Source organism: Mastigocoleus testarum BC008 (assembly GCF_001456025.1).
Classification (GTDB): domain Bacteria; phylum Cyanobacteriota; class Cyanobacteriia; order Cyanobacteriales; family Nostocaceae; genus Mastigocoleus; species Mastigocoleus testarum.
Genome location: NZ_LMTZ01000109.1, coordinates 1 through 57,671, shown reverse-complemented (window position 1 = coordinate 57,671; position 57,671 = coordinate 1). Strand labels below are relative to the sequence as shown.

Annotated in this window: 42 protein-coding genes (1 of these 42 running past the window's edge); 16 read left to right on the top strand and 26 right to left on the bottom strand. The window is 37.0% G+C overall.

Going from position 1 to position 57,671, the window contains the following annotated elements; all coding sequences use genetic code 11:
• Positions 1–35, top strand: the end of a protein-coding gene (locus tag BC008_RS26985) for a glycosyltransferase (protein WP_027841459.1). 829 nt of this gene lie to the left of the window's left edge; only the last 35 of its 864 coding nucleotides appear in the window; its start codon lies beyond the left edge, outside the window; its stop codon occupies positions 33–35.
• Positions 36–287: 252 nt separating this feature from the next.
• A complete protein-coding gene (locus BC008_RS26980; RefSeq protein WP_027841458.1) occupies positions 288–1,433 on the top strand; it encodes a glycosyltransferase in 1,146 nt (381 codons plus the stop codon).
• A gap of 127 nt (positions 1,434–1,560) precedes the next feature.
• On the opposite strand, the gene BC008_RS26975 is transcribed toward BC008_RS26980, so the two are convergent.
• Together BC008_RS26975 and BC008_RS26970 are read right to left on the bottom strand one after the other, a co-directional pair.
• Positions 1,561–1,824 carry a hypothetical protein gene (locus BC008_RS26975; protein ID WP_027841457.1) on the bottom strand — a complete coding sequence of 88 codons (264 nt, stop codon included), beginning with the start codon at positions 1,822–1,824 and terminating at the stop codon, positions 1,561–1,563.
• 1,202 nt (positions 1,825–3,026) lie between these two features.
• Positions 3,027–3,776 (bottom strand): DUF561 domain-containing protein, encoded by a 750-nt coding sequence (locus BC008_RS26970; protein ID WP_027841456.1) that lies wholly within the window; start codon positions 3,774–3,776, stop codon positions 3,027–3,029.
• A 546-nt stretch (positions 3,777–4,322) separates the two neighbouring features.
• Here BC008_RS26970 and BC008_RS26965 point away from each other — a divergent pair.
• A complete protein-coding gene (locus BC008_RS26965; RefSeq protein WP_027841455.1) occupies positions 4,323–4,739 on the top strand; it encodes a hypothetical protein in 417 nt (138 codons plus the stop codon).
• A 224-nt stretch (positions 4,740–4,963) separates the two neighbouring features.
• Here BC008_RS26965 and BC008_RS26960 read toward each other — a convergent pair whose 3' ends face one another.
• The gene (locus tag BC008_RS26960; protein ID WP_027841454.1) at positions 4,964–5,524 is read right to left on the bottom strand and encodes a DUF2854 domain-containing protein; all 561 of its coding nucleotides are present in this window, start codon (positions 5,522–5,524) and stop codon (positions 4,964–4,966) included.
• 228 nt (positions 5,525–5,752) lie between these two features.
• Between BC008_RS26960 and BC008_RS26955 the strand changes: the two genes are divergently transcribed.
• Complete coding sequence (locus BC008_RS26955; protein WP_027841453.1) at positions 5,753–5,935, top strand: hypothetical protein; 183 nt, start codon at positions 5,753–5,755, stop codon at positions 5,933–5,935.
• Positions 5,936–6,095: 160 nt separating this feature from the next.
• Here the strand turns inward: BC008_RS26955 and BC008_RS26950 are convergent, their stop codons facing one another.
• The 6 genes from BC008_RS26950 to BC008_RS26925 form a co-directional block, all read right to left on the bottom strand.
• Positions 6,096–6,509 carry a response regulator gene (locus tag BC008_RS26950; protein ID WP_027841452.1) on the bottom strand — a complete coding sequence of 138 codons (414 nt, stop codon included), beginning with the start codon at positions 6,507–6,509 and terminating at the stop codon, positions 6,096–6,098.
• A 161-nt stretch (positions 6,510–6,670) separates the two neighbouring features.
• On the bottom strand, positions 6,671–8,881 hold the full coding sequence (gene ppk1 / locus BC008_RS26945) for a polyphosphate kinase 1 (RefSeq protein ID WP_027841451.1): 2,211 nt from the start codon (positions 8,879–8,881) through the stop codon (positions 6,671–6,673).
• A gap of 263 nt (positions 8,882–9,144) precedes the next feature.
• Complete coding sequence (locus tag BC008_RS26940; RefSeq protein ID WP_027841450.1) at positions 9,145–12,555, bottom strand: carboxypeptidase regulatory-like domain-containing protein; 3,411 nt, start codon at positions 12,553–12,555, stop codon at positions 9,145–9,147.
• Between the two features lie 215 nt (positions 12,556–12,770).
• Entirely contained in the window at positions 12,771–13,661 is an 891-nt protein-coding gene (locus tag BC008_RS26935; RefSeq protein WP_027841449.1) for a fimbrial biogenesis chaperone, read from the bottom strand.
• Between the two features lie 51 nt (positions 13,662–13,712).
• Positions 13,713–14,249, bottom strand: a complete 537-nt coding sequence (locus BC008_RS26930; RefSeq protein WP_161938158.1) for a hypothetical protein — start codon at positions 14,247–14,249, stop codon at positions 13,713–13,715.
• A 255-nt stretch (positions 14,250–14,504) separates the two neighbouring features.
• The gene (locus tag BC008_RS26925; protein ID WP_027841448.1) at positions 14,505–15,068 is read right to left on the bottom strand and encodes a hypothetical protein; all 564 of its coding nucleotides are present in this window, start codon (positions 15,066–15,068) and stop codon (positions 14,505–14,507) included.
• Between the two features lie 906 nt (positions 15,069–15,974).
• Here BC008_RS26925 and BC008_RS26920 point away from each other — a divergent pair.
• Entirely contained in the window at positions 15,975–17,420 is a 1,446-nt protein-coding gene (locus BC008_RS26920) for a sensor histidine kinase (RefSeq protein ID WP_027841447.1), read from the top strand.
• A gap of 588 nt (positions 17,421–18,008) precedes the next feature.
• Here BC008_RS26920 and BC008_RS51545 read toward each other — a convergent pair.
• The 3 genes from BC008_RS51545 to BC008_RS26905 form a co-directional block, all read right to left on the bottom strand.
• Complete coding sequence (locus tag BC008_RS51545) at positions 18,009–19,577, bottom strand: CAP domain-containing protein (protein ID WP_235595938.1); 1,569 nt, start codon at positions 19,575–19,577, stop codon at positions 18,009–18,011.
• Between the two features lie 389 nt (positions 19,578–19,966).
• Positions 19,967–21,106: a tetratricopeptide repeat protein gene (locus BC008_RS26910; protein WP_082650628.1), complete on the bottom strand. Its 1,140-nt coding sequence runs from the start codon at positions 21,104–21,106 to the stop codon at positions 19,967–19,969.
• Positions 21,107–21,263: 157 nt separating this feature from the next.
• Entirely contained in the window at positions 21,264–21,881 is a 618-nt protein-coding gene (locus BC008_RS26905; RefSeq protein WP_027841444.1) for an RNA polymerase sigma factor, read from the bottom strand.
• Positions 21,882–22,081: 200 nt separating this feature from the next.
• Here BC008_RS26905 and BC008_RS26900 point away from each other — a divergent pair, with 200 nt between their 5' ends.
• On the top strand, positions 22,082–22,672 hold the full coding sequence (locus BC008_RS26900; protein ID WP_027841443.1) for a hypothetical protein: 591 nt from the start codon (positions 22,082–22,084) through the stop codon (positions 22,670–22,672).
• Between the two features lie 360 nt (positions 22,673–23,032).
• On the opposite strand, the gene BC008_RS26895 is transcribed toward BC008_RS26900, so the two are convergent.
• The 3 genes from BC008_RS26895 to lysS all read right to left on the bottom strand — a co-directional run bounded on the left by BC008_RS26895 (position 23,033) and on the right by lysS (position 26,826).
• On the bottom strand, positions 23,033–23,497 hold the full coding sequence (locus tag BC008_RS26895) for a hypothetical protein (RefSeq protein WP_027841442.1): 465 nt from the start codon (positions 23,495–23,497) through the stop codon (positions 23,033–23,035).
• 946 nt (positions 23,498–24,443) lie between these two features.
• Positions 24,444–25,139, bottom strand: coding sequence for a hypothetical protein (locus BC008_RS26890; protein ID WP_027841441.1), 696 nt, complete (start codon positions 25,137–25,139; stop codon positions 24,444–24,446).
• Positions 25,140–25,290: 151 nt separating this feature from the next.
• Positions 25,291–26,826 carry a lysine--tRNA ligase gene (gene lysS / locus BC008_RS26885; RefSeq protein WP_027841440.1) on the bottom strand — a complete coding sequence of 512 codons (1,536 nt, stop codon included), beginning with the start codon at positions 26,824–26,826 and terminating at the stop codon, positions 25,291–25,293.
• Positions 26,827–27,160: 334 nt separating this feature from the next.
• Here lysS and BC008_RS26880 point away from each other — a divergent pair, with 334 nt between their 5' ends.
• Entirely contained in the window at positions 27,161–28,114 is a 954-nt protein-coding gene (locus BC008_RS26880; protein WP_058184002.1) for an SDH family Clp fold serine proteinase, read from the top strand.
• Between the two features lie 762 nt (positions 28,115–28,876).
• The gene (locus BC008_RS45830) at positions 28,877–30,994 is read left to right on the top strand and encodes a pentapeptide repeat-containing protein (protein ID WP_058184042.1); all 2,118 of its coding nucleotides are present in this window, start codon (positions 28,877–28,879) and stop codon (positions 30,992–30,994) included.
• Between the two features lie 64 nt (positions 30,995–31,058).
• Here the strand turns inward: BC008_RS45830 and BC008_RS26870 are convergent, their stop codons facing one another.
• Complete coding sequence (locus BC008_RS26870) at positions 31,059–32,183, bottom strand: calcium-binding protein (protein ID WP_058184004.1); 1,125 nt, start codon at positions 32,181–32,183, stop codon at positions 31,059–31,061.
• An 853-nt stretch (positions 32,184–33,036) separates the two neighbouring features.
• Between BC008_RS26870 and BC008_RS26865 the strand changes: the two genes are divergently transcribed.
• Positions 33,037–34,251, top strand: coding sequence for a glycosyltransferase family 4 protein (locus BC008_RS26865; RefSeq protein WP_027846666.1), 1,215 nt, complete (start codon positions 33,037–33,039; stop codon positions 34,249–34,251).
• 24 nt (positions 34,252–34,275) lie between these two features.
• Here BC008_RS26865 and BC008_RS49715 read toward each other — a convergent pair whose 3' ends face one another.
• Complete coding sequence (locus BC008_RS49715) at positions 34,276–34,431, bottom strand: hypothetical protein (RefSeq protein WP_161938159.1); 156 nt, start codon at positions 34,429–34,431, stop codon at positions 34,276–34,278.
• Positions 34,424–36,853 carry an ATP-binding cassette domain-containing protein gene (locus tag BC008_RS26860; protein WP_027843422.1) on the bottom strand — a complete coding sequence of 810 codons (2,430 nt, stop codon included), beginning with the start codon at positions 36,851–36,853 and terminating at the stop codon, positions 34,424–34,426. Before BC008_RS26860 ends, BC008_RS49715 begins: the two co-directional genes overlap by 8 nt.
• A gap of 208 nt (positions 36,854–37,061) precedes the next feature.
• Between BC008_RS26860 and BC008_RS26855 the strand changes: the two genes are divergently transcribed.
• The gene (locus tag BC008_RS26855) at positions 37,062–37,955 is read left to right on the top strand and encodes a phosphate/phosphite/phosphonate ABC transporter substrate-binding protein (protein WP_027843423.1); all 894 of its coding nucleotides are present in this window, start codon (positions 37,062–37,064) and stop codon (positions 37,953–37,955) included.
• A gap of 723 nt (positions 37,956–38,678) precedes the next feature.
• Positions 38,679–40,133 (top strand): serine/threonine-protein kinase, encoded by a 1,455-nt coding sequence (locus BC008_RS26850; protein WP_027843424.1) that lies wholly within the window; start codon positions 38,679–38,681, stop codon positions 40,131–40,133.
• A gap of 54 nt (positions 40,134–40,187) precedes the next feature.
• On the opposite strand, the gene BC008_RS26845 is transcribed toward BC008_RS26850, so the two are convergent.
• Positions 40,188–41,156, bottom strand: a complete 969-nt coding sequence (locus tag BC008_RS26845; RefSeq protein WP_027843425.1) for a c-type heme family protein — start codon at positions 41,154–41,156, stop codon at positions 40,188–40,190.
• A 1,236-nt stretch (positions 41,157–42,392) separates the two neighbouring features.
• Here BC008_RS26845 and BC008_RS26840 point away from each other — a divergent pair.
• From BC008_RS26840 to BC008_RS26830, 3 genes are all read left to right on the top strand, one after another.
• Positions 42,393–44,321, top strand: coding sequence for a serine/threonine-protein kinase (locus tag BC008_RS26840; protein ID WP_027843426.1), 1,929 nt, complete (start codon positions 42,393–42,395; stop codon positions 44,319–44,321).
• Positions 44,322–44,810: 489 nt separating this feature from the next.
• Entirely contained in the window at positions 44,811–46,781 is a 1,971-nt protein-coding gene (gene acs / locus BC008_RS26835) for an acetate--CoA ligase (RefSeq protein WP_027843427.1), read from the top strand.
• A 373-nt stretch (positions 46,782–47,154) separates the two neighbouring features.
• Positions 47,155–47,640 carry a DUF4365 domain-containing protein gene (locus tag BC008_RS26830; protein ID WP_027843428.1) on the top strand — a complete coding sequence of 162 codons (486 nt, stop codon included), beginning with the start codon at positions 47,155–47,157 and terminating at the stop codon, positions 47,638–47,640.
• Positions 47,641–47,734: 94 nt separating this feature from the next.
• Here BC008_RS26830 and BC008_RS26825 read toward each other — a convergent pair whose 3' ends face one another.
• From BC008_RS26825 to BC008_RS26810, 4 genes are all read right to left on the bottom strand, one after another.
• Entirely contained in the window at positions 47,735–48,676 is a 942-nt protein-coding gene (locus BC008_RS26825) for a hypothetical protein (RefSeq protein WP_027843429.1), read from the bottom strand.
• A gap of 8 nt (positions 48,677–48,684) precedes the next feature.
• Positions 48,685–49,359 carry a glutathione S-transferase family protein gene (locus BC008_RS26820; protein WP_027843430.1) on the bottom strand — a complete coding sequence of 225 codons (675 nt, stop codon included), beginning with the start codon at positions 49,357–49,359 and terminating at the stop codon, positions 48,685–48,687.
• A gap of 143 nt (positions 49,360–49,502) precedes the next feature.
• Positions 49,503–49,943: an acyl-CoA thioesterase gene (locus BC008_RS26815; protein WP_027843431.1), complete on the bottom strand. Its 441-nt coding sequence runs from the start codon at positions 49,941–49,943 to the stop codon at positions 49,503–49,505.
• 107 nt (positions 49,944–50,050) lie between these two features.
• Entirely contained in the window at positions 50,051–50,644 is a 594-nt protein-coding gene (locus BC008_RS26810; protein ID WP_027843432.1) for a TetR/AcrR family transcriptional regulator, read from the bottom strand.
• 392 nt (positions 50,645–51,036) lie between these two features.
• On the opposite strand from BC008_RS26810, the gene BC008_RS26805 reads away from it, so the two are divergent.
• The gene (locus BC008_RS26805) at positions 51,037–52,005 is read left to right on the top strand and encodes an ABC transporter ATP-binding protein (protein WP_027843433.1); all 969 of its coding nucleotides are present in this window, start codon (positions 51,037–51,039) and stop codon (positions 52,003–52,005) included.
• A gap of 11 nt (positions 52,006–52,016) precedes the next feature.
• On the opposite strand, the gene BC008_RS26800 is transcribed toward BC008_RS26805, so the two are convergent.
• From BC008_RS26800 to BC008_RS26790, 3 genes are all read right to left on the bottom strand, one after another.
• Positions 52,017–53,294: an MFS transporter gene (locus tag BC008_RS26800; protein ID WP_058184005.1), complete on the bottom strand. Its 1,278-nt coding sequence runs from the start codon at positions 53,292–53,294 to the stop codon at positions 52,017–52,019.
• Between the two features lie 793 nt (positions 53,295–54,087).
• On the bottom strand, positions 54,088–55,323 hold the full coding sequence (locus BC008_RS26795; RefSeq protein WP_027843435.1) for an MFS transporter: 1,236 nt from the start codon (positions 55,321–55,323) through the stop codon (positions 54,088–54,090).
• Positions 55,324–55,532: 209 nt separating this feature from the next.
• A complete protein-coding gene (locus BC008_RS26790; protein WP_027843436.1) occupies positions 55,533–56,321 on the bottom strand; it encodes a Tab2/Atab2 family RNA-binding protein in 789 nt (262 codons plus the stop codon).
• 215 nt (positions 56,322–56,536) lie between these two features.
• On the opposite strand from BC008_RS26790, the gene BC008_RS26785 reads away from it, so the two are divergent.
• Positions 56,537–57,400, top strand: a complete 864-nt coding sequence (locus tag BC008_RS26785) for a GUN4 domain-containing protein (RefSeq protein ID WP_027843437.1) — start codon at positions 56,537–56,539, stop codon at positions 57,398–57,400.
• The last annotated feature ends 271 nt before the right edge of the window (positions 57,401–57,671 follow it).

The following is a 57,671-nucleotide window of genomic DNA, read 5'->3' as shown; positions in this document are numbered from 1 at the left end:
AGGGTTGTATGCAACACAAATATCTACCAATTTGAATGTCATATATCCTACAGCACAAAATTATTGAGAGAATCATATTTTTCTCTTATTTCCAAAAGCTTCAATATATACATCCAAACTAACGACTTCCAAAATAATTTCCAAAATAATTAGGGCTTGCTGAAACCAGGGAGATGGGAGAGAAGGGGGAAGCAACCGAAAAAGGAAGATAGAAGATGAGGGTAAGTAAGGATGTTTTTTGTTATCATCCCATTACCCTACCCCCATTTACCCATTGCCAATCACAAATGAAAATTCTTTTTTTAGATCAAAGTGGTAAACCAGGTGGCGCTGAGTTGTGTCTAATTGATATAGCCAAACCTTATCGTCAAGATTGTTTAGTTGGTTTATTTGCCGATGGTTCTTTTAAAACGTTACTTGAAGAAAACCAAATTCCTGTCAAAGTTCTAAATCGCAAAGAAATTGAAGTTCGTAAAGAAAGCTCTCTTCTTCAAGGGCTACGCAGTCTAGGTCAAATTTTACCCTTGATTTTAACAGTGGCTAAAATAGCCCGAGAATATGACCTGATTTATGCTAATACTCAAAAAGCTCTAGCGATCGGAGCTTTGGCAAGCTTTTTCAGTAACCGTCCTTTGGTCTATCACTTACATGATATTCTGTCCCCAGAACATTTTAGTCAGACTAATCGCCGGATTGCGATCGCTTTAGCGAATAAATTCGCTTCCTTAGTAATTGCAAATTCTCAAGCCAGCAAAGATGCTTTTATTACTGCAGGCGGAAAATCGGAAATCGTGAAAATAGTCTACAACGGATTTGAGCCTGCTAAATACAAGGTCAAGGAATCTCAAGTTAATGATATTAAACAAGAACTAGAATTAGACGGGAAATTTGTCGTCGGACATTTTAGCCGTCTAGCCCCTTGGAAAGGACAACATATATTAATTGAAGCGATTGCAAAATCTCCCAAGAATGTTATCGCGATCTTGGTTGGCGATGCATTATTTGGCGAACAAGAATATGTTAGCCAATTACACAAACAAGTTAGGAATTTGGGATTGGAAAATCGAGTCAAATTTTTAGGATTTCGTGATGATATTCCCCAACTTATGACTGCTTGTGACCTAGTTTCTCATACTTCTACCTCTCCCGAACCATTTGGTAGAGTGATTGTTGAAGCGATGTTGTGTCAAAAACCTATCGTTGCTGCAAAAGCTGGTGGTGCTATGGAATTAATAGATCATGAAGTAAATGGTTTTTTAACAACGCCAGAAAATACTCAAGAACTTACACAAATTATTGATAAGTGTCTGAACAACCCAGAAGAAATTACAAATATTGCTAAAACCGCTCGACAGAATGCAGCTGAACGTTTTAACGTCGTAAATATTAATCAGCAAATAACCCAACATATAGAGTCTACGATGGGTTTATAAATCAAAACTATTCAAGATAAAAGATGAGTAATAAAATTCAGGAGTCATGAGTTGGGACTCAGAACCGGGGCTAGGGATTTATCATACTCTATTGGAGTATCGCGTCTTGGATAAATCCCTTTTTAAATCAAGCAGCTTCTTGTAATTGAGGTTGTTCGCTCACTTCAGTGATATTAAGCGCCAACTGTTCGGGTTGAGGTGCTTCAGCTTTCTCTAATACTTTTACTTCAATATTGACACTAATCAAATAGTTACCTGATCGAGCATTAACTGCTTCAGCAATTAATTTCGCCATTTCTGGGCGTTTCGCACTCAAAACATCCCGTAAAACACATTTGTCCCATTCGTGCTTAGCTGTAGGACTGAGGCTGAGAATGTAATGCTTAACCATAAGATATAAACCCTTAACCCTTATCTTAACCTTTTGATCCTGAAATTAATCCAGTATTATGGATCTCTAAATTTATTATAGTACATAAATACTATTGTGTCCGGCGATTAACTCAAACTTCTCCAATGGTGCAGATGCAATTTGCAATGAAATTATTGAATATTGATGATTTATTATTTAGAAAATAATTCTTCTTTCTATTTAGTACTGACGCATATGTCCTGTAGAATGCGCAAGACCTAAAGTACCCCGTCGCTAGGCGCTAACACTTTGTAAATAAAATGCTCAGTGGTGCTGCGCCAACGTGTAATGATGGTAAATATTTTTGTGTGTGCATAAAATATACTCAGTGATGCAATCGAAAATTAAGCAGATACAGAAAAACACTAAAAAACGTTCCGGCTTCTAGGGAACGTCTTAAACATTTGCGGTAAGTAAGCAACCTGTATCGCACCTGTATTATCTTGTCTTGCATGTATAGTTGCAGTACGGATTAGGATTTAAATTCCAGTAGCAACTTTGCTCGGAGAGAAAATGGTAGCCAAAAAAATTATGAGCTAACAAAATATAACAAAAATGCGATGCAAATTTACCCAATTAAATGAATTAACGTGCTAAGTTTATCTCAAGACAATGGGAAGAATTTACTCAAATATCCACTTTGGTAATCAAAAAATTATTTTTGTGCTAAAGTGCATTTTTACAAAAATGGAAGGCAAGCAAAATCGGAATTTTCCCAATAAATCTTAATTATCGATGAAGTAATTTAACTAAAGATCTAGATTCTCCAGTTACTACATCACATCTTGAGGGGCGTATTTTTCTAAAGGTAAATTCTCCAGGACTACACCAATAGATGTATCAAAATTTTACCAATAAGGATGGAAATTCTGTCTGGCACAATTAATTAATAACTCTCGGTTGTATCCATACATATTGGGAGTGTTACAAACACTACACTACTGCTAGCATTTCTTAACGTCGTAAAACTTATAGTGGTGCCGACGAGTTTCCACCCGTACTAGAGTAATTGGATGTATAGACACAACTGAATAGAAATTAATCTCCCTTTTTCATCGTTATTAAAATCTTTTACGGGCTTGCATTCCCATAAATAGACTTACGGGCTTTTTCCCTATGACTATTGATTTGCGTGAGTTCTTTAAGAATCCAGTTACAAATAGAAAGATGCTCCTGTTTTCCTAAAGAATATTGATTCTTTTCCGGTTGGCCATTAATGATTCTACTATACCCCTAACAGCAGCAATCATTGCAATTTCACTGTTAAGTTGGTTGATTGCCGAACCTACACCAACACCAGCTGCACCAGCAGCAACAGCAAGGGGCGCTGTCACACTGGAGATACCAGAAGCACACAATACCGGTACCGAAACAGCACGAGAAATCTCATAAGCAGCAGCCAAAGTTGGGGCAGCTTTTTCTATTAATCCTAATGTTCCGGGATTATTGGGCTTACTGCTAGTACCACCTTCTGTCTGAATAATATCTGCGCCTACTTCCACCAATTCTTCTGCCAATTCCACTTGTTGATCCAATTTAAGAATGTGAGGAACAGTCACAGAAAGAGTAATTTTTGGAAGAAGAGCACGAGTTTCTTTTGTAAGTGCTAAAACTTCTTCAGCTTCAAATTTACGCCCTTTGACATAAAAAGAATCAAAATTACCAATTTCAATAAGATCGGCACCAGCATTCACTGATGTCACAAATTTCTCTGGTTCTACTGCTGATACACAGATAGGCAGATTAGTCAATAGTTTTACTGTCTTGACCAATGCAGGATCTGCAGCAATATCAATGAAGGTAGCACCACCATGATGTGCTGCTTGAACAGTCGCGGCAACGCTCTTAGGATTGAAATTATTCAAACCACTGATAACTTTTAAAGCATTGCGGTTGAAAAATGCACGTTGCAAAGAAGGATGCATCGTCATAGTTATTCTCTTGAGGCTTTGAAAATAAAAATATTTTACCCTTTCCCTGTAAACAAATAATATCGTATCCTCTGGAACACTTTATTATATGTGTTGAACTTATGACTCAGATTTTTTTAACATTTCACAACCATGGAACAGCAAATCACTAAAAAGCTACCAAAAGTTCATAGGTGTTAGGGCATTGAGTATAAATTCCATTTTTCTACGCAAACATTAGAAAAAGGAATCAAATAGGTAACTGTAGTAAAAACATATATTATTGTACTATATGTAACCTAAAAATATAACCTAAAATTTATAGCAATTATAAGTTTTCTCTAGGACTCGCTTTCAATTACTGACCATTATTTACACTTTTGAGTTTCACAAAATAAAAGAAATGAAGAATTAACGTTCGAGTATTTCTGTTATTAGGACGTGTAGAAATAATTGATTGTGAATCTGTTTCACTTTGAAACCATGTCAGGTATGCAAAATACTACTCCTTCAAGACTATAGTTTATAGTTAAAGCTAGGGTTTACAGTTGTTAATGCCAGATATTAATGTCAGAACAAGTTATTTGGGTACATGGTGATTGTTTGAGTCCAAAAAATCCAGCATTTGAAGAATATCCAAACTCTCCTGCAATCTGGATATGGGATGACGCACTGATCGAAAAATGGCAGATTGGTCTGAAACGAATTACCTTTATTTATGAATGTTTATTAGAGTTACCTGTCACAATCCGTCGTGGTGATGTTGTCAGTGAAGTTTTAGCTTTTGCGGTAGAAAATAACGCTAATAAGGTTATTACTGTCGACACTCCCAGCCCTCGCTTCCATAGTATTTGTGATGAAATTGAACGTTACAAAAAATTAGAGGTATATGAGGCCGATCCATTTTTTGAATACGATGGTTTCATTGACCTAAAACGCTTTTCTCGTTACTGGAAAGTCGCCCAAAAGCATGTGTTTGATTAATTCATGATTTAATAAATCTCAAATTTCACTAGTTTCGCAACTACCAAAGGTTAGATATCAAAAATTTATACATAAAATCTATACGGTAGCGTTAAGCATACTTGAATAACCAAAAGCCAGTGCCAGTTTATTTTTTCCCAGGAGTCTATATGCTTTAGTAACTACTCCCCCATACGAATGAGGAAGATTTTCACTATTGTTTTGCTTCTGTAAATGTGCAAATTTTAATCAGCTTTTTCCTCAAGCAAAGTAACCAATGCTAATTCAATTCGATCTTCACCAACTTCTGCAATTTTTACGTCTACCCCAGGACCAAAGTATTTAATCATTTTCTCATATTTTTCTTTCCAGGCATCAATAGAAAATTCTGGGGAGTCAAATTCTAGAATAATCGTATAAGCACCTTCAGTTTCTGTTTCTCTTAAACCAGTTATTTCAGGTAAATCGTCATCGGTTGCACCAAGACCTAAATAAGATAGAGCTCGGTCGAAATGTACATTTTGACCGTAACAGTATCTAGTGATATCTTTGCGAATTTTGTTTTGAGTTAGGGTTGCTTGTTTTTCCCGTAATGCCAAAATCTCTGGTGTTGTTGGTTGGGTAAACTTTATTGGCTTGAGTTCATTAGCTTTTAGTGCTAGTCCTCCAAGTAATAAAGGAAAACCATAAAAAAATCCAGCAAGGTTAAGAGTCGCATTATCCGTAGCATAGGCGACAAAACCAACTATAACAAGAATTCCACCAATACTTAGACCCAAAGTCCCCAAAGAAATCTGGCGTAACATGATTTTAATTTGTGTATTAATTATTATTACTTCATTTTTACTATCATCGTTTATTATCAGTACCTTGCCAAGATATTCACCTATGGAGCAACAGTGAAAGGAAAAAGCTAATTGTAATTGTCCGACCCAATTACTAGGCACCTATAATTTATTCAAATATAAAGCTAGTAAAGTAAAGTAGGGATAGAGCTTTAGACTGAAAAAATTAATTTGTGTTGGAGAGTAAGAATGGACGCCCAGACGATCAAGGAAAAAATTACTGCAATTAGAAGCAAAAGAGAATATTTACTAGGTCTTCTAGAAAAACCAAGTTTAGGTACTTTAAGGATTGATGTTAACCAAGCTTTAGAAGAAATGGATGAGTTGATTGACGAATATGAACGTACTTTTAATGAATCTGAAAATAATTAATTCTAAATTAAATTAAAAGCAACAGTTAAGCCTGGAAATTGCGCCGGTAGTAAACCCAAGATGTGCTGCCGACGCATTGCTAAAAAACACATATACTACTCCTATTGACCCTGAAACGATTTCGTCTATGTATTGATAAATAATTTGCAAATATATTCGATCATGTCACCGAATTATTTATACTGTTCTCTCCCAACTTTTTAATCAGAGAAATTAGTTCATTTGTTGGCGCGTCTTTTTTACAAAAAGCATCCAGACTAGCTGTTACTTTTTTCTCATGATATTTAGTTTCTTCTAATGAGGAATAAGCAATTATTTTTGTATTAGGAACAATAGTTTTAATGTGATTGGAAGCCATCCAACCATCCATTACTGGCATTTGTAAATCCAGGACAACCACATTTGGTGGGAAACGTTTGACGATTTCTATCGCTTCTTTCCCATTCTCTGCAACACCTACGATTTGAATATTTTCTTCACGAGAAAAAGCAAATTTCAGAGCTAAACGAGTAAGTTCGTGGTCGTCAACTATTAGAACCCGCAAGATAGAAGACTTACAGGACAACATTAACATTGAAGTAAAATTAAACTCAATTTACAGTAACTTTTATAGTCTATGCGAACATGCACCGCAACTGACTCTATCCTATGGTTGAATAAGTTTTAATTTTATAATTAAAGCTAACAAGGGTTAATCAACTGATACATTGGGACTACCTTAATATTTTTTGCAATTTAACTATCTGGAGAAAATGAATTTTGTTTTGGACTTATTAAGTTAGGAGGAATAGCAGCTGAACCTAACGCCATAGACATAAGTATTTTTTGCGAGACAGCTTCTGGACAATCGCCGGGACGTCGTTGGATATAACTACCATCAGACTGTAATTCCCAAGCTTGGCGGTTATCTGCTAGCATCATGCCTAAAATTTCTTGTAGGTCTTTTGCTAGGTCAGAATCCTGTATGGGAGTGATAGCTTCTACTCGCCGATCCAGATTGCGGGGCATCCAGTCTGCGCTACCGAAGTAAATCTCTTCATGTCCGTTATTGTAAAAATAGAAAATCCGCGAATGTTCTAGGAAACGGCCTACTATACTAATTACACTGATATTTTCACTCACATTTTTCAACCCAGGACGCAAACAACAAGTTCCCCGTACAATTAAGTCGATTTTTACTCCTGCTCGCGAAGCTTCGTATAACGCGGTAATAATTTGCGGGTCGATTAGGGAATTCATCTTGGCTACAATCCTTCCAGAAAGACCTTTTTGGGTATTTTCTATTTCCCGATAGATCAAATTCATGAAGCGATCGCGCATATTGACCGGAGCAACCAATAACTGTCGATAGGATTTTTGCCGGGAGTAACCTGTTAAGTAGTTAAATAAATCTGTTAGATCTGCTCCTAGATCTTCACGACAGCTAAATAAACCTAAATCTGTATAAAGTCTGGCTGTTTTCGGGTTATAGTTTCCGGTTCCGATATGTACATAACGACGGATGCGTTCTTTTTCTCGTCGTACTACCATGACGATCTTACTATGGGTTTTCAGTCCCACTAAACCATAAACTACGTGAACTCCTACACTTTCTAAACGTCTTGCCCAGTAGATATTATTTTCTTCATCAAAACGTGCTTTCAATTCAACTAAAACCGATACCTGTTTGCCATTTTCCGCTGCTGCGATTAAGGCATCTACAATTGGTGAATCACCGGAAGTCCGGTACAAGGTCATTTTAATTGCCAATACGTCCGGATCGTGGGCTGAATCTGTAATAAATCTGACAACAGAACGGCTAAAGGATTGGTAGGGATGATGTACCAATAAATCTTTTTCTCGGATTACAGAAAAAATATCCTGACCTTCATCAAGCTTAAGTAATCCAGAACCGGTATTAGGCTCTCTAAGAACTTGTAATCTTGGATGGACTACAGAACGCCAAGGTTGGTCTTTTAATTCTGGAAGTGGTAGTGATAAAAAATACATCAAGTCTCGCAATCCCAAAAGACCTTCCACCTGATAAACATCGCTATCAGACAAATTCAAATCTTGCAAAAGTCGGTTGCGAATAATTTCTGGAGTTTGAGATTGAAGTTCTAAGCGAACCGGAGTACCACCAACTCGACGCTTGCGTAATTCTTGTTCAATGGCTAAAAGTAAATCATCGGCTTCATCTTCTTCTAATTCCAAGTCAGCATCGCGGGTAATTCGGAAGGGGTGATATTCTTGAATGTTCATCCCCGGAAATAAATACTCTAAGTTGTGAGCAATTGCTTGTTCTAAAGGAACGCCCGTCCAAACAATGGATTTACCGTTGCGATTACTGCTTAAATCAGATGGTAAGGGTATAAATCGGGGTAGAACTTTGGGAACTTTGACTCGAGCGAAGAATTCCTGTTCGGTTTCTGGATTTTTAATAACAACAGCTAAATTTAAACTCAGGTTAGAAATATAAGGAAATGGATGACTGCGATCGACTGCAAGAGGAGTAATAACAGGAAATATTTGTTCTTCAAAATAATTGTTTAAATAATTCCTTTGTTGCTCGGATAGATCTATGTAATCTAGGATATGTACTCCATGTTTTGCTAGTTCGGGACGGAGTACTTGCTCAAAATGTTGGTTATGTTGGGTGACTAAAGGACGTAGTGCAAAGCTAATTTCATCTAATTGCTGTTGGGGAGTACGCCCATCAAAAGTTAATTTGCTTACTTTCGCTTCTACCTGTTGCTTTAATGCAGCAACTCGCACCATGAAGAACTCATCTAGATTTGAACAAAATATTGCTAAAAACTTCAGGCGCTCTAGGAGAGGAGTTCGTGGATCGCAAGCTTCGTGGAGTACTTTGCTATTAAATTCGAGCCAGCTCAATTCCCGGTTGAGATAGTATTTGGGATTGGTCAAATCTATTTGATCATTAACGTTCTTCTTGGACTTTGGCATGATTACCTGAGGGAAATTCGGTTGTGGGCAATAATGGGCAATAATTCAAGTCATTGACTAAATTTTTTGATTCCCTTGAAGAAAGTATTTTATATCTATATGGTTATGGTAGTTGAAATTGGACACGAAAATGTCCCTTCGCAAGATAATTAAACCAACCACTAGGTTAAAGGTTTTGATGCAAGGTTAAATTGCTGTTCTAAATTGCTTGAGATTTACCATTAATTCCCAATCCCAATATCTCGATATTTAATCCCCAAATATCAATTTTTCTTGCTTTCTTTCGTTGCAGTAGAAATAGGTAGTCGCAGATTCTGGTCGTAAACAAATTCGTTGCGAATTTCTATATTGCGTTTGGGTAACCGTCTTTGCTTATTTAGATTTTCCTGAGGAGAAATCTGTAATGTATATTTGCCAACAGGAACTCCGTCAAGGCGATATAGACCAAACTTATCCGTAACGCCGGATAATACTCTTGCCCCAGAAGGATTTACTAATTCTATTCTAACTCGGGACATCGCTTTACCTGCAGTATCAGTAATTCGCCCCGCAACACCATATTCTATTCTCGTTGGAAAATTGAGCTGGGTAACCGCAGAACTAGCAACTTCAGCAACCATGCTAGTTTTTGGAACTGCTATTTCTATTGGTAGCTCTTCTGTTTCTAATTCCACCACATGTAGACCTACTTTTAAATTCCCAATAAAGAAATTACCATCTTTATTAGTTTTTGAACTACCAACCAAATTATTGTATTGGTCATAAACCTTGACAAAAGAGCCCTTTAAGTCCCAATTTTGCTTTTTATCTTCTATTATTAATTTCCCAGCGATCGCACCTCGCTCTTTACCAATTCCACTAGCTCTTGCTGGTGTAACTCTACCACCTACAAAGGATAGATCTGAGATCAATGACACAGACAAACTACCGTCATCTAAACCACCAAAACCATTCCTAGCCCTCGAAGGAATTCCTTGATAATCAAGTCTAGCCAATAAACCGGGAAGTACTTGCATGCTTGCGCCTACCAATGGTCCGAATTCACCATCGCTGTAAGCCAGTCCCAAATTCCAACTAAGTTGTCGCAAACTTCTGGGGGAACGACCAAAACTGACTGAGTAACGGGGAGCTAAACCTTGACCGAATTCGCTTCCCAAAGACACTTGGTAATTGCGATTGAAATCGTATCTTAAATCAGAGATGTAGGCATCACCGTAGGTATTAAAAGATAATCTTGTGGAGTTACTCGGTCTAAAGAAAGCGTTGAATAAATAATCTCCATTGATATCTGGTCTACCGTTTAAAGAGAGAGTAGAAAAAGGTCTAGCAAAAAAAGTTGGCAAAATATAATCTGCTGAACTACCCCCATCTTTACGACTGCGACCAATAACACCTAGGCTGAATTTATTACTAAAGCGATACTTTGCTTCCAAGCTATGGTTAAAGCGCTCTCCAGTACTGTTAATACGATATCCTTCAGGTAAAGATTGGGAATTCGCATTGATTTCCAGCTTATCAAATTGGATATCCAAGTCCGCAGCATAACCAAGTTCGCCACGGGAACTACCCACACTAGCAGATAAAATTATTGGATTTGCTAAACGCCACACCAAGCCAGCTTGTCCCTGTAAAGCATCAGGAACGGCTTGCAAAGAACCTTCAAGAGTCAGATTATTAGTAAGACCTTGGCGTAATTGATAAAAACCAACTGGTTTCCCTTCATCAGAAGAGGTGTAATCATCAAATAAACTATCTTGAACCAGGTTACCGTTAAATCCTAAACCCGCTAGTTGGACATTACCTCCAGATGGTAGTAATAGGTCAGAAGCATTCAACCTAACGGAACGAATATCTCTAGGTACGCGTAAATCATTGCGGTCAAATATCGCAATTTCAATTTCTTTACTTTGACCGACAGGTAATCTAACATCAAGAAATTCATATCGCCCGTCAAACCCTACTTGCTGTTGGGCTATAGGAATACCCCCAACTCTCAATTGGACAAAACTAGCTGGTGGGGCTTGACCGCGAAAGGTTTGTACTGGTCGAGAACGTCTAGGTACGAGTTCGTTAGCGTTATAACTTGGATTAAATCTATCTTCAGGGAGATTACTATAACCAAGTTGAAACCCAGTAAGACCAACTCCATTAAGGAGAGGGTGCAAACCTACTCTTTGTTTACCTACCTGATAACGAAATCGACCGTTACGTCTGTAGAAGAAATATTCAGAAATATTTGGCTGATTCTCAAAGTTATTATCTAAACGTAAGCGGAAAGCACCGCCTAAAAGTCTACCACCCAATTGGCTCGAACTACGTAGAAGAGTATCTCCCCTACTATTATAAAAATTAAATTCTTGCTTCAAACTAGAAATTCCGCTTCTGGGAGCCAAAAAATCAGGTTGTAAATCTATTCCTTCTCGTCTTCTTTGTTGGGAACCTCCACGCCAAGGTAAATCTGCTAGTAGACTTAAATCGGCAGTGTTTAATTCTAAATCTATCTTGAGCTTTTCTTTGAGAACTTCTTTACTAACGTAAATAATGCCATTAATCTGCTTGAATAATTCAGGCTTAATATCTACAACTCCCAAAGGGCTTTGAACCTGAAAATTATCATTGTCCACTTCAAACGTAAATTCAGCAATCTCAGCAAAACTTTCTAGAGGTATCAGTAAAGTATTATCTAACTGAAGAATATCTAGAGTACCGACTTCCCTACCATTAATGATTACTCCAACTAAAAAAGGTTCTCCGGGTCTTTGTGCTAGTTGAAGTGAATATTTTTGATAACTTTGAGTATTTTCATTATCTTGTAGTGTTTCCTGCTTTTGATTCGCTAATCTTACTCGAAGACTATCGGTATTCTTATTTAGATTATTGCTATTGTTTTCAGAGCTATTTTTGGTTTTTAGGTTATTATTCGAATTTTTATTAGTTGATATATTTCCTTGAGAAGAAGCGATTTCAATAGATTTTTTACCGTCGTCACTTAATTTTATTGCTTCGCTATTTGATTGCTGCAAAGAAGTAGATATGGCAGTAACAATTAATTCTTGAACTATTGATAGAAATTTAACTGCATTAAATTTAGTATTCCTAGAAATTGTTGTACTATTAAGATTATCTTTATGTCGTTCTGTTTTTTCTGTACTATTAGTTTCTTCAGGATTAGCATCTCTTGAAACTGGGACTTTACCAATTTTTAAATCACTAATAAGAATTGGTTTTTTAAAGGATGGTTTTTTAATGATTTGTGATTCGACCTCAACTGCACTATTATTAGTAGTGATATTGTCAATCGAAGCATATAAAGAAACACTGATAATTTCTTGAACAGCAGCGAGAATTTTCCCCACCGTATTTTTTTGCTTAGCCTTTTGAACTGCTAATTTTGTTGTAGAATCATACTCTTGTGGAAATGTATTTACCTGAGAATTATTTTGGGGAGTTATATTATGATTTTTTTGTTCTAATAATGTATTGGTAGCTGATAAAGAATTTGATTGACTGGTACTATCAGCTTTTTGACTTGAATAATTTTTTACCGCAAAAGCTTTTACTTTATCAGGTTTTCGCAGCTTTTGAGCGACTAGATATTTGTCTGCAGACACCTTATCAGATGTCATCATCAGAATAATTGCTGGGGGTGTAGGTGGTAAAGCTGGGTAGAGCATATCTAAGTAATAAAATTCAAATAACTAGCCAAAATATCCAGCTGTTAACTCTAATTAAAAGAAGTTAAAAATAGCTTATGTAGTTTTGCAATTTTGCAAATTTTTAAATCTTCGATTTTTCAAATTCTCGACTTTTCAAATTCTTAAATTTTTAGACTCTTGACTTTTTAAATATCTCAGAATAAAAGTATCTTTAAGTCTTCTTATAAATAGAATCAAAACTTTTTATTTACGGACTTAGAAGTATTAGATAAAGGCGGAACAGTGAAAGGAATACCCTTATCAATAGGAATTCCACTTAAATCACCATTAATGTCTAAAATGTATTTTCCTGGTGGTAATTTCTTTGCTACTGGAAGTATCTGCTGACGACGGGTTGTAGCTAAAACAGGCTTGATTTTAATTTTTCCTGCAGCTAAGACATTAGCCGGTAATTTTATTTTTGATTTATCTAAACCTGGTATATTTTTAGTTACTTCTGAACCTGGATACTTAGCTGCTTCCCAAATAGCATACTGTCCATTCATACGCACATGGGCATTTCCTTGACTGGAAATATCAAAAACCGCTGTTGTCAAACCATTGGAATTAGTATCTAAGTTTACAGAATTAAGAATGCCAACTCTTTTTATTTCACCAGAATAAGCATAAATAACTACCCCCATGCTAGCAACAGTAATTAAAGAGTTTGGATTCCGGTTTTTATTTTGTCGTGGAATTTCTTCAAGGTTGATGATCGCTCGATGTTCTCCAGGAGCCAGTTTAACTTTGGGACGAATAGCAAAGCGAATTGTTTGTTCGCCACCAGGGGGAATAGTAAATCTAGAAGGGGTAAAAATAATTGCTTGGTCTAAAGTCTGCTCGGTGGATTCTATTTCTTGTAATTTGCTATTTTTGTCCAGAGTCCACGAGCGGATATTAGCCTTCATTTGTACTGGCTTATCGTCAAAATTTTTAATTTTGAGGGACTGTGAACGCTTTTTACCACCAATGGGAATTTCAAAACGAGGGGGACTAACACTAACCTCAATTCCATCGACGCTCTCAATCCCAAGTGTTAAAAGTGCAATCAAACTTAAACCAATACTTTTGAATTTATGTAACATTTGAACCTTTATACTCCTCACAGATCGAACAAAATATTTTAGGAATACCTTTTACAAACAACCACTATCGTTGCGTTTGACGCATACTGATATTTGTCCTTGGTAACTACCTGCATTCCCAGTTTTAAATGCATCCCCAAACAGCAGGCGTACGCCTCCTTCTACTACACTTGTGCTGGTATTAGGGTCGTTAGATACTTCCCTAATGTCTAACGGTTCCAGGGTTACACTCAGAAAAGGATTGCCATTTTCATTAGAAGTTGTAATTGTGTATTGGGCTACTAAGTCGGGTACATCTTCAGTTGGAACTCGCATTCGCCAAAGTTGTGGTAGCTCGCGGGAAATTACTTCATTAAATGAGGGAGCTACTAGTAACTGTCCTTGAGTACTTGCAGTTCCGCTCTGGCTTGGTAAAATATCTTGAGGTCTTAAAGGAGAAATATTTACAGGTTCGGAGCTAAAAGATAATTCGTAATCACTGCTAGGATCTGGTGGTGGTGATGTTTGCGCCGTAACTTGTAATTGAGGTATGACTAAAAGTGCCATAACCATCAACCAGTAGTATCTCAAATTGAGTTGGCAACTCATGGTATTTAAAATTTATGTTGCAGATATTTCTTTGAAAGTAGTATTGGGAAGGGAAAATAATATTGTGTTTGGATGAGTATTGTGTCCGTATTAAATACTTGTCATTAAATTTTCCTCGCTCTCAACTCTGTTTGAGAGAGTTTGTGGAGTCTTCTGATTACTTTGAATTTTCTTTTTACAGGGATAACCTGATTTGAAATATTACTGGAAGCAGGCGAAACGCCTGCACCCGAATAATTTGTAATTGGATCTGGATTAGAGTTGTGCTTCTGCTTTCACTCTAACCATACCTCCGCTATATGTTCCAGTAGCCCTAGCATTTGTCAGATCAAATACAAAGTCAGCACCACCAACCAAAGGTGTGGTTGCAGTTGGACTTCCATTAGGTTGAGTGGGTGTAACGCTAGTGATTGTTGCAGTAGATGCAGTATCTGTAGTGCTTGTCAATGTGTCTTGAGTTGCTTCAATGGTCACATCAACATTTGTACCACTATTAGCCCAAACGGCGTAGAGTTCTTTAACTTGTTTTGGTACCGCTGATAATTGATTTCCATCAGCAAGAGATGGTCTTGGGGCTACAGTAAGGTTGGTATTCCCATCAGTTGTATTGTTAGTTGGGTCAAAATCTTTGTCATTTGCTCCCAAATCTCCTTGAGTAATATCCAAACTGATATTTTCAAAAGTCCGCAAGAACATTGTCGGTTGAATAGTGATTTCAACATTGACCTCTTGCTCTACTGCATTTGCAGGCGCACCTATTACAATGCTACCAACTGCACTCAAGCTAGCAGCAATAATTGCTAAAAATTTGGTTTTCATTAAAATTTTCCTTCAGTTTTGTGGTGTAAATGTTGGAAGTTTGATTAACTCTCTTTTTCCCAATCTTCAAAACTAATTGGATTATGCTAATTAATTTTTGTTTTTAGATTCCCTGGTAATCCCGAGAGTCGAGGGTCGAATTATTTTTGCAAATATGAGATTTATTACAATATTAAATTTCTAGATAGGTATATCACCTCCTTAATTAATTAAGCTAAATACTTTAATGTTTATCCCATAATTGAGTTGCAAAAAATTACTTATAATTCATAGCATCTAATATTTATGTGGAGTTATTATTGATGATGTAATTTACATTTTTGCAATCTGCGATAAATACATGTTTATGGGGCGTTTAACCGCAAATCTTAACCTTACAAGAATGAGATAAACTAAAGATATATATGGTATTAATTCTGTATAAGATAGCTTTTTAGTCAAAAAATATATTTTAATTATTCTTTTGGTAATAAATGCAACTATTAAGGAGAAAAAGTAGAATTTTCGGGTTAAAGTTTGTAGCCCCACATATACATTATGCAATCAAGATGCAAATATAAATTCATAATTGAGCACCGTTATGAATTTACTCAAAAACCAAAGTAAAAAGTGTCAAAAAATACATGTCCAGTTATTAGTATTACAAATCTCCCCTGCTGAGGAGTTACATAAAGAATTTAACCTCTGTAACTAAAAGATTACTTCAGTAAGAATATGGAATTATTAGTTAACTAAATCGAAAAATAATTAGTATTAATACTTAAGTAAACATATAGGCTTATATACCCCTATGTAGATAACACCTATCTTATTGGACCCAAAAAGGCATATTCAATAATTTTGAGATAATTATTTCCCATTTACATTGAGCGATCTACCAGTAAAAATACCAAGCCCTCCAAGAATATGTTCCAAGCAACTCGGCGTCGTCTAGCACTTTGGTATACAGCTATTACAGCAGTACTTTTATTACTTTTTGCAAGTGGTGTTTATTTGTACGTTCGCTCGACCTTAGTAGAGCGAATCGATGACACTTTAAATCATGTAGTCGAAGTAGTAGAGCGATCGCTAGTTATAGAATCAGTAAGTCTAGGCAACAGTAAATACAATCAATTGCGTGTTAACCCTGAAGCCAGCTTTCGCAATAATGCTGATTCAGTGGAAGACGACCGCATCGATTTGGAGTGGTTTAGTCCTAATGGTAAATTACTTTGGTCTACTTTCTCAGAACCTTTAGATATTCCAATTCATGCTAATCGTGATGGTGAAACTGTCCGGGTAATTAGACCCAATAGTAGTTCAGATTGCAGTGATATTTCAGTAGACTGTAATTACAATATTTTACTTCGACAAGTAACTGAAAGAGTAGAAATAGGAAGACAAGTTTTAGGTTATTTACGTGTTAGTCATCCTTGGTTTGAAGTAACGAAACCCAGTCATCAACTAATATTTGATTTGGCTGGAGGTAGTGCTTTGATGTTACTTTCTGTTGCTGCTAGTGGTTGGTTTTTGGCTGGAAAAGCAATGGAGCCTGTGGGAGAATCATATCAACGTCTCAAGCAGTTTACTGCTGATGCTTCCCACGAATTAAGAAGTCCGATTGCTCTAATTCAAACTAATGTTCAAGTTGCACTTACAGATCTAGATTTAACAGAATCAGATAACTTGGTAGATCGAAATTATCGCCAACAATTAAAAGTTATCGAAAGACTGACAAAAAGGCTGGGAAAATTAGTTAACGATTTGTTATTTCTTGCGAGACAAGATAGCGGTATCAATAAAAATACTTTTTCTTTCTGTCCCTTGGATGTATTATTAATTGAATTAGTTGAAGAACAACAACTATTAGCAGCAGAAAAAAATATTTCTTTGACTTTGGAGTTGATAGAACCTCCCATTAGCGAAAGTGATTTTGAATTACCGGATGACTGGTTCTCTTTGAGGGCTAATTGGGAACAACTAGTACGGCTATTTACTAATTTAATTAGCAATGCTTTGCAATATACTGATAGTACAGGAAAAGTCCAAGTAGAGCTAATGCGTCTAGAATCGAACCATCGAGTATCTGGATTGCGCGATCGTTATCCTCAATTGGAAGTGAAAGTCAGTGATAATGGAGTAGGTATTCCTCCAGAGGCTTTACCCAGGTTATTTAATCGTTTTTATCGGGTAGATCCAGCACGCGTTCATCACTCGAGTAATAAACATATTGGAGCTGATACAGGTTCGGGATTAGGATTAGCGATCGCCCAAGCGATTGTGGAGTATCATCACGGTCAAATTCAAGTTGAAAGTACTCTGAATCAGGGTACAACCTTTACTGTTTATTTACCGATAATTCCCGAATCTTGATTTTTAAGTGTTTAGCTTGCTCGGTGTAAGCCCCACGTCCTACCTGTACTGAGGTGTAGGATATACTAAATCTCAAAATTAAAGTAGGTTGGGTTGACGAAAATGCTTAACGGTAACCGTATTGGGATATAACCTCCCAACCGGAATGGCACTAAGAAAAGTTGTTCGCCGCTAGGCGCGGGGTGAAAGCCTTGCTATTCGGGAAGAGGGGGTAGAGAGGGGAGAGAGGGGAGTTTAATTAATGAGGATTGTTGCACAAAACTGAATGGCACGCTTCCCACACCTCCCACACTCCCCACACCTCCCACACCCCTCATCAGTTCAAGGTTTGAGTCTTAACGAGCGTGCCATTCCCTCCTAACAGTTAATTAACCCAGGGAAGAGCAGAATGAAATATAGCGCTACAGTTTTAGGTTAGGACATTTATTGTTTCCTGTTCCCGCTTCCCTTTTAGGAAAAATATAATATCCTAACCTACACGCTTACCGATCAAATTTGCGTTGTGAAAAAATTAAGGTACGTCATTACCTTCGGTTTTACTGTGGGCTAGTGAAACTTGCGCTTAAGAATGTATAAACTTTGATCTGGTTAAGAAGTAACTTGCGTACTGAAATTCTGAGTCCAATAGTCTCTATAGTTGACATTACCAGTGTCATTTTCTAAGTAGTAGTAACCAATACCTATTTCTTCGTAATACGGATTAAGGATATTTCGACGATGTCCGGGACTATTCATCCAGGCTGCAACAACAGCTTCAGGTGTAGAATATCCTGCAGCAATGTTTTCTCCAATGTAGGGATATAGATAGCCTTGTGCTTCTGCTCGTTCAACAGCAGAAGAACCGTCGGGACTTTTATGACTAAAAAAGTCATTAATAGCCATATCCAAACTATGATTTTGAGAAATTTGACTCAATTCTGTACCCAAAACTAATGGCTCTAAGGCAAATTTAGTACGTTCCTGATTTGTTAGTCTTAAAACTTCTTGGATAAATTCGTCATTACTACCAGTGGGTATTGGAGTCTGTGGAATAGGAGTTTCTGACGCAGTAGGTTCCGATCTATTGGGTGTTGCAGATAAGCTCAAATTGTAATTTGTAGAGCCACCTTCAGGCTCGAAATAGACCTCTATATAAAAAGTACCAGCACCTAAATGATCAATGATGAGTGATTCTCCCATTGTTCCTGGATTGTTCACACCAGCAACAATTTCACCACTAGTATTACGCAAATTTACACCTGCATTATGTTTTAAACCGTTAAGTGTCAGATTGAACTCATTACTTGCTTCTTCTAAGGTGAATTTATAGATATCTTTCCTATCATTACTACTAACAGCCTCTCTCCATGTAACTGAATTGTGACCGAGTAAAATATGGCGAGAAGTATCGATAGTGTCTCCTGCAGAATCCTCGAAAATGTGGTTACTTGCCATACGACCTTCAGTCAAACCATCGGTGATAAAGTGTTCGTAGGCCATTTGATAGTTTAAGTTATCTCTTCCAAGGTCAGAATTGAAACCTAAATAACGTTTCACATCAAATGATTCCGATGAAGCTCGACCTTCACTCAAACCATAAATCCGAAAGTGTTCTAAAAGTTGCTGGTTAGTAAGACTTGCATTTGCTAAGTCTGGGTTATTATGGCGGTAAAAATTAGGGTCAAATGCAACTGAAAATCTACGTCCTTCATCCAAGCCATAAATCACAAAATGTTGTAGTAACGCTGATTTATCCTTACCAAACTCTGTTAATAAATCCGGATTATTGGCTAAATAGTAATTAACATCAAAAAACTGAGAAAATCTCCGTCCTTCTGCAACACCATAATTTTGCAGATGCTGAAATAATTGTTCATTACTAAAAAAAGTTAAATCAGTATTATTTTGGCGATAAAAATTCAAATCCCATAATTCAGAAAATTGACGCCCTTCTGAAATTCCGTAGTTTTGCAAATGTTCAAAAGCATCTTTATTGCTAAAGTGACTCAAGTCACTGTTGTTAGCTCGATAAAAGTCTAAATTTACTAAGAGGGAAAAGGATAAATCTGCTTCTAAACCATGGTTTTGAAAGTGAGACCATAGGTCATTATCACTCAAACTTTCTAAGCTTGGGTTAGCAGAGCGATAAAAGCTCGCATCAAAAATATTGACAGGCATAGGTTAATAGGGAACACAAATTACTGAGTATTTTCTAGGTAGAGCACAGCCTATGCCACGTGGCTGAAATTAAAAAGTTATTTTCCTTGGAAATCGAAATTAAATTATAGTTTATATTTTTTTAATCGTCATTATAAGAAAGTGTTATTAAATTAATTTCTACATAATTATGTAATGGTAATTACTTAAACGTCCACATCAAATTAAGATTTATCCAAGAGTTATCATTAAATTAACTTTTTTGAATTTCACCAAAAATATTTAATATTCATAATTAACAATAGATGAATGTAGTGATTTTCTTGTATCAAGTAATGCATTTATAGAAATAGAGACGCAGTAACACGTCTCTAGAATTAGCAAGTAGTTAAATTCAGAAAAGCTTTCGATCAGCGTTTGCTGATACGGGTAATTTTGTCGAGTAACAATAACTCTTCTCTGCTATCTTCCAAGGTTTTTGCAAGTAAAATAGCTCTTTCGTAAAAATTACGAGCTGTAGAATATTGACCCATTTGCTCGTACAATTTGGCGTAAGATTCAAATGATTTCAACTCTTCCCGAATATTGTTGAGTTTCTTCGCTATACTCAAACGTCTTTCAAGCAATTCAAAAGCCCGGTCATAACGCTTCACGGAACTATGAGCAGTTATTAGCCCATCCATCGCACGTAATTCATTTGAGCGGTCGCTGATAGTTTTTGCAATCCGTAGTGCTGCACCGTAAGTAGCAATGGTCTGTTGATAATTATCGACTAAGAGGTAAGCATCCCCTAAATGATTGAGAGTATTTGCTTCTCCGAGGGAGTCCCTAGCTTGACGGCGAAAGTTTAATGCATTTTCATAAAGCTCCATGGCTTGGTTATGATTTCCCAAACGAAAATTTGCTAAACCTACATTGCTTAAAGAAAGTCCTTGACCTTCAAGACTTTCAATCTCACGAGCAATGTTGAGGGCTTCTATAAAAGTTTGAAGTGCGGGATTAAAATCGCCTTTTTGCATCAATAAAGTACCGATGTTATTTAATGCAAAAATTTGAGAGCGAAAGTCTTTGAGATCGCGAGCGATCGCTAAACGCCGGCGAATAGCATTTTCGGCTTGTTTAGAACGACCTAATTTTACATAGCTTTTACCCAATAAATCGTAAACTAAACCTTGAGCCTTTATGTCTCCAGTGAAATGATAAATTTCTAAAGCCTGTAATAGTAAATTTACTGCTGAGTCTGTTTTTCCTTGTTTTAATTCCCGTCGAGCTAAACTTACCTGTCGATCAGCTTCCTCGCGTAATTGAGATGAATTTTTTACATAGGATGAACCATGAAGTTGTTCTGTTACTTCAACTGCATTCACTGTCACAGGAACAAAAAAAATACTCACAAGCAAAATCTTGCAGGTCAATAATATGATGTTTTCGATTTTTATTTGACCTCTACTTTTTTGACCTTTACGGGGTGATTCTTGAAATTTATTATTCTCCCCAGCACAAGAAAAGAGATATTCCCAAAATAGATGTTTGAAAAATAAGTTTTTCATAAAATATTCCCACAATAATGCAGGTTTGAATAATTTAAAAAAGTATTAAAAAAGTAATCGGAAAAAAGTAGTTAAAAGGAAGTAATTAAAAGAAAGTTATTAAAAAAATATTGAAAAACAAAATTGATTAAGTTCCACTGTTATTTGCCACTAGATTTTAAGTTTCGCTCAGGTAGATGTTGCGAATATCTAATGGTAATTTTTCTTCCAATAAAGAGTATCCTTCTCTAAGTAAATTATTTACTTCTGGTGGGGAAATTTCTTCTCCTTCTGCTTGCAAATAAGCAGCAATTCTAGTCTCGCTCCAGTGGAAAGTTTGTGCCATCAGTAAAATTAATCTAAGTTTGGGCGATAGTTGTTCTAATGCTTGTTCGACATAACACCAAAGTGGTGGAGAAGTATCTTTAATCGAGTAGTGAATCGCTTCCGTGGGGGGTAATTCTGTTTCATTGATAGAGTAAGCAGTCATATCTATTAGCCAATTCTGCAAAGTCATACCTTCCTGCTCGGGTTTAGAAACATTTAAGTCCAAACCGCCCAACTGGTAATAAATATTCCGCCAGGTCAAAGCAAACAAGTAATCTGCTTGCACTGGAGAACGTGCCGAATGTCGAATTAATGTATAGACTATAGGGCTATAGCGGCAAAAAATCGCAGTAAAGTATTTACCAGCATCCGGATGAGCAACAAACAGATTTAACAGTTCCAAATCACTGTGATGGAATAATGATTTCACTAATGGATGATTGGCTTCAGAAAAACTTGGTATTTGCACGATCCTAGTTCGAATATATTGGTAATATAAGGGTAGTGGCTTATTTATGTTAGATGGTAAAGTATCTTGCTTAGCATTAACAGCTCGTAGTTAACAGCAAGACTTAGCAGGCAATTGATACACTATAGAATACAGACTTAAATTTAAGTCGAAATTTGCAAAACGAAAAGTAGCTCCGTTATACAATTTTTAATGTTTTCATGTTTATAGCAGCTAGTGTGATATCGTTCCTGCTTCAGCCATTTACTATAGGTTCCTTTTTACCTTCTTTACCATTAGATAGTCTTTTCTCCACTCAGGGGATAATGGTCATGTTACTGGCAGCATATGCCGGTGCAATGTGGATGTTTCTCACCAGCGCTCCAAAGGTGCACACGGTGATGGTATCGGATTTAGAAATAGCCCGACAGTTGTATGAAGGTTTACTGGATTTACCTGCGGCGGAAGTACCTTTACATTATTACTACAATTACGAACAAACCATTGGTGCGACTGGAATAGATCCGCTTTATTTGGGAAGTACTCCCACATACAATCGCACAAATAATGCTGCAGAAGGACTGTGGTATCAGCTGAAGAAAAACACTCAGCTACATGTGATTACGGGAGCCAGTTTGGGTAACAAAAATCAGCAGCGTCACGTTTGTTTCGACCGCGAATGCTTAGAAATGATTTTATTGCGGGTGGAAATGCGGGGTTTGAAGTTTAAGATTCGCAGCCGCAAGCCTTTAAATTTTTTAGTAAAAGACTATGAAAGGCGTGTTATTGAGATGGCTGAAATGGCAAATTAATCTTTGCTATGAAGGTGGGTTTTTCCCACCATTGCTATTTTCACAAGATAAAAACACTTGGAAAAAATAAATTTTAAGCATCTTTATTGATCGATATCTATCCGGATTTAGGATTTGTAGTTGATAAAAATTCTGGAAAGTTAGCTTGCAAGTCCAACTTCCTACTAGTGTGGAGGTGTGGGGTGGAATATAACCTTCTCCTAACCTCTCCCAAGGGAGGAAAGGGCGAGCAAAATAGCTCACTTTCCAAAAAAATTAACCAGTTAAAATTTTGGTACATTCAAATTTTTGTACGCCCATAAATCCAAATACTAAATTTGAGATATCCTAATTTCTACAATATTTCTGATTTGTTAATAATCAATCCAAAATATCTGTCAATTTCTCTAGTAATTCTTCTGCTAAATTTACTAGATTCACTAAATCATATCCATCATTAGCAGTTGAATTGTTTCTTCCTGCTTTCGAATTGTGCAACAAGAAATCTTTGATTGCAAAAATTTGCTCTGCTCTTTTCGAAAAACTTAAACACCTCTCTAATTCAGAGACTATCTTTGTCAGAGGTTTATCCCCAATTCTTTCCCATAATTTGACAGCAACTGGATCCCCACTTTCTAGGAAATTCGTAATATGTTCTGTAATATTTTGTTCTTCTTCATCTTCGCTCCATTTTTCCAGCCAGTCTCCATCTAAGTCCTCAACATAAAAATGAGCAGCTTCAAGACCATATTTAATGATGTCATTCTGTAGTTTTTGGGCTGATTCTACAGCTTGTAAAAAATCTTCTAATCTCTCTTGACAGCCAGTTGGGTTATTTTTGAGCATGGTGACTTAGTTTTTTAGGAGCACTTAACGAAGAAAGATTCAATCTAAGTAACGGAAAAAGACTTAAAGTTTTCAGAGTTGGGAACTCAGTTAACGAGGTGCTAAGCATTAGTGATTCTGCTGTTAATCTTCATCTTGAAACAAGATTATTTCGTAAACTGAAAGTATCTCATGTGAGAAATAGTAAATACCGTAATTTTTACAAATACATTCACCTAATACGTAAGTTCATATAGTCGATGATCTTGAAATTCAATGTGTTAAGTAAAAAAAATTTTGAGTAAAACTTTTGGAATACAACAATAGCAATCCGTCCTGTCTAAGGTTTACGTTTTATATGATACCTGCCGGAATATAAGTAATTTTACAGTGCTAAATATAACAACATGAAGGAATTATTAGTCAACAAGTCAGAGTAACCCATCCAGTTTTGATAATTTAACTTTAAAGAGAACCCAAAACTGGAATTTGTAAGGTTGTGTAAACATCAAGCAAAACTCCCCATTTGGTTCCTCACCAAAATTCTGCAAAGATTTATGATTATGTACTCAATGACTCTATAAACATTCAAAGTCACAGCTTTAACTAGCAGAAACACACGGAATCAAAACAGTTGTTTTTCATTTTGATTTGGAGACCCGCTCGCTAAAAAAAAATTTATTTATTGGAAGCATAAATATGCTGGTTTGTATAGCTACTTACTTAAAATGAAACAAGTATGTTTACGCGCACTATTTGTAACAGACTATCTTTAGTTTTCTACTGAATTTTATTAACACTACCTTCTAAAAGGAAACTGAGACTGCCTATTACGAATGAATACTTCATCCTTCATTCATTCTGACTCCTAAATTTTAAATTTTATGTTTCTGAAGAAACTTTTTTTAATAATCTCGAGAATAAAATTGATAAAAAGTCATTTATAAATATATTACATTAAAACTTTTCACAGATTAAACCTGAGATAAACCCCAATCTTAAGATTATTACTGTTGTAAAGAGTTATGTTAGCGATCCTATTCACAAAATTAGGTTCTCCAGGATTGTAACTTAGAAATAACCCCCGTTCTATGCTCCAAAAACGTAGAGTACTTTCCCAATCATTAGATTTTTCTTGACAAAATTCTTGATTGAGAGTGGTCAATTGGACGCACAATGAACTTTCCTGCCCAGCACTGACTATTATATCAGTAGACATTGAAAGGTCTATTACATAACGTTTGACTACTGTCCCGCCACGAAGTTGAATTTCCTCAATCGCTGAAGCTATTAAATCTTCATCTTTTTGCTCAAATTTCCCAGCCATAAGTTTTCTTCGCCAAATATAAAATTTGGGATCTTTATGGTTTAACCATTGGGGAAACAAGTAGTTGTACCAATATTTTAAGGTTGGATTTAGCGCCTCTAAAGCTGCTCTTCGCTCTTCTTGAGAAGGTAAAGATTTAAATTTTAGCCAAGCTTCAGCATCCCTTATTATTTGCTCCAAAAACAAAATCAAGAATCTTTTTGCAGTCAAGGAACCTGTTTTTATATCTCCAACCCAACGGTCGATTTCAATCAATCGTTTCTCCAAATTCGGATCGACAAGGGATGCTTCTTTTATGAGTTTTTTTAATCTTTTTTTAATATCTTTTGCTAACAAAAATTAATTTACCTCATTCCCTGAATAAATTTATTGTCCTTGTGTTTTTTGCTACTGAATCGTATAAGTTTGACAGTCAATTGGAGAATTAATTAAAGAATCAATTTGAGAGCAGTGCGTTAGGTATAACTAACGCACCCCAAATTTCATATCACTCAGGTTTATCAGGGTTTAATTCTTCTGTTCCTGATTTTTCTGGCTTGAGTAGGGGGAAAGCGATCGCATCACGAATACTGGCACAATCGTTTAACAGCATCACCAATCTGTCAATACCAATACCTAAACCACCAGTGGGTGGCATTCCATACTCTAAAGCTGTGAGGAAATCTTCATCAACACCTTGGGCTTCTAAATCTCCAGCGGCTTTTCTGGCTGCTTGTTCCTCAAGGCGTTGGCGTTGATCGATCGGATCTGTCAACTCAGAGAAACTATTAGCGGTTTCCCGTCCGACTATAAATAACTCAAAACGTTCTACCAATCCGGGTTTAGAGCGGTGGGGCTTAGATAAAGGTGATATTTCTACGGGGTAGTCCACTACGAAGGTGGGCTGAATTAATTTTTCTTCCGCTTTTTGTTCGAAGGCTTCATTTAATAACTTACCAATTGATGGGCAATCTTCTACCCCTTCAATTCCCGCTGTTTTACATGCAGCTTTGGCTTCTTCCAAGGTACTAAATTCTTGGAAATCTAATCCAGTATTTTCTTTAACTAGATCGTGCATTGTTACCCGTCGCCAAGGAGGAGTCAAATCAATTTCTTGTCCCTGGTAGGTAATCTTCAAAGTGTAGAGTGTTTCTTGGGCAACCGTAGTAATAATTCCTTCGGTAAGCGCCATCATATCATTGTAATCAGCGTAGGCTTGGTAAACCTCGATAGAAGTAAATTCTGGATTATGGCGAGTGGAAATTCCTTCGTTGCGGAAAATTCTTCCCAATTCAAAAACTCTTTCAAAACCACCGACGATCAACCTTTTCAGGTGTAACTCCGTGGCGATACGCAAATACAAATCCATTTCTAAGGTGTTATGGTAGGTAACAAATGGACGTGCATCTGCACCTCCAGCCTCACTTTGGAGAACTGGGGTTTCAATTTCAATAAAATTCTGCTCTTCTAAATAGCGACGAATACCTGCAGTAATTTGAGCGCGACGACGAAAAGTTTGCCGTACTTCAGGATTAACAATTAAATCTACATAACGTTGACGATAACGTTTAGAAACATCTGTTAAACCATGCCATTTATCTGGTAGAGGCAACAAAGATTTGGTAAGAATGGCATATTCTTTAACATAAATAGATAATTCGCCCTTTTCAGTGCGTTTAATTGTTCCTTTAACTCCCAGAATGTCGCCGACATCTGTAAGATTTTTCAGATTATTAAAAGCATTAGCATCAATTTCAGCCATGCTTTCGGAAATACGTTTTTTCTCCAGATAAAGCTGAATTGTGCCAGTTTCGTCTTGTAAAGTGAAGAATGCTAGCTTACCAAAAACCCGACGTGCCATAATGCGTCCGGCAATGGAAACTTCTAAATTAACTTCTTCACCTTTACCTAAATCGGCAAAATTTTCTTGTAATAGCGCCGCGCAATCGCTAGATTTCCAATTATAAGCATAGGGATTCATCCCTAACTGACGCAGTTTTTCGACTTTCTCTAGCCTTGTGGCTCGAATATCTTCTTCGGACATGGTTAACGAATTTTAGAAGGGAAAATTTCTCGGGGGAAAGATTTAATTATAAGACCCTGGGAAATTGTACATTCATTTTTATCTCAGTGTTCCAGATTGCAAAATTCTTTCCCAAGATGATCTTCTTAATTTCCAAAACTCTTAATTTCCAAAATTTGTAATTTCCAGAATCTGTACTTTCTAGAATTTATACTTTCCAAAATTTGCCAGTAAGCAGGTAAATAGAAAGATGATTGTATGATTTCTGACTTTAAGTTTAAAAATGATTTCGTAATAATTTTAGAATCAGTATTTTAACTGTATTCAAGTATCAGTATTTATACACATCAACTAAATGATACAAAAACTACTGTTAGCAAACTCCGTTCAAGAAATTACCTCAGAACTTGAAGCTGATATTTTTCTCTATAGTGCAGCAATTTCTGATGTAAATGCTGATAAATTAATTAACGAAATAAAGCAAACTATACCTAAAAGAAATAACGTTGCCTTAATTATGACCACCTATGGTGGGGATCCAGATGCGGCTTTTAGAGTTGCGCGTTATTTAAAGAGAAAATATAAGCACTTTACTTTATTTGTATTTGGTTACTGTAAAAGTGCTGGAACTTTACTAGCCTTAGGAGCGGATGAAATTGTTATGTCCGATTTCGGCGAATTGGGTCCGCTTGATATTCAAGTTACTAAAGATGATGATTTTCGCAGCGAGTCAGGTTTAGATATACAGCAAGCATTATCTGTAATTAGTTCTCAAGCTTTTGAAATGTTTGAGAGTTATTTTTTAGATATTATTTCCAGTTCTCAAGCGGCTATAACAACTAAAACAGCTGCAGATATTGCAAGTTCCATGGCTGTCGAACTATTGTCTCCCATCTCCAGTCAGATAGATCCCCTAAGAGTTGGCGAGATGAATAGACTAATGAATATCGCTTTAGCCTACGGACAAAGATTAAAACCCCAGGGAATCGAAGTAATTAAGGATTTAATTTACAACTATCCTTCCCACAGTTTTGCGATCGATTTTGAAGAAGCAGAAAAACTATTCGATACGGTCAGGGAACCCTATGAAGCGGAGTTGTCTTTAGAAGAAGCCATATTTCCTTTAGTTCGCAAACCAGCATCGACTGATGTAATTGTAAATTTAGAAACATTAATTGAAGAGGATGACGACAACCAAGCCGGAAATTATTCAGATAGCGAAGGAACTGAGGAAGAGTCAATTGATTCAGACGATGGAGAGGATGAAACGTTTGAACCGAATGTATTGCCCTTTGAAAAGAACAAGTAACATTTTCAAACATTAGGGTTTCATTTAATACCAAACCAACAAATAATTGCAATGTACTTATTGGTAGATAAGTTTAATTGAAGGTCTCAGCAAAAATCTACTTGTCCCATTCTTTTTCCAAATTGCTATAAGTTTTGAATCTGGTATGTTGGGTGTGCACTTAGCGAAACCCAACAGCCCAAACCACTAAATTAATGACATAATTATGTATGTTTTGCGTAAGTCCTGAAATAATCAAAATATAGTAATCATTTTTATTTGTTTTTTTAATTTTTTTAATATTACTTATCATCATTTTTTTAAGCAAATTGTTGAACACAGAAATCAACATGTCCTTAATAAATCGTAAAGCGGTCTATTTCAATCTCCTAACTTGCAAACTTTTAAAGACTTACATCGCAAAGGTTTTAGTTATAGCCCAAAATATGATAGTTTCATTGCATTGCAAGGAATTTTATACTTTTGACTTTTGTTAGCGTTTGCGCAGCGCGTTCTCAGCGTAACCGCAGGTTATATTTTGAATTTTTACTTTCCTTCCTGGGGCGCTTATACCTAAAATAATGATTCTCATTTCTTAAAGCTTGATTAATCTGATAATTGTTGTTAGAAGATTTTTTTGTTGTAACTATCTTTCAGATTTATTATCATTTTATCAGCATTTATCGTCTAAAATATTGATTAATATTGATTAGTTGACGCTTACTTGAGAAGTGCCAACCAGGGTGATGAGTTTGCTTATCAAAAGAGTAGGGGGTTGACGGGATGAATCTTGATTTATCCGATCAAAGGTACAAAGAATTACAACATATTTTTATTGAAGCTTTCCCTAGCAAAGCTTCACTGAAGCGAATGTTAGCCTTTGAGTTAAATAAAAACCTGGATGAAATCGCTACAGACACTAACAAACTACAGGACATAATATTTAACTTAATAAAGATAGCTTATAAAGAGAACTGGATTGAAAATTTAATTGATGCTGCACAAAATATAAATCCTGGAAATACCAGCTTAAAAGCTATTGGGAAAATAATGAAATTAGATGAAGCTAGTGTAATAATTGGTCTTAACTCGCGTTATGAACAGGATAGAAACGGAGAGTTAGATAAAAATAATCTAGCATCTTATATCAATACCAGTTTTGAAAAAAATAAAATTAATATAGCAACATTAAAAGCGGTCGAAGTAAGTTTGCGAAAACTTGTTGGAGATCCTTCTATAAAAATTGTTGGCGTTGACGAAGACAGTATCAGATTAATTTTAGAAGGTTCTCAAGAAGGACTTAAGATGGTTGAGCAACTATTCAAATTAAAAAAACTTACTCAAGTATTAGATATCCCTACTGAGAATGTGAATTTTTTAGATGCGGGGAATTCTAAAGGTGATAAAAAACGATTAGTATTTACCATTGCTGAGAATGGTAAGAGGGCTGACATAAAAAATTTAAAAACCGGCTTTACTCAAACCTCAAATCAAGAGAATACTGAAATTGATAATAAATCTCGTTCAGTTCAAGAAATCATTGAAAATGGTGCTTATAGACAAGACCTAACTGGTACTAACCTCAGTGGTGCCAATCTCAATCGTTTTAACCTCAGTGGTGCCAATCTCAACCGTGTTAACCTCAGTGGTGCCAATCTCAAACGTACTAACCTCAGTGAGACCAATCTCAGTGGTGCTAATCTCAGTGGTTCTAATCTCAACCGTGCTAATATCAGTGGTGCCAATCTCAGTGGTGCCAATCTCAGTGGTGCCAATCTCAGTGGTGCCAATCTCAGTGGTGCTAATCTCAGTGGTGCCAATCTCAGTAACACCATCCTCAGCCATACAATCGTCGACTCTACGACAAAACTTGATAGTAAATGGCGTTTAGTCTGGGAAATTCTTAATCAGCCAGTTTATAGGCGAGACTTCAGTGGTTCCAACCTCATAGAAGCTAACCTCAGTGGTGCCAACCTCATAGAAGCTAACCTCAGTGGTGCTAATCTCCAGGGTGCTAATCTCGTAGAAGCTAACCTTAGTGGTGCGAATCTCAAGCGTGCGAATCTCAATGCTGCCAACCTCACAGAAGCCAACCTCATAGAAGCTAACCTCAGTGGTGCCAAGCTCATAGAAACCAAACTAAGTAGTGCTCATCTTAGTGGTGCCGACCTCACAGAAGCCAAACTAAGTAATGCTCATCTTAGTGGTGCCGACCTCATAGAAGCCAATCTCAGTAATACCAGCCTGAGGAATGCTGACCTCAGGAGTATCGATCTCATGGGTGCCAACCTCAGTAGTGCTAACCTCATGGGTGCCAACCTCAGTAGTGCTAACCTCAGGAATGCTGACCTAAAGAGTGCTGACCTCAGGGGTGCCAAACTCAGGGGTGCAAAACTCAACCGCTCCAACCTCACAGAAGCCAAACTCAACCGCTCTAACCTCATAGAAGCAAACCTCATGAGTGTAATCCTCACAGGAGCAAACCTCATAGAAGCCAACCTCATGAGTGCCATTCTTGTGGAAGCAAACTTCATGAATACCAATCTCATGAGTGCCATCCTTAGTGGTGCCAACCTTAGTGGTGCCAACCTCAGTGGTGCCAACCTTGGTGCTACATACTTCAGTGGTGCTAACCTTAGTAGTGCCAACCTTAGTAGTGCCAACCTCATGAGTGCCAACCTTAGTGGAGCTACCCTCATGAGTGCCAACCTTAGTGGAAGCGACCTCAGAAGTTCTAACCTCAACCGTACTGACCTCAACCGTGCAGACCTTAGAAATGCCAACCTCAACCGTGCCAAGGTTGAAAATGCCAGACTTGGAAAGAACCCTGGCATTTCTGAACAAATGCAGATTGATCTAATTCAACGTGGAGCAATTTTTCAGGATACCCTCCTACCATAGCTCCAGATTTGTGCTTCCCCGTTAAGAATAGCAATGCGCTCCAGAAAGCTGCTAATTACCAAATTTAAATCAAATTAAAATCTGTATTACTCAATTCTGGAATACCTTCCAAATTGGCGAATTGTCCCCCAGTTCCCAAACCGAGGTCACTACCATTTTGGTTGTAAAATAAGTTTCCTGTAGCCATGCTGTAAACAATCGAAGCATCACTACTACCCACACCTGCATCATCTGTCACTAATGCAAATTCACTTGGCGACAATAAATCGTCTTCTAAACTCGCGAGTGCAAAAGTTTCACGGGACAAACTAATTGTATCGATCCCCGAACTAAAGTCTTTAATGTCGGTCATTCCAAAAACTTCTTTGTTGAAACCTAATCCATCATTCGAAGCAAATTCAAAGCGATCGCTACCCCCGCCCCCAATTAAAGTATCATCGCCTAAACCACCATTGAGGGTATCATCGCCTAAACCACCATCAAGGATGTCATTACCAACATCACCAAACAGAAAATCATTTCCAGCTTCACCGTAAATTAGATCGTTACCAAAACCTCCATCTAAGGAATCATCATCTCTTCCACCTTTGATGGTGTCATTTCCCTCAGCCCCAGAGATGGTGTCATTTCCACTTCCACCCATGAGACTATCGTTATCTTCTCCAGAGAATCTATTACTACCACCAGTAATAGAATCATCTCCACTACCACCCATCAAGGTATCATTACCACCTTCTCCGCCGAATATTGTATCGTTACCTTCTCCACCACGGGCGAAATCATCACCGAAGAATGTAGCTTGAATCAGATCGTTACCAGCACCACCGTAAAAGGTATTATTCCCACTGGTGAGGAAGGTTTCACCACCTAAAAGAGTGTCATCACCTTCTCCTCCCATGAGGGTATCGTCCCCTAAACCACCATCGAGAGAATCATCACCTTCACCACCAATTAAAAAGTCATCACCGTTGATCCCAAATAGCGAGTCGTCTCCTTTACCTCCATCGAGGAAATCATTCCCTCCCCCTTGAGGATCGGCTTCGTAAATGTCAGTACTGTTCTCACCGATGAGAATATCATTTCCATCAAAACCAAAAATTCTGTCTGCTCCTCCTAAACCTCTAATCAAATCATTTTGTAGAGTACCGAAGATAATATTGGAATTTCTGTTTCCGGTAATTTTATTCATATTCAATTTAAAAACCTTTAATAATTAGTTGTGAACTACGATGGGTTGTATTGTGTGAGGGAGAGACAAAAAACAAAAATCCCATTAATTCGGCTTAACTTCTACCAAATCAACGCATCAATCAAAATTTGGTAAAAATCTTATAACTTCAAAATAACTATCAAAAAAGAGGTCTTGGATCAGTCCTCAATCTCTTTTGTTCTAATTAAGCTAAGCCATACAATAACAAAGCTACATTACTGAAACACCATATTTTTATAAAGATTGATATAAGAATTAATTTACAAATCAACTTCATACAGTGACTTAATTAATACAGTTGCAAACATAGTAATTACACTAACTTTAATTCAAAACTAATGTATAAAAACAATTCAAATAATTAATCCCCCTGCTATAGATATTAAATTCTTCACATCAAACTAAATAATCTACACAATTAATCAGACTTTCTAAGCGAGGGAATTAGGATGCGAATATTAGGTTAATTTACTCGCAATCGATATAAATATACTGATGGAACTCCTGAGTATGACAAGTATCTTTATTGTTAACATTTATCTAGTATTTATATTTAGTTTTAGAGCATAATACTTGTATTTTATCGAACAAGGTATTATTACTTTAGAAAATCAACTCTCTTTATCAAAAAAATATTAAAAAAAATATTAAACTATCTCTACTTATTAACTAGAAAGGATTTGGGGAATTTTAACCAACACAAAATACTTTCTCAATTTTTTTACAATTTTCCTCGGGGGATAAGAAGAATATTAGACCACCAAACAATCGACAAAAGTTAATGTAAACTAGTTTACTTGGCAAACTGATTAGTTTTTGCTAAATCAAGTTTATGCGTATTTTATTTTTACATCCTAATTTTCCAGCTCAATTTCGCCATTTAGCGGCAAAATTAGCTTCAGATTCTAATAATCAAGTTATTTTTGGTACTAACCGTCGTGATGGTTCTATAAAAGATGTTTATAAAGCAATCTATAGCCCTTCACGAGAAGTGCGACCCGAAACACATCATTATGTCCAACCGTTAGAAAAAGCTGTTCTTCAAGGTCAAGCTGTCTACCGTTTAGCCGAAGAACTCAAAAAAAAGAATTTTATTCCAGATCTTGTTTACGGTCATTCTGGTTGGGGTCCCACTTTATTTATTAAAGATATTTTTCCTCAAGCGAAGTTATTATCTTATTTTGAATGGTTTTATCACGCACATGGCTCGGATGCCGATTTTGACCCTACAGATCCATTAAATGCAGATAGTGAAGCCCGAATTCGGATCAAAAATGCTCCGATTCTCATAGACCTTTACAGTTGCGATCGCGGTCTTTCTCCTACTTATTGGCAACGTCAACAATTTCCGTCAGAATATCATAGTAAAATTACTGTGTGCCATGATGGCATCGACACAACATATTTTCAACCAAAGCCGGGAGCAAAGTTAATTTTACCGGAAATAAATCTTGACCTTTCCCATACAAAAGAAATTGTCACTTATGTGGCGCGGGGAATGGAACCGTACAGAGGTTTTCCCCAATTTATCCAAACTATAGCTTTACTTCAACAAAAAAGACCCGATTGTCATGTAGTGATTGTTGGTGAGGATAGAGTTGCTTATGGTAAACAGCTTCCCGATGGCAAAACCTATAAACAATTAATGTTAAATAAAGTACCCCTAGATTTAAATAGAGTTCACTTTACAGGTTTACTTCCTTACAATAAATATCTACAAGTTTTACAAGCTTCCTCCGTTCATGTTTATTTAACTCGTCCATTTGTGCTTTCTTGGTCAATGCTAGAAGCTTTATCTACAGGTTGTTTAATAGTTGCTTCTAGCACCGCTCCTGTTACAGAGGTAATTGAAGATGGTGTTAATGGCTTACTAGTAGACTTCTTCTCACCTGGGGAAATTTGTGCTCGCGTAGAAGAAGTTCTCGACCACCCAAATCAAATGTCTTCAATTCGGGCGAAAGCACGAGAAACAATCTTAGAAAAATATGATTTAGCAAAGCTGTTATCCCAACATTTGGAGTGGATTCAGGAAGGGATTAGGGATTAGGGATTAGGGATTAGGGATTAGGGATTAGGGATTAGGGATTAGGAAGTCAATTCTTGTTCTTCTTGATTCTGGCTCCTGACTCCTGAATCCTGAATCCTGACTCCTGACTTCTGACTCCTGAATTCTGAATTCTGGCTTCTGACTCCTAACTCCTAACTCCTGACTCCCAAATTCACACAATATCTTTACGTTTTTGTAGAATCAACGCCACAATCAAATAGACTGCGGAGTGCAAAAGTAAAATACCCCAGTTTAAACCTAAATTTTTCCAAGTAGCATCGTATACAGAAGATGCAGTAAATATATCATCAAAAGATGGTGCACCTGGAGTTTTGCTAGGTATCATGTCATTGACGTCAATGAGCGATCCATAAGCACCCATTGACCATCGACTAATTGTCAACCAGCCCAGCTTCGCGGATATTCCTTTTAATTCAAATAAAACTCCCGAAAGAATTATTTGGGGAATCATAATTAAAGGCAAAATACTATTAGCCTCATTTTCATTTTTGACCGCAGCAGAAATCATTAAACTGAGACTGACACTAGCAAACAAGGTTAAAAAAGTCGTAACTCCCAAACCTAAAGCCCAAGGCATAAGATTATACTCCGGTGCTTTAAAACCAATTAACACCGTCGCTGTAACTAACAGAGTCTGCAGGATTACCAAACCAGAACGAATGAGAACTTTTGAACCTAAGTAAGAAAATAAACCCAAGTTAATCAGCCTTTCTCGGGCGTAAATAGCTGCTTCCTTAACAATTTCTCGTACTGAGCTAGAAAGTCCCACCCAAATACCAATACAGCTAAAAATAAACAGTAACTTCAGTGCCAATGGTCCTTGAGTAATTTCTGCAGGATCTAATTTATTTAAGGGAGTTTCGTCTTTTAATATCCAAGCCGTTAAAGCAATCGCAATTGGACCTGATACCAATGAAAATATAATACTGGAACGATCCCGAAGAACTAGTTGCAAATAACGCTTAGAAAGCAACCATAACTGCTTGAGTGGAGATATCCCCGTATGGATTCGATCGTCTGTTTTAAATTTACTTTCTTCACCTGGTTTTAGCTGCCTAGTAACATACTTTTGATACTGGGGAGATTGATGATATCTCTGGGACCAATTATTAACTGTCTGGACTACCTGTGCTGGAGCACCACCTTGGTCTAGTTTTATATAAATATCTGAGAAATATTTTAAATCTTCTGAAGGCATGTCAAAAAAGCTTAGGGCTTCCTTTGGCGGTCCAAAGTAACATAGTTTCCCACCACGTCCCATAAATGTAATGCGATCGCAAACTTCAATATTTGCAGTAGCATGAGTAACCAGCACAACTGTTCTACCTTGGTCTGCCAGTTCTCGTAGTAACCGCATCATTTCTTTGTCTAAACCAGGGTCGAGACCGGAAGTTGGTTCGTCCAAAAAGAATAATTTAGGATCGGCTAAAAGTTCAACGCCAATACTAACTCGCTTGCGCTGTCCGCCACTTAAATTACGGATGAAGTTAGTTCTGACATGGGTCAGTTTTATTTGCTCTAAAGTTGTTTCTACAATTTGTCTAACATCAGTATCGGGGGGTAATCTTAACTTACAAGCATAAGCAATTACTTCTTCAACTCTTAAATCGGGATGGACAATATCATCCTGAGGTACATAACCAATTTGCGAGCGATACAATGCCCAATTTTGGCGTAAATTATCTCCATTCAGATACACTGTACCTGATGATACTCGTTCTATTCCCAACAATGATTTCATTAAAGTGGATTTACCCGCACCGCTACCCCCCACTAAAGCCACTAACTGTCCGGGTTCAATAACTAACGAAATATCATTAAGAATAGCCTTTTCAGCCCCACCTTTTATTTTCACTTTGCGTGTGAGGCGATCGACATCAAGACGAATTTGACTGCCACTATCCAGTAATTCTAATGAATCTGGAGAATAAGCCAAAGTAAAAGGACCAATATTAATCCGATTTCCATTTCTTAATTGGAAACGCTTGGATATTCTCTGACCATCAACGAAAGTACCGTTAGTGCTTAAATCTTGTAAAACATGTCCACCTTTACCATCTGGATAAATTGTGGCGTGTAAGCGAGAAACAGTCGGTGCGTCCAATTCCATCGAGGAGTAATCATCCGTCCTGAGGGCTCGACCTATTTGTACTGGCCATTGTTTAAGATTTCTTAAGCCTAAGCGACGATTACTAGGGAGTGAAACTGGTCGGTCACCGGGGTGATAATAAGTTAAGGTAATGCGATTGTGGGGAGATAAGCCAATTTCCAGTTGTATCCCATCCCTAAGAACGCAACCTTCTGTCGGATTGATTCTAACCCGATCTAGAAAGATACCATTTCGGCTAGGAGTAGAACCGTCACCATCAAAAATTCTGTAATCTTCGCCTTCTTTACGTAAAGTTGCTTGTTTTCGGGAAACAACTTCCCAACCAATTGGAACATCTAAGTCAGCCCATTCACGACCCCGTCCTAGGCGATGTTCTAATTTTTCTAAATCCAATCGTAGTCTTTGACCTTGATTTTCCAATTCTAAAAAAGGTTGTGGTCTAAAAAGAGTTTCATCGAATCTAGCAGTCATGACTGTTTTTTATTAATTGCTTTTATAATGATCGGGGACTGAGTATTTCTGTCAATATCTATTTATAAGTTTCATCTGGTAATAACATTTTTCCAGCAAAAATAAAGTTTTTTTGGTATTTACGCCACCCGCTTCAAGTAACAGAGATAATGAGTCTAAAACCTGCTCCAAAATAAATTCAGTTTCATTCCTTTTACATAAATCTATTATGTTTTCCCGTAGCTTACTGCTGTTGCAGTTATTAATATTTATTGGTATATCGATTTCGGGATGCTTCGGTGGTAGTGAAAAACCAAAAGTTCCGAAAAAGTTGACGGTAGGTGTAGTTAATTATGGTCAAACCAAGCTTTCCCAACAACAATACAACCGTTTCAAAACATATCTATCTACCAAAACACAATCCGTAGTTGATATAGAGCCAACTTACAACGAATTACGAGCCATCAGACAAATTCGCTCGCGAAACTGGGATATGGTGTTTGCACCTCCTGGTCTAGCAGCGATCGCAATTGGTAAAAAACGCTACGAAGCTATATTTTCAATGGCGGAAGTCAGCAGTGTTCAAACTCCTTTAATTATTGTCCGCGATGATAGTCCGATTCAAAAGATTTCCGATTTAGCGAATAAAACCATTGCTTTAGGACAAAAAGGTTCTGCTGCTGGCTATTATGTCCCCCTGTATGATCTATTTGGTCTTACCCTCAAAGAAATTAACTTTGCTTCTACCCCCAAAAAATTGATGGAATTAATTAGCCAAGGAACAGTTGATGCTGGGGCGATATCCAAAAAGAATTTTGAACGTTATCGACAAGTAAAACCAAAAACAAATTTTAGAATTATACATGAAGGTCGCTATATCCCATCAGGAGTTGTACTGCTAGCACCAACAGTTGAAAGAAATCGCGAGCAGCAAATTCGAAGAGCAATGGAGCAAGCTCCAGCACATATTACTGCTGATGCGGGCTATGTCCCCAGCGCCACAATTCCTAATTACAAACAATTTATTAAATTAGTCGAAAAAGTTAGACCACTCGAACAGCGAGTTGAAGAAACACCTGCGGTTTTACTTTACCCGACAGAATCTACTGCTGCGAATGAATAATTATCAAGGTTCAGGAATTAGAAGTCAGAACAGACCGCATTCTTACTTAACTTAGGTTCGTGCAAGCATGATTTGCACTTGGGATTAGCAGCTAGTAACCAACGGATAATGTACTTCTTGCGTAACGTAGTTGTCCATAAAGTGATTCAGCCGTAGGTATTGGGGCGTAAACACAGCAGGAGTTAGCAAAGCAAAATTATAGAAACGCCTTTTAAAGATGTACGCAATCGGTATGTATGCAGGCGTTTCTCGAGAGGAATTATTAATAAAATATTTGATTAATAATATTTTATTAAAGAAAAAAATAGAATACTTTATTATTTTTCAAGTTATTTATTTATAACACTCAAGCAGTATTCTTGCTAAATCTAGTCTTTAATCTACGTATTGATGAAAATTGATATATAAAACTTAATAGTTTGTTGTCATTTTTTTGTGGAAAATCACTTATAGGTACAGTATTCGTAAATAGTGCTTTATTAAGCATAGCTTTTCGAACATCCCTGCCTAACACTCGCTGCAGGAGAACTCATTTAAACTTAACTTATAAGCATTTGCTACTTTTTTGAGAGTGTCAAAGTCATCGCTTAATTTCGAGCGTACAATCCTCAATAATAACAACAGAAAAAATATTTATATATTTTTTTGCATAATTTTGTGCATACCTTGCAGCAACCACAGCTATATATATATAAAACTTGATATAATCGGGAGCTTAATAAGATGTCTTATTCCCCTATAACAAAACCAGAAATTACTTCCGGTACTTTGGTTGATAATCGCTACATAATTGAGCGACTGTTAGGTCAAGGGGGTCTAGGGCGAACTTACCTAGCTTTTGATAGTCGGCGTTTCAATGAACCTTGCGTTCTCAAAGAATTTGCTCCAGTAGGAACTGGCTTGGGAGGTTTAGAAAAATGCCGAGATTTATTCAGAAGGGAAGCAAAAATTCTTCACCAGTTGGAACATCCCCAGATTCCGCGTTTTCTGGCGTGTTTTGAGGGAGATAACAGACTATTCCTAGTGCAAGAATTTGTAAATGGAAAAACTTACTCTGCCTTGCTAGCAGAACGTCAAAGACAAGGTCTGACCTTTACTGAAAATGAAGTTATTGATTGGCTGAAAAATTTACTACCTGTTTTGGAATACGTCCATCAACATCATATTATCCATCGCGATATATCTCCTGATAATATCATGTTACCTGATGGCAAAAATATACCCGTGCTGATTGACTTTGGTGTTGGAAAACAAATTGCTGGTATTGGTCAAACACTTCAGACTGAAAGAAATACCTTTGTAGGAAAAGTTTCTTTGGTAGGAAAAGTTGGATATGCTCCCCGAGAACAAATAAGTTTGGGAATTTGTTCCCCTAGTAGCGATCTTTATGCTTTGGGCGTGACTGCAATCGTTTTGATGACAGGTAGAGAGCCATCATCCCTGATGAACCAATATTCCTTAGAGTGGCAGTGGCGTCAATATACTAATGTGAGTGATGCTTTTGCTCGAGTACTCGATAGAATGTTAGCTGATACTCCTAAAGTACGCTATCAAACAGCAATAGAAACTCTTGCTAGCCTGGAAAATTTGGGTGTAGAGAATCGGAGTGTAAACAATCTAAATAATTCCTCTACATTATTGCAAAATCCTATATCCAGTACGCCCCCTACAGCATTTATTTCTAACCCCGACAATTCATTTGCAGGAGCGCCAGAAAACTCCTATTTCCCAGAGAATCAATCAAGGAATATTTCTTCAACTAATCGAGGTTTTCACTCACCAAACTCAACCAATCGGGGGTTAAACTCACAACATCACACCAATCGAGAATCTTACCCACAACATCACACCAATCGAGAATTTTACCCACAACATCAAACTAATCGAGAATCTTATCCACAATATCAAACCAATCGAGAATCTTACCCACAACATCAAACTGATCGAGAATTTCGCCCCGAACAGGGAACCGGGAGAATTTCTTATCTAGATGCAAACTTTATCCGATGTTGTCAAGAAAAATTAGCCTATCATATTGGACCAATGGCAAATTTGATTGTCGAAGATACTTTAGCCGATAACCCAAATTTTTCACCTCAGCAATTTGTTGAGCTACTCGCGAATGAAATTCCCGATTCGCAAGCAGCTATTGAATTTGTACGTAGCTTGCTGAACTAATTCTTTTGCTAAAGCTTTCTGCTAAATTCTTCGCATTAGGTAATTCGGTTATGGCTAATAGCCAGAATTACCATAGTTACCAGAATTACCAGAGTTACCATAGTTACTAGGATTACCAGTGTTAGTATTTCCTGGTGGGCGCTTAAGTCTTCTCATTGCCATTTCCAGACTTAATTTCATACGTTTGAAAGCTTTAGCTAAGTTACCAATCTCGTCATTTGATAACTGCTCAAAATCAACGTCCATATGTCCGGTACTAACTTCTTCTGCAACTCGAGTTATTCGTTTTAAAGGTCGGACTATTTGTCTATTTAGTAACAGATTTACTAAAAGAATAATGGCAACGAAAACAATAGAAACAATTCCTACAATTAGAAACGAATATTGATTTGCCTTCTGAATTACTGCACTTGCAGGAACAGAGATAATTTGGGCTCCCACAATTTCATTTAATTTCCAACCGAAACCACCTACAGGACCATAGTTTTTTATTTGAGTTTTTGGTGCCCTTTCAGGAGTATCGTGACACTCCAAGCAACTTGGTTCTGTTATCTGTAAAGGACGAGCAATATAGAACATGTCAACTGCTGGTTCGGAACGAAATCCTTGCCACTCTTTTAATTTTGTGTTGTTCCTAAATTTCTCAACAATTTCTGTTTCAAAATCATCTGCTTTATCCCGAGGATTTGTAGGATTTAAGGTTGCTTCCTTATAAAAATATTGCCCATATTTCTCTTTACTTCGTAGATTATTGAATACTTCAGTAGCAGAGTAAGCAGGAATAACTTGAGGCAGAAATTCTCTTTCTAACTGTTCATTTAATTCAGGCTTGATTTGTTCATTAGTATATTGGCGTACTGATGTCATTGTCTCCATCAGTAAAAGACCTGTTGAAGCAATTTCCCTCTCAGCATTTTGTCTGAGAATTAGTGACAAAGATAACCCACAAAAACTTAACCCGACAATAAGAATGACGAGTAAAATCATGGTGAATTTTTGTTTTAATTTAAGATTTTTAAACATTATCTTCAATCATTCTTTGTAAGATATATTGGTTAATTTCAATTGTTGCTGAGTAGTCGTTGGTAACAGTCAATAATTATAGGCAATATAGTATCTAGTAGAAATAATACTATTTAATTCCAAAGGCTATATCTAAATTTTACACAAAGTTTTATACTACGGAGTTATATTTAGAATCTTTTATTAATTTCATTCCTATAAACTCAAACTATTCCTAAATTAAACTCAAAATTCCAAAATATCAAACATAAAATATCAAACTTAATTCATAATTTTGCAAACAGTTATGGCTGAGTTTTAAAGAGTTATAACCAATCAAACTGAAAAATACTGAAGTCAAAAATAAATATTATCTTTACAAACCATCTAAATTTGTAATTTATTTGCTTAGTGTTTTGATATATATAGAAATGAAAAAACTATAAACAAGGAAAACCTATCATACTTTGCTTAGAGTATTAATATTTTTCATTAAAATTTTAGAGAAAAGAACAAAAGTAAAGCTATCGCTTGCAACTAAAAGTTTCTACTCTGGAATTTGCCAAAATCTGAGTATTTTATATAGGCACTTAAACCCATTAATTTTTACCATCCCCTGACATCAGGCATGGATTTGTAGAAATGTATTAGCAAGCATTTCCATCGATGAAAATGTTATGGTGTCCACAGAATTTCAATAATTTTTAACAGCTGCTAATATCAGGTTTGCCTACACCAATTACAAATAAATTTGTTTGTAGTTGGTTTGTAGAACTAAATTATAGGCTCTGACACTCAAGGATTACTGTTTTCCTCTGAGGAACAGCATAATAATGAGCCATGCTATAACTTGTGTGTCCAAAATTTATGCGTTCAAGTATTAGCTGGCAATTACAGAGGCTTAATTAGCCTTGATGCATGCTCTGAGAGAATTATTCTGAAATATTCTGAAACAATCAATAAAATACTGAGTCACCTAATACACTTGTTTATATTTGCCAATACTTAATAAATAGTGTCTCCTGGTAAACTTATTCCCTAATCGCAAAAAAACTATACTTAAGTCTACTATGAAACTTGATATATCTCGGGTTATTTCTCAGACAATTTGTCATCTAAGTTTAAGGAAAGATCAATAACTTCCCTTAAACCAAGCGGATAATAATTAAAATATAGCTGGAGTTACAAGTTATATTCTACCTATAAAGCTTGAAATTGTATGAAAAAATAAATACCAGCAAATCAAAATTTATACTAATGGTCTGGAGTGCAGGAAAAAAATTATTTGGAGAACGTTACACTATCGTCAGAAAGCTAGGCGAAGGGGGGATTGGGATTACCTATCTTGCGGTTAATGAAGAAAATCAACCAAGGGTAATAAAAACCCTCAGACAAGAAGTTCTCAGGGATCCTCAATGGAAAACCCAGCAAAAAAAATTACGCCAAGATTTTCGTGATGAAGCGGTGCGGCTTGCTGTGTGTCGCCACCCCCACGTGGTGCAAATCGAAAACATTTTTGATGATGGAGATTTGCCTTGCATGGTAATGGAATATATTGAAGGCGAAGATTTAGGACGTTACATACAAAAAACTGGAGCACTCTCAGAGTCTGAAGCATTATTATATATCCGCCAAATTGGTGATGCACTAACAGTTGTTCATCGTAAGGGTTTATTACATCGCGACATTAAACCCCGCAACATAATGTTGCGTCGAGGTAAACCCGAAGCAGTATTAATTGATTTTGGAATCGCCAGAGATTTTGTTCCAAATGTAGTTCAAAGACATACTGTTTATCGTACTCCTGGCTTTGCCCCACCCGAACAATATCAGTTAGAAGCAGCAAGGGGAGAATATATTGATGTTTATGCCTTGGCTGCTACACTTTATAATTTGCTGACCGGGGTGATGCCCACTAGTGCCGATGATCGCCGTCATATTCCATTGCAACCGCCACAAAGCATAAACCCCAATATTAGCGACAAAGTAAATCAAGCAGTTATGCGCGGAATGGCTTTGAAAGCTAATTATCGCCCCCATTCCGTACAAGAATGGTTAAATCTATTAGATACTGATGGCGATCCGGGGCTACCAGCAGTCACTCCTACAAGAATTATTACTCCCGATGAATCTTCTCAAGTTCCCATTAATACCGACGACCGATCGTCTTCTCATCAATCACCCCCATTATCCTTTGGGCATGGAGTTAGTTCTGCAAGTTCCGCAAATGTAGAATTTAATATATGGCAATGCATACATACTCTTGGGGGTCATGGAGGTCAAGTTCATAGTGTTGCTATTACTCCAGTAAGTCTGCAATCATCAAAGGGATTTTTAAATGCTATAGCCAGTGGTAGTAGCGATAAAACAATCAAACTATGGGATCTAGGAACCGGTCAATTATTACGAAGTTTTGGAAAGTGGTTTTTTGGTCATTCCAGTTTAATCCATCAAGTAGCATTCAACTACAATGGTGAAGTACTTGCTAGTGCGAGTTGGGATGAAACAATTAAATTATGGCAAGTAAATTCTGGTAAGGAAATTCGTACTCTAAAGGGTCATACAAATAGCGTCAATTCAGTTAATTTTAGTCCCAATGGCAAATTATTAGCAAGTGGTAGTGCAGACTTTACAATTAAATTATGGGAAATAAATTCTGGTAGAGAAGTTACTACCTTCAGAGGTCACTCTGAATCAGTTTGGTCAGTTGCATGGAGTCCATTTCCGGTCAACTTCCCCAATGGGTTTGGGCTTTTGCTTGCAAGTGGCGGGGCTGACTTTACAATTAAATTATGGGAAATAAATTCTGGTAGAGAAGTTTCTACACTTCAAGGTCATTCCTTGTTTGTTAACACCGTAGCTTTTAGCCCTAACGGACAATTACTTGCAAGCGGTAGTAGCGACAATACTATTAAAATTTGGGATATTAGTACAGGTAGAGAAATTCATACACTTGAAGGTCACTTTGATTCAGTTTGGTCATTAGCATGGAGCCCAGACGGACAATTACTTGCGAGTGGTAGTTGGGACAATACTATTAAAATTTGGTTAGTAAGCTCGGGTAAAGAAATTGCTTGTTTAGTGGGTCATGATAATTACGTGCGATCAGTTGCGTGGGGTCGGGGTGGACGAACAATCGTAAGTGGTAGCGATGATGCAACGATTAAAATCTGGGAAAGAAGTTGATATTAAGTCAAAAGTCAAAAGTCATTAGCGTACCGTAGGTAGCGCAGCTAGAGGCTATAACTACGTTACCTGCGGATCTGCCGTCGCCGCAGGCTCTAGCGTGTCCGTAGGAAATAAGTCAAAAGTCAAAATAAAAATTCAGGTGTAGGGTGTGTTAAGCGGACAAGAATACATTTTTTTCGTTACTTTTCTAGAAGCGCCGTAACGCATCGTCCAAAAATTACAACCAAATCATTATTTTTAAATTTATCCCCTAATCTGACCATATTGGTCTACAAAAATTTAAGGCAGTACCATTGCTAACTTAATTATCGCTTTGTATCTTTGTGTGTTGCTTCACTTTGTATTTTGTAAATGGATTGTTATTATGCGCCAAAGATACATAGTTTAAAAATTTCTATGCTTAACAAGAATCTAAATATTTTTTGATTCTGACCAATATCCGTTAAAAATAGTGTTCAGTAACAATAGGGACTAACTATTATCATTATGTCTGAAGCAAACATAGAATCAATTCTTCACGAAAAGCGCATTTTTCCTCCCAGTTCTGAATTTTCTCAAAATGCTCATATTAAAAGCCTCAAAGATTACCAGCAACTCTATGAAAAAGCAAAATCTGACCCCCAAACCTTTTGGGCTGAACTTGCACAACAGGAGTTAGACTGGTTTCAAAAGTGGGATACTGTGTTAGATTGGCAACCACCTTTTGCCAAATGGTTTGTTAATGGCAAGATTAATATTTCTTACAACTGCCTTGACAGACATCTGACAACTTGGCGCAAAAATAAAGCAGCTTTGATTTGGGAAGGCGAACCAGGGGACTCCCGAACTTTAACCTATGCCCAATTACATCGAGAAGTGTGTAAATTTGCTAACGTCCTCAAGCAGTTGGGTGTCAGCAAAGGTGACACAGTCGGTATATATATGCCGATGATTCCCGAAGCAGCCATTGCAATGCTAGCCTGTGCCAGAATCGGCGCGCCACATAGTGTGGTATTTGGTGGTTTTAGTGCCGAAGCTTTGCGGGATAGACTCAACGACGCTCAAGCAAAAGTGGTAATTACCGCTGATGGTGGTTTCCGCAAAGATGCAATAGTTCCCCTTAAGCCTCAAGTTGATAAGGCTTTGGAAAACAATGCAGCCCCGAGCGTAGAAAATGTTTTGGTGGTACAGCGAACGCGTCAACAAGTAAGTATGAAAACCGGACGCGACCATTGGTGGCATAATTTAGAACCTAATGCCTCAGCCAATTGTCCAGCCGAACCGATGGATAGTGAAGATATGTTATTTATTCTTTACACTAGCGGTAGTACTGGTAAACCGAAGGGAGTTGTTCACACTACAGGTGGTTATAATCTCTACACCCATATGACCACCAAATGGATTTTCGATTTGCAAGACACTGATGTATATTGGTGTACTGCGGATGTCGGTTGGATTACTGGTCACAGTTACATTGTTTATGGACCTCTTTCCAACGGCGCAACAACCTTAATGTACGAAGGTGCCCCCCGCAAATCCAATCCGGGTTGCTTTTGGGATGTAGTAGAAAAATATGGTGTAACGGTTTTTTATACTGCACCAACAGCAATTCGTGCTTTTATCAAAATGGGCGACAGTCATCCCAAGTCTCGGAATCTTTCCTCTTTGCGTTTACTGGGAACCGTCGGCGAGCCAATTAATCCAGAAGCTTGGATGTGGTATCACAAAGTCATTGGTGGGGAACGTTGTCCAATAGTCGATACTTGGTGGCAAACTGAAACTGGTGGAGTAATGATTACACCATTACCTGGGGCAATTTCTACTAAACCTGGTTCGGCTACTCGTCCCTTCCCTGGCATTCTTGCAGACATTGTAGACTTAGACGGAAATCCCGTTCCTGAGAATGAAGGTGGTTACTTGATAGTACGTCACCCTTGGCCAGGTATGATGCGCACAGTATATGGTGACCCCGAACGCTTCCGCCGCACCTATTGGGAACATATTGCTCCTAAAGATGGAAATTACCTATATTTTGCTGGTGATGGTGCTCGCAAAGATGAAGATGGTTACTTCTGGGTCATGGGTAGGGTTGATGATGTAATTAATGTATCCGGTCATCGCCTAGGGACTATGGAAGTAGAATCAGCTTTAGTTTCTCATCCCGCAGTTGCAGAAGCTGCTGTTGTTGGCAAGCCAGATGAAATCAAAGGTGAAGATATAGTTGCCTTTGTAACATTGGAAGGCGGACATGATGCTGGTGATGACTTAACTAAAGAACTTAGAAAACATGTTACTGAAGAAATAGGTGCGATCGCTCGTCCTGGAGACATTCGTTTTACTGATGCTTTGCCAAAAACTCGTTCTGGTAAAATCATGAGGCGCTTATTACGCAATCTAGCAGCAGGACAAGAGGTATCTGGTGATACTTCAACATTGGAGGATAGAAGTGTGCTGGATAAGTTGAGAGGAGGTGCTTGAGCTTCCATGCTTTTTGAGCAAAAATAAACGATTTTGAGATTGCTGTTAGCCTAGATAATACAAAAATATTATTTGTTAGTTTGCCCAGACACGATATAATTTCCTCCGGATAAACTTGTGCTAACAGCAATTCTCTAGTTTTGTTTTGGTGCTTATAATACTACCTCTCTAGGAAAAACAATTAATTAACACACCTGTTACAGGTTTGCGTTATAAATTTGGGTATGTGTTTGCACAAGCTTTAAGGATATATACCAAATCTTATCCGAAAATATATTAGTATTTTGGGTAATACATGTTGCTTACCCTATACTTATGGGAAGATATGTCAAACAGTTAAGTAAAATTTAGGATTTGCTTGGGAATATTTTAGATGAAAGATAGATTGGGAGAAAAAGGTGAAGAAATCTTCGTCGCTTTAATGACGGAATCTCACTCTGATAAAGGTGCTATTTTTAAACCAAGATACTTGGATGATAAATTGCCCTACGTTGATTATATTGTGGAGTTGGTAGGGGCAGGACAATCAGCACCTTACTTTTTTGTGCAAGTTAAATCTACAACACAAGGTTGTACAAAAAAACAAAATCGCTTGAAGGTTAAATTTTCCCAAGAGTCTATGCGGGGTATAGCTTCATATCCAGCCCCTACTTACATTATCGGTATTGACGAAAAGGAAAAAACTGGTTATCTGATTTCTGCGAACGGAGAAGAGCTTGGTTCGATGTCCAGTCTTCCAACAATTTTCCCCATCGATATGCAAAACCGGGGGGTTCTTTGGAATGAAGTCAATGATTTTTGGTTTAAGTGCAGTAGAAATAAAATCAAATGGAAATTTGTCGAACCTGAGGATGAGTAGAGGAACTAAGAAGTAAGGAGTAATAAGTAAGAAGTAAGGAGTAATAAGTAAGAAGTATACTTTTTATCCTTACTTGTTTCTCAAGTTTACGCACTCAAATCGCTGTAAAATTGATATCTTCTGCTAGCATCTGCTCGCAAATTTCTTGTCCGTGTTTGTACAACGCAGACAAACCTTCAGGAGTTGCATCTGTAAAATCAACTCCAAACTCTTTGGGGTCCACATCTGGTTTGATAATGTGGATATCAACTCCTCGATAATTTCCAGGAATTTGCTCTAGCTGAAACATATCTCGATATAGAGTACCCGGTTCGTTTGCTATGGCGATTACTTTTTTGTACCCAGCTTCAACCATTTCAATCGCGGGACATAAACAAGTATAAGAAGCATCTATATAGGGTTTTCCATCTATCCAAGCGGGAATGTCCCAGTCATGAAGCATTCGTGAGGTTGCATAAGCAACTTCCTCAAAGTTGTTTGCATTCAATTTAGAAACATCCCTTGGATCTACACCGGAATTATCTATCCTTTCTGTTACAAGATTCTGATTTTGCAATAAAATATCTTTTGACTTGTTACTAAACATCTTCATTTGCAAGTTTTCATCTACCCAACTACGGTCTTTTTTTGCTGCTGATAATAATAAACGTCGTCCTAAACGTCTAAATTTTTCACCTTGAGTTTCTTTCGCAGCTTCGGGAGTAGTAACCGCACTCACAGCAACAAAATAGGCTGGTGTTTCTGGCGCAAATAACTCTTCTTTCGGGGGACTAAAATTATTGATTCCCCCTTTTACTACCTGACTAATTCCCATATCTGGTTGTCCTAGAGCTTGTAAACCTGCGAGCCAATAATCGACCCCTAGTTCGCTAGCTTTCTTTAAAACAGCCCAAGCGGAAGGTATTACAGATGAAGATGCTGCAGCATAAGCATTTGCAAAGATCCCATTAGCTTCCAAAGCACTCAATACACCGTGAGCGAAAGCACCTTTGAAACTACCCGATGCACAAGCTATTGCTAATAATTTATTTGTCATAGATCCGGTTAATTTGTTTTACCTGTTCGACTTAACTCACGCTTCCGCATTTTTGCTAAAATTCGTACTCTACGCTTAAATTCTTGAAAGTCTCGATCACTAAGTTTTGTTTGTTCCCATATAGGGCGTTCCATTAGCCTTTCAAACCACCGATTTAGAGTCGGATAATTACAGAAATCAACTCCTAACTTAGGTAATAAAGAAACATCTGTTCCCAAAACAATATCTGCCAAACTTAATTGTTCCCCACCAAAATAAGGTTTATTTTGCAAGGTATTTACTAGAAAACCCAAGACTTTGTCTATGTGCTCCCTTGCTTGAATAAATTGAGGGGAATCTTCAGCCTCAAAAATTAGAGAAACGACTTTTGCTAGCAATTCATTGGTAGATACCATTTGCACCATTCTTACTGTTGCTATTTCTTGAATATTTGTTGGTAACAGTGCTGGTGTAGGATACTTAAGTTCCAAATATTCCAAAATGGCTATAGATTCTAGTATTCGCAAACCATCATCAATAATTACTGGTACGTGATGAAAAGGGTTAATAGCTAAATAATCTGGTTGTAGATGATCCCCATTTAATTCCACCAAAATAGGTTCAAAGGGAATCTCTTTTTCGAGTAAACCTCGCCATACCCGACGCGACATCGGTGAAAGGGGGTTGTAGTAAAATTTCAACATCGATAATTTCTCCTCAATTTATTCACTTTAATCTTTCCAAGAAATTCAATATTTAATTTTTATAAGGAGTGATATCCGCAGCAGATAATCTATCTCCGACTAAATATTTGCGTTCACCAAACAATAATTCACTTACTCATCGGTTAAGATTGTGAATTTAGTTTAAATTGTGAATATGTTTGTAGTAATTTATCTGGTATTTTTACTGGACGACCATTATCCGTACTAATAAATGTTCCTATCTGGGTTGCAGTCGCCGCAATATTATTATTAGAGATAATTTCAGCTTGGATTGTATATTTTATTCGCCCGAAATTAGCAACCCAAAGTCTACCAATTACTGATTCAAAAAGTTTTATTGGTCGTTTATATTCAATTTCAGTTTTAGAAACTATCGGTACACTTCCGCGAGCAATTTCTGTTTCGAGTGGTAAGTGTTCGTCTAGAAATTTCAAGCGTAAATCTTCCAGCCATTTAATATAAACAATGTTACTGACAATTCCAGCAAAATCTATGTCGTATGTTCGTACCGGGATGGTAATTTCTACCTCTAACGGACGAGATAATTTATCAGTTTCAATCATAAATTAATGCCAATAATACAATCGTCGCTCCAGACAAAAAGACCTTTCGGTCTGTTTTTCGAAACAAAATATCCTCAGGGTAAAAATAGTCAGGGTATGTATTATTTTTATCTTGGAGAGAAACTTTCAATATACTGAGAGAGATGAGTCATGGCTCTCTTAAGATAAATAGGATCGTCATGTAGTTGAGTCATCATTAATCCACCTTCAAAAATAGCAATAGTCACCGTAGCGACTTGCTCAGGGTCAATGTCTGAAGAAATTTCTCCCCTCCTAATTCCTTTTTGCACAACTCTGCGAATCATATCGTACCAAGAGTTCATTGCCTCCTGGGCGCGCTTTCTCAAAGCTGGGTGAGTATGGTCGCTTTCAACAGCAGTATTCAGTAAAGGACAACCCCCCTTTAAAGGTGGTTTGTCTATATAACTCACAAAGACTTGAACAATTCCTTGTAAGCGCTCGATCGCATTACGTTTACTTAACAGTGCAATCCTGTAGCGATAACTAATTAGACTAACAGCATAATCAAAGGCTTGTAGTGCTAATTCATCCTTATTTTGAAAGTGATTGTAAATTCCTCCTTTTTTTAGACCCGTTACTTGCATAATGTCAGACATCGAAGTTCCAGCATACCCCTGTTTGTTAAACAGTTCGGCTGTCTGTTGAAGAATTCTCTCCTTTGTCTCTTGACCTTTAGACATCAGTTTTTTTCGATTACTACTCAGGGAAGAATATTATAATGACCAATAGTGCATTACTTCGATTTTACCTATTATTATTGAAGGTAAGACCAATCGGTCGGAATCATATTAATGAATAAACTGCTCGCAGTCAAGCATATGTGATGTTTTGTTAATATCAAAGATAGCAGTTAAACTTCCAGGAAAGAAACGGTTTGTCGAGTTTTCGCTTCTATTATATGATACGGTCAAAATTTAACCCTAGGATACTTAGGGTTATCATCCTAAATATTCCGTCTGGATACTGTTTTAATTAATCTTTGTAATTAATTAAAACTTATAACCCAAGTATAATTGGGTTACTGATAGCTAAATGCTAATGTGGTGTAGCTGTAGTTACCTGTTACTCAGAGATGAAGTCTGTTGCAGATGCTCCTGATTCGCAATCGAATATTCAAGATAATTTGCCGGTAATTTTAACTTCCGACTTGCGAAAAAGTTATCGCACTGGCTTTTTCTTGAATCAAAAATTTACTTCCCTCAAACATTGTTCTTTAACAGTTTACAAAGGAGAAACCTTTGGGTTGTTAGGACCTAATGGTGCTGGGAAAACAACACTATTAAAACTACTGTTGGGTATTATTCATCCAACTTCCGGGAGGGGGTTATTGCTGGGTAAACCCTTGGGCGATCGCAATATAAAGCAACGTATTGGTTATTTACCAGAAAATCCATACTTATATGAATATCTTACTGGTTGGGAGTTTTTGCAATTAGCAGCAGGGCTGTTTGGACTCTCAAAGCGAGTACAGAAACAAAAAATTCCTCAACTTCTAGACTTGGTGGGTTTATCCCAAGCTGATGCTTGTAAAAAACGTATGCGTCACTACTCTAAGGGTATGCTCCAACGAGTGGGAATGGCACAAGCATTAATTAACGATCCAGAATTAATATTTCTTGACGAACCAATGTCAGGACTCGATCCTGTCGGACGTTATCAAATGCGGGAAATTATTTTACATCTCAAAGCTACTGGAAAAACTATCTTCTTTAATAGTCACGTTTTGAGTGAAGTAGAACAAATTTGCGATCGCATTGCAATCCTGGCAAAAGGTGAATTAATCTGTACTGGTTCTCTAACAGAATTATTAGGAACTCCCCACACCTATCGAGTTAAAGGTCAGGGTGGTGATTGGGAAGTTCTTAAACAGTGGATACCTGATATTGGAGGTTTAGCGGATGGTTCTTGGGAAGGAAAACTAGAAGGTGATGTTTATGACTTTATTGCGAGTCTAAGACTCATGGGAGGATTACTCATTTCTACTGAGTTGCACAGTCTGAGTTTAGAAGAATTCTTTGTGCAAAAGATTCAAGGAAAATAGTATTTACCAGATCACAATAAGCTGTGTTGTCCGCATTTGAACTCTAACTTAATTTGTTTTAGAGCAAAAAAAGCTATTAACACACTTAATCCACCCGTAACCCAAAAGGGGATTAAGTCACTAAAAGTCACTAATAAACCAGATATAGCCGGACCAATAGCATTAGAAAGACTGACGTAGGAAGTATTGAGTCCTAGTATTTCCCCTTGTTCATTTTCGCTACTATTAAGAGATAAAATAGAATCTATCAATGGTATCGGAAAAGAATTCACCACACCAAATATTACAGTAAACATCAAAAAAGGTGTAAGAGTAGGAAACGTAGGAATTAACAAAAGCATTATTCCTCGTATTATCAATGCTAAAAATAAAATATCAACAAGGTTGAACTTCTGACGCAGCGGGTCGAGGATAAAAATTTGTGATCCGAGTCCCAACATTCCGATTACAGCAAATACGATCGCTAAGGTTTTAGAAGTCTGCTCGAGAATATTTAGAGTAAAAATTCGGAATGCAAAGGTAAAAGTAGTAAAAATTACACCATTTAAAAAAGTGAGGATAAAAATATCTGTAAATTTAGGTCTAGGTGCAAACTGAAGAATTTTAATGAAACCAAAATCACTCCATTTAAATCGAAAATTTTCAGTTGTTACCCGAGGTGCAGTTTCAGGAAGAAAAACTAATATTAATAAAGTTGCAATGGAAGCGACAATTGCTGCAACTAAAAAACTCATTCCTAATGAAGATATCCCCATAAAAGTGGGAATTTTTCCTGCGAGGTAACTTATGATTGGTCCAGCGACAAACCCCAAACGAAATATAGCATCAAAAATCCCGAATGCTTGAGCGCGCTGCTTTTTTGTCGTGATGTCGCTGACAATAGCTCTTGCAATAGAATTATTTCCACCTGTTAGCCCATCGATGATACGAGCCAGATATAATAACGACACAATGGGACTAAAAGCGGCAACAATATTAGCTACTATAGTTCCGATTAAACTTAAAATTAATAACGGTTTTCTTCCCAAACGGTCTGAAATTCTTCCTAAAACTGGTGTTGCAAAAAATTGAGAAATTGCATAAGCTGTGCTTAATAAACTTGCCTGAAAATCACTTAAACCAAAGTATTTTGCATAGGGATAAAGTAGAGGAATAATAATCGTAAAGCCAAGAGAGTTAATAAAGGCAATTAGAGTTACTAACCAAAATTCTATAGGAAAGTCAAATTCTTCCTTAACAAATTTTGATTTAATTTCTGTCTGTATTTTTTGTACGCTCGTGGTTATCATATATTTTTTGATTTAATATCTATAAATCGAGCGGAAATAAGGTACAAGGAAATTAGTTTTATTTCGAAAACCTGCACAACTGATATATTTTTCTTGCGAGGGATATGATACAAACGAGTTAATTTGAATATATAAATAAGGTTCTTAGTGTCACATATCACCAGTATATTGTGACAATTGTGTAAGTCATAATTTAGTATGGTGTAAATTTGTGATGCTAACTGTTTGATGACTAATTTTATATTTTTCAGTATGTGAATACCGTTTGATAAATTTAATTATAAAATTAGGATTTAAATTACTTGATTTTTTTCACTTATCAAGAAGATGAATTTTTAATACATTATTTTTTAATAAAATAGAGATAAGATGATATTAATCGACTGTTCAAAATCATATATATTGCTTAAAAGATTCCAATATTTACACAGGGTATGTTATTTCTATTCATATACAAACAATTGTATAAAATCGATATTTTTAAAGTCTATATGTATAAAGAAAGAATAATTTTTTCAAAAATAGTCAAAAGGAATAAAGTCTAAATTCCCTTTACTATTTCTAAAGTTGACCGACTACGTCGGAAGGAAGAGGAAAGAAATGAGAAGGAAGAAGTGTAATAAATTTATCAGGACTTACGCACGGACAAGGAAATTAAAGTCATTGCGACGTAAGGAAGCAATCCCAAACCCCTGAAAATTGGTAACAAGTGCGTAAGTCCTGTTTATATGTAGATTAATCCTTCTTCCTCCGTACTCCTTCCTTAACTATCGATAATAGAAAAATCTAAGTGTTATTGATCGCTGACACTACACTTAAATTGAAACTTGAGTTGCAAAGCAAATAAAGCCGTACATACAGTCAAAACCCCTGTAATCCAAAAAGGAGCCAAATAACCGAGTGTAACTAGTAATCCAGAAATCGCTGGTCCCAAAGCATTGGAAAGACTAAGATAAGAAACGTTAGTTCCTAGTACTTCACCCTGCTCTTTTTGAGTGCTATTGAGGGACAAAATAGACTCGATTAAAGGCATAGGGAAAGCAGTAATTAAACTGAAAATCGCAATAATGATAAAAAAGGCTGTAATGTTGGGGAATGTGGGAATTAATAAAAATGTGATTCCTCGCACGAGCAACGCTGTAAAAAGAATATCAATCAGATTGAATCTTTTTCGTAATGGATCTAGAGCAAAAACTTGAGAGATGAATCCTATTACTCCAACTAAAACAAATATAATTGTTAGAACTTTTACGTCTTGTTCTAGTACTTCTAACAAAAAAGGTTGAAATGCAAAGGTAAAAATTGTAAAGGTAGTACCGCTAAGAAAGGTTAAAATAAACAACTTGCCCAACTTAGGTCGAGCTACAGATCGAGCAACTTTGAGCAAACCGAAATCGCTCCAACTCAAGTAGAATTCTTGCTTTTCCGAGCGAGGTAATGTTTCCGGTAGAAAAAAAGCAGTTAACACCGTTGCAAATAAAGCCATACTTGCTCCTAGCAAAAAACTTAAACCCAGTGAAGATATACCTTCCGGTGTTGGTAGTTGAAGAGCAAGATAACTGAGTGCTGGACCAATAACAAGTCCAAGACTAAACACAGAACCAAAAATACCAAAAGCTTTAGTACGTTGCTCTGCATTGGTAATGTCACTGATTACTGCACTAGCTATAGAGTTATTTCCACCGGTAAATCCATCAAGTATACGAGCAGTAAATAGTAGCCAAGCAAAAGGTGCTACAGCTGCAATAATATTTGCTGCGACTGTACCTAATAAACTTATTATCAGTAAAGGTTTTCTCCCCAAGCGATCTGAAAGTCTACCCAAAATTGGCGTACCAATAAACTGAGATACAGAAAAAGCTGTAAGTAACAAACTTGCTTGAAAATCACTCAAATCAAACTGTTTCGCGTAGGGGTACAGTAGTGGATAAACTATGGTAAAACTGACGGAATTAATAAAACCAACTAGCGCCACAATCCAATATGTAGTTGGTAAGTCAAACAGCCCCTTAATATTCTTAAAATTCATCTACTTTTGCTTGGATTTAACCGCATGTAGAGTTTTTAACTACACCCTTCAAATTAAGCATAACCTTAATAACTGGTCATTACAATTCTTCACAAAGTAGACTTTACTAGTAGTAAGCTATCCCACGGTTAGAAGCCGGGGGCTTTCAGTAGCCCTTCATCCCAGATAGTGAAAATCGAACTAAAAAATTGTTTTTAAAGTGATTTTCTCTACTTTTCATCTCTCAACAACCAAAAACCGCTATAAGTCATTCCCGAATCATCAGGTTGTATCAATAAAAAGTGCAATCCTTTACTTTCTTGCTTGCGCTGTTGATAATTTTGTGCTGCTGCTGCAACTTCTTTGTCTTCAAAAGTCACAACAACCCATCGATCTATTAAACCTGCTTCCAAAACAAAACCATCTGGTGCACCAGCAATGTAATTTATCTCTACCGGACGAACTTCTTGAAACCATCTTGCTAAACGCATCGATTGTCTGCCACCATAAATAACAATTCCGGGAATTTTTACAGTTGAAGCCAAACCCAAATTAATTGGCAGGCAATAATCTGGCATATCTAAAATTGGAATTGGGCGATCGCCAAAGATATCAACAATATCACCCGCAGGTAATGTCGCTAAACGCCATTCTTGACCCCAAAGATTTTCTGGTAAAGGCATTGGAGGGGGCTTATCCAAAGCTATCGGATACTGTTTTTCTTGCAACCATTCTTTTAAAGCTGTGGTGCGACGAGTCGGTTCAACCTTAATTCCCAAATTATTTCCAGCTTGCTCAATTAAACTTAAAGACTGGGGACGAAATACTTGAATTACATCCGGTTTTTCCCCTACTTGTTGGAATTGGGAAGCAAGCCAAGTAGAATTCGCTTGTGATTGGGGACAACTAGCCTCATATTTAAAATCGAGTTTGGGGTCACAAATCAATAAATCCCAGAATACCTCAGTTGATGCATCTTGCTGGGGACTTCGATAAAAATCAGCTTGCCAGATTTTCATAGGGCTTTTTCGTTCAAAATTCCGTTGTACTGTTAAAAGCAAATTTGACTAAAAGCAAATTTGACAATCCCATTTCTTCAGATTTAAGTCAAATTTCCCAATAAAATTTACCGAAAACCCACGTATGGGTTTGTAGACAGAAAATATAAGCTTATATTTTTGATTTCTCATAAACTTTCCAAGCTAATAATCCCACATAAGGTCAGGAGTTAAACATGGCTCAGTGTCCCATTTGCCAAACAGAATCCCTCAGTGAACTGGCAGATTACTGTTCCATTTGTGGGTGGTATGTAAAAAAATATTCTTCATCTGAAAAGATCTCAGAAGAATCTTTCCAGCGAGAACTATCAAGAACAATTTGGGCGCGCGAATGGTGGAGAAGGTCGCAAGATAACTTGTCAAAACTGGAATCAAAGCTAGAACGAGCGACTCAAGAGCAAAACAACTTAAAAATTGAATTAGAACAATTAAAGCAAGAGCGATCGCAATTGTTAAATCAACTATCTGAATTTCACAGCCAGTATTTTGATGTAGAAACAGAAGGAGAAAGGTTCAGAGTACTTCCTAAATCTCAAGAATCTCACTCGCAAGAAAGTACTCCAACAATTGTGACATTTGATTATGGACGCTTGCAAAATTTACTAGCTAATAAAATGTGGCGTGAAGCGGATCTGGAAACAGCTAATATTTTATTGACATTGTCAAATAGAACAGCAGAAGGTTGGTTGCGAACGGTTGACGCAGAAAATTTATTTGCTTCTGATTTGCAAGATATTGATGAACTGTGGAAGAGATACACTAACGGACATTTTGGATTTAGTACTCAACAACAGGTTTGGAATAAAATATCAGGAAATATAGATGCTAAATACGAAACTTGGTGTCAGTTCGGTAATTCTGTTGGATGGTACCAACAAGGTACTTGGAAAGCATACGAGCAACTTGACTTCAACTTAAATGCACCTTCTGGTCATCTTCCTGCTGCTTACTGCGAATTGGGATTAGGTAGTGAGAGACTTTATTATTGGTGGTGGTTAATACCAACTATTCTTTTTTCTTACTTTAAAGAAATTGTTTGATACTGAATTATTTTAGCCCAAAAAACCCGAAGATAGCAGCCGATAATACTACCTCGGCTGAGGAAGATTGGGGATGTTTAGCGTCTACGAAAAAAACCAAATATGCCTACAATATTTCATTGATGTATTTATTCAATGCCTTTTCTTTAATCATCATTAAAAGATATAAAGCTGACAATAAAGGTTATATAGCAATCGCCAGCTTAGTTAGGACGTAAGGTAAGATAGATCGAGAAGTGATTAGTCTGGACAATTCCAATGGCAAGGTCTT

What these genes read in the sequence shown, in the direction of transcription:
- BC008_RS26980 (WP_027841458.1), top strand. Translation starts at nt 288, where the DNA reads ATGAAAATTCTTTTTTTAGATCAAAGTGGTAAACCAGGTGGCGCTGAG.
- BC008_RS26975 (WP_027841457.1), bottom strand. Translation starts at nt 1,824, where the DNA reads ATGGTTAAGCATTACATTCTCAGCCTCAGTCCTACAGCTAAGCACGAA.
- BC008_RS26970 (WP_027841456.1), bottom strand. Translation starts at nt 3,776, where the DNA reads ATGACGATGCATCCTTCTTTGCAACGTGCATTTTTCAACCGCAATGCT.
- BC008_RS26965 (WP_027841455.1), top strand. Translation starts at nt 4,323, where the DNA reads ATGTCAGAACAAGTTATTTGGGTACATGGTGATTGTTTGAGTCCAAAA.
- BC008_RS26960 (WP_027841454.1), bottom strand. Translation starts at nt 5,524, where the DNA reads ATGTTACGCCAGATTTCTTTGGGGACTTTGGGTCTAAGTATTGGTGGA.
- BC008_RS26955 (WP_027841453.1), top strand. Translation starts at nt 5,753, where the DNA reads ATGGACGCCCAGACGATCAAGGAAAAAATTACTGCAATTAGAAGCAAA.
- BC008_RS26950 (WP_027841452.1), bottom strand. Translation starts at nt 6,509, where the DNA reads ATGTTAATGTTGTCCTGTAAGTCTTCTATCTTGCGGGTTCTAATAGTT.
- ppk1 (WP_027841451.1), bottom strand. Translation starts at nt 8,881, where the DNA reads ATGCCAAAGTCCAAGAAGAACGTTAATGATCAAATAGATTTGACCAAT.
- BC008_RS26940 (WP_027841450.1), bottom strand. Translation starts at nt 12,555, where the DNA reads ATGCTCTACCCAGCTTTACCACCTACACCCCCAGCAATTATTCTGATG.
- BC008_RS26935 (WP_027841449.1), bottom strand. Translation starts at nt 13,661, where the DNA reads ATGTTACATAAATTCAAAAGTATTGGTTTAAGTTTGATTGCACTTTTA.
- BC008_RS26930 (WP_161938158.1), bottom strand. Translation starts at nt 14,249, where the DNA reads ATGAGTTGCCAACTCAATTTGAGATACTACTGGTTGATGGTTATGGCA.
- BC008_RS26925 (WP_027841448.1), bottom strand. Translation starts at nt 15,068, where the DNA reads ATGAAAACCAAATTTTTAGCAATTATTGCTGCTAGCTTGAGTGCAGTT.
- BC008_RS26920 (WP_027841447.1), top strand. Translation starts at nt 15,975, where the DNA reads ATGTTCCAAGCAACTCGGCGTCGTCTAGCACTTTGGTATACAGCTATT.
- BC008_RS51545 (WP_235595938.1), bottom strand. Translation starts at nt 19,577, where the DNA reads ATGCCTGTCAATATTTTTGATGCGAGCTTTTATCGCTCTGCTAACCCA.
- BC008_RS26910 (WP_082650628.1), bottom strand. Translation starts at nt 21,106, where the DNA reads ATGAAAAACTTATTTTTCAAACATCTATTTTGGGAATATCTCTTTTCT.
- BC008_RS26900 (WP_027841443.1), top strand. Translation starts at nt 22,082, where the DNA reads ATGTTTATAGCAGCTAGTGTGATATCGTTCCTGCTTCAGCCATTTACT.
- BC008_RS26895 (WP_027841442.1), bottom strand. Translation starts at nt 23,497, where the DNA reads ATGCTCAAAAATAACCCAACTGGCTGTCAAGAGAGATTAGAAGATTTT.
- lysS (WP_027841440.1), bottom strand. Translation starts at nt 26,826, where the DNA reads ATGTCCGAAGAAGATATTCGAGCCACAAGGCTAGAGAAAGTCGAAAAA.
- BC008_RS26880 (WP_058184002.1), top strand. Translation starts at nt 27,161, where the DNA reads ATGATACAAAAACTACTGTTAGCAAACTCCGTTCAAGAAATTACCTCA.
- BC008_RS45830 (WP_058184042.1), top strand. Translation starts at nt 28,877, where the DNA reads ATGAATCTTGATTTATCCGATCAAAGGTACAAAGAATTACAACATATT.
- BC008_RS26870 (WP_058184004.1), bottom strand. Translation starts at nt 32,183, where the DNA reads ATGAATAAAATTACCGGAAACAGAAATTCCAATATTATCTTCGGTACT.
- BC008_RS26865 (WP_027846666.1), top strand. Translation starts at nt 33,037, where the DNA reads ATGCGTATTTTATTTTTACATCCTAATTTTCCAGCTCAATTTCGCCAT.
- BC008_RS26860 (WP_027843422.1), bottom strand. Translation starts at nt 36,853, where the DNA reads ATGACTGCTAGATTCGATGAAACTCTTTTTAGACCACAACCTTTTTTA.
- BC008_RS26855 (WP_027843423.1), top strand. Translation starts at nt 37,062, where the DNA reads ATGTTTTCCCGTAGCTTACTGCTGTTGCAGTTATTAATATTTATTGGT.
- BC008_RS26850 (WP_027843424.1), top strand. Translation starts at nt 38,679, where the DNA reads ATGTCTTATTCCCCTATAACAAAACCAGAAATTACTTCCGGTACTTTG.
- BC008_RS26845 (WP_027843425.1), bottom strand. Translation starts at nt 41,156, where the DNA reads ATGTTTAAAAATCTTAAATTAAAACAAAAATTCACCATGATTTTACTC.
- BC008_RS26840 (WP_027843426.1), top strand. Translation starts at nt 42,393, where the DNA reads ATGGTCTGGAGTGCAGGAAAAAAATTATTTGGAGAACGTTACACTATC.
- acs (WP_027843427.1), top strand. Translation starts at nt 44,811, where the DNA reads ATGTCTGAAGCAAACATAGAATCAATTCTTCACGAAAAGCGCATTTTT.
- BC008_RS26830 (WP_027843428.1), top strand. Translation starts at nt 47,155, where the DNA reads ATGAAAGATAGATTGGGAGAAAAAGGTGAAGAAATCTTCGTCGCTTTA.
- BC008_RS26825 (WP_027843429.1), bottom strand. Translation starts at nt 48,676, where the DNA reads ATGACAAATAAATTATTAGCAATAGCTTGTGCATCGGGTAGTTTCAAA.
- BC008_RS26820 (WP_027843430.1), bottom strand. Translation starts at nt 49,359, where the DNA reads ATGTTGAAATTTTACTACAACCCCCTTTCACCGATGTCGCGTCGGGTA.
- BC008_RS26815 (WP_027843431.1), bottom strand. Translation starts at nt 49,943, where the DNA reads ATGATTGAAACTGATAAATTATCTCGTCCGTTAGAGGTAGAAATTACC.
- BC008_RS26810 (WP_027843432.1), bottom strand. Translation starts at nt 50,644, where the DNA reads ATGTCTAAAGGTCAAGAGACAAAGGAGAGAATTCTTCAACAGACAGCC.
- BC008_RS26805 (WP_027843433.1), top strand. Translation starts at nt 51,037, where the DNA reads ATGAAGTCTGTTGCAGATGCTCCTGATTCGCAATCGAATATTCAAGAT.
- BC008_RS26800 (WP_058184005.1), bottom strand. Translation starts at nt 53,294, where the DNA reads ATGATAACCACGAGCGTACAAAAAATACAGACAGAAATTAAATCAAAA.
- BC008_RS26795 (WP_027843435.1), bottom strand. Translation starts at nt 55,323, where the DNA reads ATGAATTTTAAGAATATTAAGGGGCTGTTTGACTTACCAACTACATAT.
- BC008_RS26790 (WP_027843436.1), bottom strand. Translation starts at nt 56,321, where the DNA reads ATGAAAATCTGGCAAGCTGATTTTTATCGAAGTCCCCAGCAAGATGCA.
- BC008_RS26785 (WP_027843437.1), top strand. Translation starts at nt 56,537, where the DNA reads ATGGCTCAGTGTCCCATTTGCCAAACAGAATCCCTCAGTGAACTGGCA.